Annotated in this window: 49 protein-coding genes and 2 pseudogenes (2 of these 51 only partly in view); 24 read left to right on the forward strand and 27 right to left on the reverse strand. The window is 44.1% G+C overall.

The annotated features are described in order from the left end of the window. The 4 genes and pseudogenes from cysK to IUA53_RS10615 all read left to right on the forward strand — a co-directional run. Positions 1–683: the 3' portion of a cysteine synthase A gene (cysK, locus tag IUA53_RS10600; protein WP_044057256.1), read on the forward strand. The gene continues 283 nt to the left of window position 1, outside the view; the window shows 683 of its 966 coding nt (coding positions 284–966); its start codon lies off the left edge, out of view; the stop codon is at positions 681–683. Between the two features lie 203 nt (positions 684–886). Then, positions 887–1,345 (forward strand): hypothetical protein, encoded by a 459-nt coding sequence (locus IUA53_RS10605; protein ID WP_044057257.1) that lies wholly within the window; start codon positions 887–889, stop codon positions 1,343–1,345. A gap of 784 nt (positions 1,346–2,129) precedes the next feature. Continuing rightward, positions 2,130–2,342 (forward strand): annotated as a pseudogene (locus IUA53_RS10610) (integrase core domain-containing protein); the annotation flags it as partial. Between the two features lie 170 nt (positions 2,343–2,512). Further along, positions 2,513–4,765: a KAP family P-loop NTPase fold protein gene (locus IUA53_RS10615; RefSeq protein ID WP_044447684.1), complete on the forward strand. Its 2,253-nt coding sequence runs from the start codon at positions 2,513–2,515 to the stop codon at positions 4,763–4,765. A gap of 203 nt (positions 4,766–4,968) precedes the next feature. On the opposite strand, the gene ggt is transcribed toward IUA53_RS10615, so the two are convergent. Both ggt and IUA53_RS10625 read right to left on the reverse strand, forming a co-directional pair. After that, on the reverse strand, positions 4,969–6,723 hold the full coding sequence (gene ggt, locus IUA53_RS10620; RefSeq protein ID WP_052806792.1) for a gamma-glutamyltransferase: 1,755 nt from the start codon (positions 6,721–6,723) through the stop codon (positions 4,969–4,971). An 18-nt stretch (positions 6,724–6,741) separates the two neighbouring features. Further along, complete coding sequence (locus IUA53_RS10625) at positions 6,742–7,506, reverse strand: enoyl-CoA hydratase (protein ID WP_044057258.1); 765 nt, start codon at positions 7,504–7,506, stop codon at positions 6,742–6,744. Positions 7,507–7,667: 161 nt separating this feature from the next. Here IUA53_RS10625 and rrtA point away from each other — a divergent pair, with 161 nt between their 5' ends. Next, a complete protein-coding gene (rrtA, locus tag IUA53_RS10630; RefSeq protein ID WP_044058907.1) occupies positions 7,668–8,267 on the forward strand; it encodes a rhombosortase in 600 nt (199 codons plus the stop codon). A 55-nt stretch (positions 8,268–8,322) separates the two neighbouring features. Here rrtA and IUA53_RS10635 read toward each other — a convergent pair whose 3' ends face one another. Next, positions 8,323–10,848: a S9 family peptidase gene (locus IUA53_RS10635; RefSeq protein WP_231401126.1), complete on the reverse strand. Its 2,526-nt coding sequence runs from the start codon at positions 10,846–10,848 to the stop codon at positions 8,323–8,325. A 220-nt stretch (positions 10,849–11,068) separates the two neighbouring features. Between IUA53_RS10635 and IUA53_RS10640 the strand changes: the two genes are divergently transcribed. After that, positions 11,069–11,608, forward strand: coding sequence for a glutathione peroxidase (locus tag IUA53_RS10640; RefSeq protein ID WP_044449564.1), 540 nt, complete (start codon positions 11,069–11,071; stop codon positions 11,606–11,608). A gap of 141 nt (positions 11,609–11,749) precedes the next feature. Here IUA53_RS10640 and IUA53_RS10645 read toward each other — a convergent pair whose 3' ends face one another. The 3 genes from IUA53_RS10645 to IUA53_RS10655 form a co-directional block, all read right to left on the reverse strand. After that, the gene (locus IUA53_RS10645) at positions 11,750–12,349 is read right to left on the reverse strand and encodes an FMN-dependent NADH-azoreductase (RefSeq protein WP_044447688.1); all 600 of its coding nucleotides are present in this window, start codon (positions 12,347–12,349) and stop codon (positions 11,750–11,752) included. 334 nt (positions 12,350–12,683) lie between these two features. Continuing rightward, the gene (locus IUA53_RS10650) at positions 12,684–13,934 is read right to left on the reverse strand and encodes a cystathionine gamma-synthase family protein (protein WP_082052980.1); all 1,251 of its coding nucleotides are present in this window, start codon (positions 13,932–13,934) and stop codon (positions 12,684–12,686) included. Between the two features lie 93 nt (positions 13,935–14,027). Beyond that, positions 14,028–14,663 (reverse strand): 1-acyl-sn-glycerol-3-phosphate acyltransferase, encoded by a 636-nt coding sequence (locus IUA53_RS10655; protein WP_052806665.1) that lies wholly within the window; start codon positions 14,661–14,663, stop codon positions 14,028–14,030. Between the two features lie 183 nt (positions 14,664–14,846). Between IUA53_RS10655 and IUA53_RS10660 the strand changes: the two genes are divergently transcribed. The 3 genes from IUA53_RS10660 (at position 14,847) to IUA53_RS10670 (ending at position 17,516) form a co-directional block, all read left to right on the forward strand. Then, complete coding sequence (locus IUA53_RS10660; RefSeq protein WP_196897063.1) at positions 14,847–15,638, forward strand: NRDE family protein; 792 nt, start codon at positions 14,847–14,849, stop codon at positions 15,636–15,638. Positions 15,639–15,779: 141 nt separating this feature from the next. Beyond that, positions 15,780–16,970, forward strand: a complete 1,191-nt coding sequence (locus IUA53_RS10665; RefSeq protein WP_044057262.1) for an amino acid aminotransferase — start codon at positions 15,780–15,782, stop codon at positions 16,968–16,970. 165 nt (positions 16,971–17,135) lie between these two features. Continuing rightward, a complete protein-coding gene (locus tag IUA53_RS10670; RefSeq protein ID WP_231401127.1) occupies positions 17,136–17,516 on the forward strand; it encodes a DUF3703 domain-containing protein in 381 nt (126 codons plus the stop codon). A gap of 62 nt (positions 17,517–17,578) precedes the next feature. On the opposite strand, the gene IUA53_RS10675 is transcribed toward IUA53_RS10670, so the two are convergent. From IUA53_RS10675 to IUA53_RS10700, 6 genes are all read right to left on the reverse strand, one after another. Continuing rightward, positions 17,579–18,604, reverse strand: coding sequence for a methionine synthase (locus tag IUA53_RS10675; RefSeq protein WP_196897064.1), 1,026 nt, complete (start codon positions 18,602–18,604; stop codon positions 17,579–17,581). Between the two features lie 28 nt (positions 18,605–18,632). Further along, the gene (locus IUA53_RS10680) at positions 18,633–19,610 is read right to left on the reverse strand and encodes a DUF1852 domain-containing protein (protein WP_044057264.1); all 978 of its coding nucleotides are present in this window, start codon (positions 19,608–19,610) and stop codon (positions 18,633–18,635) included. Positions 19,611–19,801: 191 nt separating this feature from the next. Beyond that, positions 19,802–20,257: a YaiI/YqxD family protein gene (locus IUA53_RS10685; protein WP_044057265.1), complete on the reverse strand. Its 456-nt coding sequence runs from the start codon at positions 20,255–20,257 to the stop codon at positions 19,802–19,804. A gap of 25 nt (positions 20,258–20,282) precedes the next feature. Then, complete coding sequence (locus IUA53_RS10690; RefSeq protein WP_044447694.1) at positions 20,283–21,044, reverse strand: SDR family oxidoreductase; 762 nt, start codon at positions 21,042–21,044, stop codon at positions 20,283–20,285. 28 nt (positions 21,045–21,072) lie between these two features. Beyond that, complete coding sequence (locus IUA53_RS10695; protein ID WP_044057267.1) at positions 21,073–21,840, reverse strand: SDR family NAD(P)-dependent oxidoreductase; 768 nt, start codon at positions 21,838–21,840, stop codon at positions 21,073–21,075. A 24-nt stretch (positions 21,841–21,864) separates the two neighbouring features. After that, positions 21,865–23,667 carry an acyl-CoA dehydrogenase gene (locus tag IUA53_RS10700; RefSeq protein ID WP_196897065.1) on the reverse strand — a complete coding sequence of 601 codons (1,803 nt, stop codon included), beginning with the start codon at positions 23,665–23,667 and terminating at the stop codon, positions 21,865–21,867. Between the two features lie 137 nt (positions 23,668–23,804). On the opposite strand from IUA53_RS10700, the gene IUA53_RS10705 reads away from it, so the two are divergent. Continuing rightward, the gene (locus IUA53_RS10705) at positions 23,805–24,794 is read left to right on the forward strand and encodes a GlxA family transcriptional regulator (RefSeq protein WP_044058912.1); all 990 of its coding nucleotides are present in this window, start codon (positions 23,805–23,807) and stop codon (positions 24,792–24,794) included. 123 nt (positions 24,795–24,917) lie between these two features. Beyond that, positions 24,918–27,164 carry a TonB-dependent receptor gene (locus IUA53_RS10710; RefSeq protein WP_196897066.1) on the forward strand — a complete coding sequence of 749 codons (2,247 nt, stop codon included), beginning with the start codon at positions 24,918–24,920 and terminating at the stop codon, positions 27,162–27,164. Between the two features lie 152 nt (positions 27,165–27,316). On the opposite strand, the gene IUA53_RS10715 is transcribed toward IUA53_RS10710, so the two are convergent. The 3 genes from IUA53_RS10715 to IUA53_RS10725 form a co-directional block, all read right to left on the reverse strand. After that, positions 27,317–27,673 carry a hypothetical protein gene (locus tag IUA53_RS10715; protein WP_044447698.1) on the reverse strand — a complete coding sequence of 119 codons (357 nt, stop codon included), beginning with the start codon at positions 27,671–27,673 and terminating at the stop codon, positions 27,317–27,319. 267 nt (positions 27,674–27,940) lie between these two features. Then, complete coding sequence (locus IUA53_RS10720) at positions 27,941–31,090, reverse strand: efflux RND transporter permease subunit (RefSeq protein ID WP_196897067.1); 3,150 nt, start codon at positions 31,088–31,090, stop codon at positions 27,941–27,943. Further along, positions 31,090–32,322 (reverse strand): efflux RND transporter periplasmic adaptor subunit, encoded by a 1,233-nt coding sequence (locus IUA53_RS10725; protein WP_196897068.1) that lies wholly within the window; start codon positions 32,320–32,322, stop codon positions 31,090–31,092. Before IUA53_RS10725 ends, IUA53_RS10720 begins: the two co-directional genes overlap by 1 nt. Positions 32,323–32,737: 415 nt before the next feature. Between IUA53_RS10725 and IUA53_RS10730 the strand changes: the two genes are divergently transcribed. Further along, positions 32,738–33,046, forward strand: coding sequence for an isoamylase early set domain-containing protein (locus IUA53_RS10730; RefSeq protein ID WP_044058913.1), 309 nt, complete (start codon positions 32,738–32,740; stop codon positions 33,044–33,046). 97 nt (positions 33,047–33,143) lie between these two features. Here the strand turns inward: IUA53_RS10730 and IUA53_RS10735 are convergent, their stop codons facing one another. Both IUA53_RS10735 and IUA53_RS10740 read right to left on the reverse strand, forming a co-directional pair. Continuing rightward, the gene (locus IUA53_RS10735) at positions 33,144–34,070 is read right to left on the reverse strand and encodes an electron transfer flavoprotein subunit alpha/FixB family protein (RefSeq protein ID WP_196897069.1); all 927 of its coding nucleotides are present in this window, start codon (positions 34,068–34,070) and stop codon (positions 33,144–33,146) included. Beyond that, the gene (locus IUA53_RS10740; protein ID WP_196897070.1) at positions 34,067–34,819 is read right to left on the reverse strand and encodes an electron transfer flavoprotein subunit beta/FixA family protein; all 753 of its coding nucleotides are present in this window, start codon (positions 34,817–34,819) and stop codon (positions 34,067–34,069) included. Before IUA53_RS10740 ends, IUA53_RS10735 begins: the two co-directional genes overlap by 4 nt. 370 nt (positions 34,820–35,189) lie before the next feature. On the opposite strand from IUA53_RS10740, the gene IUA53_RS10745 reads away from it, so the two are divergent. The 5 genes from IUA53_RS10745 to fldA all read left to right on the forward strand — a co-directional run bounded on the left by IUA53_RS10745 (position 35,190) and on the right by fldA (position 39,144). Then, positions 35,190–36,839 (forward strand): electron transfer flavoprotein-ubiquinone oxidoreductase, encoded by a 1,650-nt coding sequence (locus IUA53_RS10745; protein ID WP_044057275.1) that lies wholly within the window; start codon positions 35,190–35,192, stop codon positions 36,837–36,839. Positions 36,840–36,951: 112 nt separating this feature from the next. Beyond that, the gene (locus IUA53_RS10750; protein ID WP_044447706.1) at positions 36,952–37,353 is read left to right on the forward strand and encodes an H-NS histone family protein; all 402 of its coding nucleotides are present in this window, start codon (positions 36,952–36,954) and stop codon (positions 37,351–37,353) included. Positions 37,354–37,478: 125 nt separating this feature from the next. After that, positions 37,479–38,264, forward strand: coding sequence for an alpha/beta fold hydrolase (locus IUA53_RS10755; protein WP_196897071.1), 786 nt, complete (start codon positions 37,479–37,481; stop codon positions 38,262–38,264). A gap of 110 nt (positions 38,265–38,374) precedes the next feature. Continuing rightward, positions 38,375–38,593, forward strand: coding sequence for a DUF2788 domain-containing protein (locus IUA53_RS10760; RefSeq protein ID WP_044057278.1), 219 nt, complete (start codon positions 38,375–38,377; stop codon positions 38,591–38,593). A 26-nt stretch (positions 38,594–38,619) separates the two neighbouring features. Beyond that, positions 38,620–39,144 carry a flavodoxin FldA gene (gene fldA / locus IUA53_RS10765; protein ID WP_196897072.1) on the forward strand — a complete coding sequence of 175 codons (525 nt, stop codon included), beginning with the start codon at positions 38,620–38,622 and terminating at the stop codon, positions 39,142–39,144. A gap of 63 nt (positions 39,145–39,207) precedes the next feature. Here the strand turns inward: fldA and IUA53_RS10770 are convergent, their stop codons facing one another. Beyond that, positions 39,208–41,214 carry a methyl-accepting chemotaxis protein gene (locus IUA53_RS10770; protein ID WP_196897073.1) on the reverse strand — a complete coding sequence of 669 codons (2,007 nt, stop codon included), beginning with the start codon at positions 41,212–41,214 and terminating at the stop codon, positions 39,208–39,210. Between the two features lie 310 nt (positions 41,215–41,524). On the opposite strand from IUA53_RS10770, the gene fur reads away from it, so the two are divergent. After that, positions 41,525–41,950, forward strand: coding sequence for a ferric iron uptake transcriptional regulator (fur, locus tag IUA53_RS10775; RefSeq protein ID WP_044057281.1), 426 nt, complete (start codon positions 41,525–41,527; stop codon positions 41,948–41,950). A gap of 93 nt (positions 41,951–42,043) precedes the next feature. Here fur and IUA53_RS10780 read toward each other — a convergent pair whose 3' ends face one another. The 4 genes from IUA53_RS10780 to IUA53_RS10795 form a co-directional block, all read right to left on the reverse strand. Then, positions 42,044–42,910: an aminotransferase class IV gene (locus tag IUA53_RS10780; RefSeq protein ID WP_196897074.1), complete on the reverse strand. Its 867-nt coding sequence runs from the start codon at positions 42,908–42,910 to the stop codon at positions 42,044–42,046. Then, entirely contained in the window at positions 42,907–43,854 is a 948-nt protein-coding gene (locus tag IUA53_RS10785; protein WP_196897075.1) for a biotin-dependent carboxyltransferase family protein, read from the reverse strand. Before IUA53_RS10785 ends, IUA53_RS10780 begins: the two co-directional genes overlap by 4 nt. Beyond that, a complete protein-coding gene (gene pxpB, locus IUA53_RS10790) occupies positions 43,844–44,551 on the reverse strand; it encodes a 5-oxoprolinase subunit PxpB (RefSeq protein ID WP_231401129.1) in 708 nt (235 codons plus the stop codon). The genes IUA53_RS10785 and pxpB overlap by 11 nt, the downstream gene beginning before the upstream one ends. 84 nt (positions 44,552–44,635) lie before the next feature. Next, complete coding sequence (locus IUA53_RS10795; RefSeq protein WP_196897076.1) at positions 44,636–45,379, reverse strand: 5-oxoprolinase subunit PxpA; 744 nt, start codon at positions 45,377–45,379, stop codon at positions 44,636–44,638. A gap of 66 nt (positions 45,380–45,445) precedes the next feature. Between IUA53_RS10795 and IUA53_RS10800 the strand changes: the two genes are divergently transcribed. Together IUA53_RS10800 and IUA53_RS10805 are read left to right on the forward strand one after the other, a co-directional pair. Beyond that, positions 45,446–46,309 carry a CvfB family protein gene (locus IUA53_RS10800; protein WP_044447711.1) on the forward strand — a complete coding sequence of 288 codons (864 nt, stop codon included), beginning with the start codon at positions 45,446–45,448 and terminating at the stop codon, positions 46,307–46,309. A 15-nt stretch (positions 46,310–46,324) separates the two neighbouring features. Beyond that, the gene (locus IUA53_RS10805) at positions 46,325–46,729 is read left to right on the forward strand and encodes an OsmC family protein (RefSeq protein ID WP_196897077.1); all 405 of its coding nucleotides are present in this window, start codon (positions 46,325–46,327) and stop codon (positions 46,727–46,729) included. 63 nt (positions 46,730–46,792) lie between these two features. Here the strand turns inward: IUA53_RS10805 and IUA53_RS10810 are convergent, their stop codons facing one another. Both IUA53_RS10810 and IUA53_RS10815 read right to left on the reverse strand, forming a co-directional pair. Then, on the reverse strand, positions 46,793–47,116 hold the full coding sequence (locus tag IUA53_RS10810; protein ID WP_231401131.1) for a DUF3718 domain-containing protein: 324 nt from the start codon (positions 47,114–47,116) through the stop codon (positions 46,793–46,795). Positions 47,117–47,492: 376 nt separating this feature from the next. Beyond that, on the reverse strand, positions 47,493–48,287 hold the full coding sequence (locus tag IUA53_RS10815; RefSeq protein ID WP_196897078.1) for a DUF2189 domain-containing protein: 795 nt from the start codon (positions 48,285–48,287) through the stop codon (positions 47,493–47,495). Between the two features lie 350 nt (positions 48,288–48,637). Here IUA53_RS10815 and IUA53_RS10820 point away from each other — a divergent pair, with 350 nt between their 5' ends. The 3 genes and pseudogenes from IUA53_RS10820 (at position 48,638) to IUA53_RS10830 (ending at position 51,817) form a co-directional block, all read left to right on the forward strand. Next, positions 48,638–49,858 (forward strand): pyridoxal phosphate-dependent aminotransferase, encoded by a 1,221-nt coding sequence (locus tag IUA53_RS10820; protein WP_044057287.1) that lies wholly within the window; start codon positions 48,638–48,640, stop codon positions 49,856–49,858. A 1-nt stretch (position 49,859) separates the two neighbouring features. Further along, positions 49,860–50,459 carry a 5'-deoxynucleotidase gene (gene yfbR / locus IUA53_RS10825; protein ID WP_044057288.1) on the forward strand — a complete coding sequence of 200 codons (600 nt, stop codon included), beginning with the start codon at positions 49,860–49,862 and terminating at the stop codon, positions 50,457–50,459. A 15-nt stretch (positions 50,460–50,474) separates the two neighbouring features. Then, positions 50,475–51,817: pseudogene (locus IUA53_RS10830) on the forward strand (anti-phage deoxyguanosine triphosphatase). 68 nt (positions 51,818–51,885) lie between these two features. On the opposite strand, the gene IUA53_RS10835 reads toward IUA53_RS10830, so the two are convergent. From IUA53_RS10835 to IUA53_RS10845, 3 genes are all read right to left on the reverse strand, one after another. Continuing rightward, positions 51,886–52,722, reverse strand: a complete 837-nt coding sequence (locus IUA53_RS10835) for a transcriptional regulator (RefSeq protein ID WP_196897079.1) — start codon at positions 52,720–52,722, stop codon at positions 51,886–51,888. A 130-nt stretch (positions 52,723–52,852) separates the two neighbouring features. Continuing rightward, on the reverse strand, positions 52,853–54,214 hold the full coding sequence (locus IUA53_RS10840; protein ID WP_196897080.1) for a purine-cytosine permease family protein: 1,362 nt from the start codon (positions 54,212–54,214) through the stop codon (positions 52,853–52,855). Positions 54,215–54,237: 23 nt separating this feature from the next. After that, on the reverse strand, positions 54,238–56,502 hold the full coding sequence (locus tag IUA53_RS10845; RefSeq protein WP_196897081.1) for a TonB-dependent receptor: 2,265 nt from the start codon (positions 56,500–56,502) through the stop codon (positions 54,238–54,240). Between the two features lie 279 nt (positions 56,503–56,781). On the opposite strand from IUA53_RS10845, the gene msrP reads away from it, so the two are divergent. Then, positions 56,782–57,671, forward strand: the 5' portion of a protein-coding gene (gene msrP, locus IUA53_RS10850) for a protein-methionine-sulfoxide reductase catalytic subunit MsrP (RefSeq protein ID WP_044057292.1). Its footprint extends 118 nt past the window's final position; only the first 890 of its 1,008 coding nucleotides appear in the window; it begins with the start codon at positions 56,782–56,784; its stop codon lies off the right edge, out of view.

Raw genomic sequence — 57,671 nt, forward strand, 5'->3', positions numbered from 1 at the left:
TGAGTTTAGAACGCCGTAAGCTACTTAAAGCATTAGGCGCAAACTTGGTGCTTACCGAAGCGCCTAAAGGCATGAAAGGTGCCGTCGCCGCAGCGCAAGAAATTGTCGCCTCTGATCCTGATAAATATGTCTTGCTTCAACAATTCGACAACCCTGCTAACCCCGCTATTCACGAAAAAACCACTGGCCCTGAAATTTGGGAAGACACAGACGGTAAAGTAGACGCGTTTGTCGCAGGTGTGGGCACAGGCGGTACTATTACAGGGGTAAGTCGTTACCTTAAAAATACCCAAGGCAAAGCGATTACCTCCATTGCGGTAGAGCCTACTGATTCACCGGTTATTACACAAGCACTGGCAGGTGAAGAATTAACACCAGGGCCGCACAAAATTCAAGGTATTGGCGCAGGTTTCATTCCTGGTAACCTCGATCTGGATCTGATTGACGAAGTTGAGCAAGTCACCAACGAAGAATGTATGGAAATGGCTCGCAAACTGATGACAGATGAAGGGATACTTGCGGGTATTTCATCTGGTGCAGCAGTAGTGGCCGCTAAACGCTTCGCTGAACGCCCAGAAAATAAAGACAAAGTTGTGGTGGTTCTACTTGCCAGCGGAACAGAGCGTTATTTAAGTAGCCCACTTTTTGCGGGCGCATTTGATGAGCAAGAAGAAGTGCAGTAACGCACGCATTAAATGTAATATAACGATGAAAAGCGAGGTTTAGCCTCGCTTTTTTGTTTTTGTATTGTAGCCGTAGGAAGTTTGTAGAATAATTTACCTTCTGAGGTGGTCTTTTCGACTAAATTCGCCGGTTTGAAATTGAAACACTGGTGCCCTCATACTATGTATTAGAAACGGACGTCGACTTAAAAGGTAACCTATCTATGACTACACGTAAGTGGTACGCCCTCATTGGGCTTTTTACGGTGGTGTTTTTAACCGCATGCGGTGAAAAAGAAAAAGGCATTGGCCGATACGGAATGCTTGACGAAAGCACCCCCGAGTACGTGACTGTGGTCTTTTTGCAAAGTATTTATGAAGACGATAATTTGGATTTAGCCATGCGCCTGTCGAGTGACAGATTAGCGCGCATTTTGAAGAAATATCATACTAATCGGAACGTACAGCGGCATTTATTAAATTTAAAGTACGATTCAGTGACAATAACACCGCAGAGCAACAATAGCGTTGGACGAAGCGAGTTCGCTGAAAAATCCACCATCACCGTGTTTCTTAGCGGACAATACGACAACGATAAAGTTGAAGATATTCGAAGCCTAGATTTAGAAAAAATAGATGGTGAGTGGAAAGTCACAAAAATTCACCCCGATCATTTCTTTTAAACGTAGCGAACATAAAATCGATAGTAAAAGGCCGCGTGATACGCAAGCCAATACGGATAATTGGGTCTAAAAATTTGGTTTAAGCAAATAAAGTGCTATATTTTCCGTGTATTTTCACAGTTATAGCTCTTTTTTATGGGAAAGAAATCTTTCCAAGAAAAACCAAAAGGGATCCGCAGGTCAATTGTTGTAAGTTTACGAGATGTAAGAACTTTGGCTTAACGCCTGAAGGCATTCAGGCATTAGTATATTTAAATAACGATAATAAAAATATTGGAGACCGTCAACCTGTAAAGGTTTCTGACTACTACGTGATATCTGGCACTGGTAATAAGTCGTCTTCTATATTGTGCAAAGGCTGTGTTGAATTTTCTTAATCGTCCGAATACACCAATCAGAAATATTACTCACTAAAAAGAAACAAAGGGATTCACGAAGAGCTTGAGCGTCTTTCAGAATACCTTGTTGAACCCGGCACAAAATGTCCAAAGGCTGACTGCCCAAGTAGTATGGGTGATGAAGCAATCTCTATCAAAAAGAAAGGTAAGACACCAAAAGGTAGTCAGAGATACATCTGCAATGTTCAGCCTTCGTTGGGGAGAGAGAACGCCGCTTGTCTAAGAATCAGTATGAAGGAATGTATCTGTGTACAGACAGACAAGTTCATATTTCAAACTGGACCAACAGAAAAGAGAAACAAAACTGTGAGTTTTATGCAATAGGAACAGCTGATCTCTCCATCAGTTACGTCTTGGCATATAACTTCAATTATGATGCTAGTATCCAGCCAAATGGCTTTGTTGAGCGCTTTAACGGTTCATTCCGCAGAGAGTTTCTGGATGCTTACTTGTTTGAAATTCTCAATCAAGTAAGAGAAATGGCCTGGTTCTGGCGACTGGATTATAACGAAGAAAGAACACATGAAAGTCTGGGTAACCTGCCTCCGGCAGCTTACCGAGCAAAACTAGAAAACTCTAAATCAGCACTGTCTCATTAAAGGGGAAGTGGACATACCCACTAAAGGGTTACTATTTTCAGAATTAAGAATTCTAAATTGTATATTTTTACGTATTACCAAACGTAAAAGTTAGCGAATAGAAGATATTACAATTTCTATGTAATAATCTAAGTCATTTAACTATTACAATAATCGAGAAGACTTGAGATATGGAACAAGCCGATATACATGGATTTTCTTCAGATCGCCCGATAACTGAGGTATCTCAGGATCTTCTGGGAAGGTCTGGATTTGCTAAAGACTTAGCTAAAGCTCTATCTGGTTGGCATGGAAACGATAGCCTTGTTGTAGCGCTTCATGGGGATTGGGGGTCTGGTAAATCATCAATTAAAAACATGGCTTTAAATGAACTAGAAAAAATAGACATTCATAAGCCAGATGTTATTGAGTTTTCCCCGTGGGAATGGGCTGCACAAGAGAAAATTACTTCTTCGTTTTTCAAAGAAATATCAACAACAATTGGTTTAAAAGATAAATCAAGCGAGGGTAAGAAGCTCGCAAAGCTTTTAAAAAAGTATGGCCGATATCTTAATACGGGAGAACATTTGGCATCGGGAATATCTAATGCTTTGCCAACTTTGTTTGTACTTTCAACTATAGTTGGGCTTGGTGGTAACTTTTCTGATGAAGAATGGGTAAATAACTTATCTACAACTCTATTGGGGCTGTTGGCATTATGGGGAGCATTTTTAGCATGGGGTAAAAAGCTCTTGAATATGCTAGCCGTAAACGCTGAAACAACGGCCAAAGATGAAAAATTAACACTAGTTCAATTTCGTAATTCATTAGAGGACCTATTAGCCAAAAGAGAGCAAGCTTTAGTAATAGTTTTAGATGATTTAGACCGACTTACAACAGAGCAACTCAAAATGGTTTTTCAACTTGTTAAAGCGAATGCCGAGTTTCCTAATGTTGTATTCCTTCTGCTTTTCCAAAGAGACTTAGTAGAAGATAAGTTGAATGATGGTAAGCAAACAGGTAGAGATTATTTAGAAAAAATCATACAGGTGCCGTTTGATATTCCCAAGATTGAACATGCCCGTTTGCATCGGGTTCTTTTTGATAAGTTGGACAAAACATTAGCGCAGGACAAATTTGCTTCTGATATGTTTGACTCAACTTATTGGGGTAATCTATTTCATGGCTCGTTGAAGGGGTATTTTTCAAGTTTAAGAAATATATATCGATTTGCTTCAACTTTTTCTTTTCATTTTTCACTATACCGGTCAGAAAATGCTTTCGAAGTTAATCCTGTTGATTTGATCGCTATCGAATGCCTGAGACTATTTGAACCAGATGTGTACAAGGCGATATCACAATCCAAAGATTTTTTTACTAGAGGTAGAATAAGCGATAGACAAAATGGGTTACAAAAAGAACAGGAGGTATACCAAAGCATTCTTCAGAAGGCTGAATCCGGCAACTCTGATAAGCTAGATTCTTTACTCAAAGAGCTATTTCCACCACTAAAACGCTTAAACAATCATACCTACGCTGGTGGAATTTATGATACGTGGCAAAGAGAAATGAGAGTGTGCCACGCGTCAAATTTTGAAAAGTTCTTCCTATTTTCAATACCCTCAGGTGAGCTTTCTCATTCAGAATTGCAAAACATACTCGATAAGACTTCATCCAAACAAGAGTTTCTAGATGTCTTGAAATCAATGCAAGAGCAAGACGTTCTACAAAATGCACTAGACCAGTTCAGTTCGTATATTGATCAAATACCAATTGAAAATAAGTCTGAGTTTGTAACTGCATTACTAGAGATCGGTGATGAAGTCGATCATGATAATGCAGGTTTTTCTTTTGACAGCTCTCACATCAGTATTGTTCGCTTGCTCCTTTGGTACTTGAGACGTATTGATTCTGCCGATGAAAGAGGAGAGGTATTAGTTGCTTCATTTGAGCTTCCAAATAGCGGTTTGTCGATTATAGAGATTATTTTACAGAGAGACCAAGAGAGAAGAACCAAGCAAGACCCAGATCTATTTTTATCAGATGCAACATTTGACAAACTTAAAGTAATTTTTGTCAGCAAGCTAGATGCTCTCTCAGAAAACTCCCCTAATGACTTGATTCAGCACCCACACTTAGGCTCATTTATTTGGCGCTGGAAGCGATGGGGAGATGAAAATAAGGTTAAGTCTTGGTTGGCGGAACAAGCTAATCAAATAGAAAACTGCACGGCACTTCTGTTAGCTTTTCTGCGAGTTGGATCATCTCAAGCACTTGGGGATTATGTCGCCAGAAGAACAACTTCAATTGAAATTGAATCAATCGAAGAGTTCTTTCCTGTGGAACTGCTAATAACAACTGTTAGTGGATTAAATCAAGCAGAACTAAATGAATATGAATCAGAAGCAGTAGAAGCATTTGAAAGAGCAATACGAGAGCGTTGACTGATTTAAAGTTTATCTATCTAGAGCTGACTCTGCTTTGGAATTTATATAAAAATAAATTAATTTGTCAGATTCGGAAATGTAGCAAAAAACAAAAGCCTTACAGTTTCCCGTAAGGCTTATTATATAGTTTGATTTGATTAGACCCAATTATCCGTATCGGCTTGCGTGATACGCGGCCTTTTTCGTTTTTCATCAGTGCATTACTGGCCTACGGCCACTCCTTCTCGGCGTGGATCTGCACCACCAATTAATTTACCTGACTTAAACTGGATCCCATGCAAGCCACTGTTTAAATCTACCACTTTCACTGTGTGATCTAGCTTTGTTAACGGCGCCTCTAAATCGGCGATGGGCGTACCTTTCTCCAGCGCGGTGTAGTCATTTCTATTGGTCATTTTTGGCAGGTTGATAGCCTGTTGGATATCAAGACCAAAATCGATAATACCAATCAGGGTTTGCGCCACATAACTAATGATACGCGAGCCGCCTGGCGAGCCAATCACCACTTCGAGGTCCCCCTTATCATCGAACACCATCGTTGGGCTCATCGCACTGCGTGGACGCTTTCCAGGTTCAACCCTGTTCGGCACAGGGAAACGATTCTTGGTGGGTGAGAACGAAAAGTCGGTAAGCTGGTTATTTAACAAGAAGCCCCCCACCATAATGCCCGAACCAAACATAAATTCGATACTGGTGGTCATCGACACCGCATTCCCTTCTTTATCTACTATAGAGAAATGCGAGGTATTGGGCAGCTCCATTGACGTGCCCATGGCAATTTCAGCATCACCATATGGATTTCCAGCCTTCGCTTTACGCCATGGCTTGTCAGCATCAATACTTTCAGCGCGTCTGGCTAAATAAGCGGTATTGATCATGGCTGCATAGGGCAATTTGGTAAAGTCCGTATCCGCTATAAACTTTTCGCGGTCGGCGTAGGTTAGCGCGCTCGCTTGGCTATACACATTCGCAAAGGCCACTGAGTCTGGTTTCATGGTACTCAGTGGCTGGCCTTCCAGCATTTTAAGGAGTTGGAATACGTTAATGCCGCCTGAACTCGGCGGAGCCATTCCGCAAATACTCTTATCACGGTAAACACCGCATACAGGATCGCGTTCTTTTGGCGTATAGTTTGCTAAATCTTCCAGCGTCATTTTACCTGGGTTGATACTTGCGGTATTCACCGCTTTGACTATTTTCTCAGCCAGTTCACCGGTATGGAGGTAATCAGCGCCATGCTCAGCAATACCCGTTAAAGTTTTGGCAAGTGCCTTGTTCTTTTTAATGGTGCCTTCTTTTAACGGCATACCAGCGGGATAAAAATAAGTTGAACTGCTAGGAAAGGTTTTTAACCCCGGATGATAGTCCAGTGCCACCAGCTTAGCTAAACGTGGCGATACCTTAAAGCCTTTCTCCGCTGTTTCTATGGTATCGTCAAATAAGGTGTTCCACGGTAACTTGCCGAATTGTTTATGCGCAAGTTCAAGTGCTTTAACCGCACCGGGCACGCCCACTGATTTGCCCCCGACCACAGCCTCTAGCCACTTCATTGGTTTGTTGCCATCCATAAACCAATGCCCATCTACAGCTGAAGGCGCCATCTCTCGGCCATCAAACGTATGTAGCACTTTATTTTTATTATCCCAATATAAAATAAAGGCCCCGCCGCCGATTCCAGAAGACTGAGGTTCAACCAAGGACAACATAGATTGAATGGCTACCGCGGCATCTATTGCACTCCCCCCTTTCTCAATAATATTCTTACCGGTCCACGAAGCATAAGGGTTAGCAGCCACCACCATGTAGTCCTCTGCCACAAATGCCTTTTTCTCAATATAGCCAGTTGCCGCTTCGGGTTCACCAACCTCACGCTTTTGCTGCGCGGTGGCAGAAAAAACAATACAACTCGTTAATGCCAATGTAATGGCAGATGAATAGAACCAAGAACGTCGTATCAAAATGTGTGATCCTCATTATTTGAATTTGTCTGGATTAATTGGGCGCTTATTTAAGAAAGCATCAAAGGCTTCTTGGGCTGCATCCATACCCATAGCTTGAATAAACACATCTAGCTCTATGTCCATCTGTTGACGGATAAGATCCGTGTCGTTGTTTAAAAGCGATTTAGTTTGCAGTAATGAAAACGCTGGTTTCTCTACTAGCTTCTTACACACTGACATGACTTTATCAGACAAGCTTGTCTCGGGCACAATGTCAGTAAGTAGGCCAAATTGATAGGCATCTTCTGTGCCAAAGGGTTCGCCTAGCATTAACCACTCGCTGGCTTTTCGACGCCCAGCTATTTTGGGTAAAAGATAACTTGATGCATATTCAGGAACAAGGCCTAAGTTGATGAATGGCAGAACAAATCGGGTATTTGGTTGGGCATACACAAAATCACAGTGTAATAGCATGGTGGTCCCTATCCCTACCGCAACACCATGAACTTGAGCAATAACCGGCTTTTCACAATCCATTAGCGCGCGCATAAAGGCTGCGGTTTCTGCTACGTGCTCGCTCTCTTCTTTGCTGGCAAAATCCTGAATATCGTTGCCAGCGGTAAAACAATCTCCGTGACCCTTCAATAAAATAACCCGTATGTCTGGGTGATGCTTTGCATCAAAAATAGCATCCGCCATTTGTTGATACATACTACGAGTTAAGGCGTTTTTCTTGTCTACGCGATTGATGACAATGTGTAAAACGTGATCTTCTATATGGGTGAGAATGTGAGACATACCTACCTCCTGCGATTAGGTGTAGCGTCCAACACCTATGTAGCGGTGGGTGATCACCCTACACAATGGACGAGTGAGAATTTTGCCAAGCTTTTACACGCTCTAGGCTATTTTTTTGTATCATAGCCAGCAAATCACTATTTCAACAATAATTTACAATGATAATGTCACTGCCGTATTCGCTTAAGTATTCTCTTGGCCCTTTAATTTTAGCCTTCATCACAACCTTAGCCTTTTTCTTCGAACCCGCTTCAGGCCAATACTTCGCCTATGACAGATACGCCATTCAGGGCCTAGAAACATGGCGCTTGCTAACCGGTAATCTGGTTCACACTAATGGCTACCACTTATTGCTCAATTTAGCTGGCGTCGTATTACTGTGGGCGTTACATGGCGAACACTACAGAGCGGGCTTATATTTAAAAGTATTTGCGTGGTGTGGTTTGGGCACTAGTGCGGGTCTTTATTTCTATGCCCCGGATCTTATTTGGTATGCCGGGTTATCAGGTGCGCTGCATGGCATTTTTGCATGGGGCGCATGTATGGATATTCTCAATCGTATGAAATCAGGTTGGGTATTACTGGCTGGCGTGGCGGTTAAAGTGATTTACGAACAGACGGTGGGCGGTAGTGCTGATGTGGCTGCACTTATTGATGCCAAAGTCGCCATTGACGCGCACTTATTCGGTGCAATGAGTGGCGTACTTTTGTTTTTCCTTATGTGGTTAACGAAATTACCCTTTCGCAAAACGGCGAAGTAAAAAATAAGGCGCCCATGAAGTGCGCCTTACTCATCTGTTGTTATACCGATAATGACTAAAGGTGAGTTTCAAACAACTTGTAGATACGTCGGTACTCATCTAGCCACGAGCTAGGCTGCACAAAGCCATGGGGTTCGACCGGGTAAATTGCGGTTTCAAAATTTTCTTTTTCTAATTCGATTAAACGCTGCACTAAACGCACGGTATCATGAAAAAACACGTTGTTATCCACCATAGGTGCATTAATCAGTAACGGCTTTTGCAGCCCATCGGCAAAATAAATAGGCGAGCTGCGCTTATAGGCAATAGGGTCGATTTGAGGCGTGTTTAAAATATTCGACGTATAACCGGTATTATAATGCGCCCAGTCTGTTACCGGCCTTAACGCAGCGCCGGCTGCAAATAAATCAGGTTCTTTGAACATGGCCATAAACGTAAGGAAACCACCATAAGAACCGCCGTAGGTCCCAATGCGTGATGTATCCACATTCGCATGGTTGGCTAACCAATTTACCCCGTCTCGTAAGTCTTCAAGTTCTGGTTTGCCCATGTGGCGGTAGATAGCCGTTCTCCAGGCACTGCCATAGCCCGCGGACGCACGGTAATCCATATCTAGCACGACATAACCTTGCTGTGCCAACATGCTGTTAAACATAAACTCTCTGAAATAAAGCGACCAGCCATAGTGTGCATTTTGTAAGTAGCCTGATCCATGGTTAAAAACCACGGCTTTATTCGGTGTACTGCTGTCGCTATTTTTCGGCAAATACAGTCTGGCGTAAATTGGCGCTTCGGTATGGCTTGAAGGTATTTCAATAATGCGTGGTTCAATCCAAGGCATCGCATTGTAGGCGTCGGTGGTACCGAACGTCACTTGCTGGGCAGCGCTATCTTGGCCAATCTGTTTAACATACAACTCAGGCGGACGCTGGATTTTGCTGTGGGTTAACAGCAGCGTTTGTTCGTCGGGACTGAGTTTGTAGTCAGTCATGCCGCCCAAATTCGTCAGGGCTTCTGACTGCAGCGTCTCCACATTCACCCGATAAATCTCGTACATACCTGGGTGCTTGACATTCGCCTTATAGTAAACGTATTTGTCATCCTTGGTTAACGTAGGATGACTGGCCACAAATGAGCCGGCAGTCAGCGCCACAGGGCTTTCATTTAACGCTTTGATATAAAGGTGAGCGTAACCCGTTTCTTCTGATTGATAATAAAGGACATCTGAATGGTGAAGCCAGCCAAACGCATTGTGACGGTAATTAATCCAAGCGTCATTGTGTAAGCGATGTTGATTCACCAATTCGCCATTCTTAAAATTTACTGTCGCAATCCATCGGTCTTTATTGTCCCAGGCCTCCAGCATGACGGCCACTTTTTCACCCGATGTATTCCAACGAATTGTGGGTTTGTTCCAACGGGTAGCAGACATTAACCGAATATCCCGTGGAAGGCGGTTTATTTCGTAGCGCTCGCCTTTCGCTTCTGCATTTTCTCTTTTAACGTCTGCCAATACGTCTTCGTTAAAGCCGGGTAAATTAAAATACGTCAGTTCACGCTTTTCTCCAGCCGTTAAATCAATTAACCACAATTGATGGTTAACTGGCTTAGAATCAACTACACGCTGACGTACAGACTGGCTCGCAATACGCCCGTCTTCTTGAATATAGTGAGGCATAATGTCGGATTTATCGCGAGTTGCTCGTTTTTCTTTAGTGGCGATAATGGCATATCGGCCATTTGGCGAGACACTCACTCCCGCCAAAGTGTGAGCGGCGTCAAAGTAAAATGGCACAGGAGCAATACTGTTATTGTACTCAGCGATTTGACTTTTTTGCGCTGCTTTTTCTGTTTTGTTGTGACGTTGTTTCTTTATGTATTCAATTAAGGTTTGTTGCTCTTTAGCAATGTAATCCTTAGCAGGCTTCACCGGTGAGGGCTTTTCGCCGAATACCCACTGAAGTAGTTCTTCACGTTGACCATTTTCTAAGTTAATGGCAATAAATCTATTGCCATTAAGTGCCATTAGTCGTCCATCGGTCATAAACGACAGCATGGAAAGTCGTGAGCCACCCCGGGTTAACTGGACAAGCTCGCCATCGGTAAACTGAACATACGCACTGTCGCCGTAAAGAAATGCAACCACGCCATCGTTACGTTCTACCCGCTCTTTGAAACGATATTTATGAAGTTGGCTTAACGGTGCCTTTTGGGTTGCCGTTGGCGCGGTTAACGGCGCAATATAGGTTTCTCGATTCACGCTTCCTTCTTCGTTAAGTTCGTAGACTAACGCCTTTCCATCGACAGACCAGTTCATAGAAACAGGAAAACGCCCCATCCAACTGGGATCTGACATGATTTTCTCTAACCTAATGACGGTTTCGCCATTCTGTTTGAGCGAGGACGACTGAGAGGTCGATTCCAAGGTATTATTGTTACTTAAGCCCTTGATATCCTGAGTTATCGCGGATTCTGACTTTACTGCATGAGAGGGAGCTCGCTTCTCCGTAGACGTTGTTTGACACCCTGTGACCACCACTGTCATTAATGTGGTCAAAAATAAACATGACGAAACTTTCATAATTACTGCAATTTCTTTTTAGTTGTTTTAATTTGTACTCAGTATACCCAATTACGCTAGATTTGGGTGCGGCGCTTGCCGCTCACTATTGTCTAACAAACGCATACTTAACCCTAATAACGTTTAACCTAAATCACTTTGCTAATAACGCTGTTTAGCAAAAAACATAATACTAATACACTATAGGACAGCCACTGTGAAGTTATTCAGCCGACACACCATTGCCTCAATACTGACCCTTGTAAGCTTATTCCTTGCCCCCACCGTCAGCGCAAGTGAATGCCCCGCCGTACTTAAATTTATGAAACGAAAATTAAACTCGCAAGAAACCGTCAACCTGTGTGAAGACTACGCAGGAAAAACCGTGCTTGTGGTTAATACCGCCAGTTATTGTGGTTACACGCCGCAATTTGAAGGGTTGGAAGCCTTATACAGTGATTATAAGGATAAGGATTTTGTGGTGTTAGGCTTTCCTTCTCACGACTTCAAGCAAGAAGATAATGACGAAGGTAAAACAGCAGAACTTTGCGAGCTCACCTACGGCGTGAAATTCCCCATGTTTGAACCCACATCGGTGAAGGGAGATGATGCTGATCCCATGTTTAGAATGCTGGCAAAAGCCACGGGGAAAGCACCAAGTTGGAATTTCAATAAATACCTAATCTCACCGGATGGAAAAACCATTACTCACTATCCTGGTTCAGTAAAACCTTCTGATTACGGATTTATTGATGACGTAAAAGCGTATGTAGAAAATTAAGCGTTTGTGTCCATTCCTACACTGGCAAACATAAAAAAGCCCCGCGTGATACGCGGGGCAACAAGCACACTCAACTTGGAACACACTTTAGCGGTAACGTAGAAGATACGTTTCGCCAACTGCAATAATTTAGTCAACAAACTAGCTTAAGAGTTCAACAATTTCGCCCTTCGCTTGCTCAATACTTTTCGTTGCTTGTTCCTCACCCATGTTAAGTCCTTCTGCATAAACAAAATTAATCTCTTTTATGCCAATAAAATTAAGGAAATGTTTTAGGTATGGGGTTTGGGTATCAAAATCTGAGCCCGCATAAATTCCGCCCCGCGCAGAAAAGACGGTTGCAGACTTATTCTCAAGCAAACCAACCGGCCCGGTTTCAGTGTACTTAAATGTAATTCCTGCCCGCGCAATACGATCGAAGTAGGCCTTTAAGCTTGAAGGAATACCGAAGTTGTACATAGGAACCGCAAGTACAATTTCATCCGCCTGTTTGAGCGATTCAATCAGATCATCAGAATGTTTCGCCAATGCAACTTGCTCATCAGAGCGAGCATTTTCTTCTGTCATCCACGCTTGCATCTCAGCCTGCGTTAAATGAGGCAAGGCGAGATCAGCAACATCTAAAGTAGTCACCGACGCTTGGTCGCTCGCCGTCAGCTTATTTAAATAGTCACGCGCTAAGGTTGTAGAGTTACCACTTTCGCCATTTAAGCTAGAAAATACAGCAAGTACCTTTTTCATATCTGTTCTCCAATAATAAAGTGAGCCCACTTTATTGCATATTTAAAAGAACAAAAATAAGAAAAAAACCTTACTAACATTTCAAAAAAACGAATGGTAATGCAGAAGGGTATGGAAAGAACTCCGATGATATGCTGCAAGAAGCATGATCCTATACATATTTCGTCACGCAATCGAGTTTGCCACAACACAATTAGGAAGAACTAAGATGCAAAGGACCAAGATGCTTCTTGCAAAAATAATACTATCACTGTTTTTACACGAGATGCGACTTTATATTTAACGAACAGCTCTGGCTGCCCGTTAACACCTATCGCCGACGCTAACATTTACGTTAGCCGTAATACTCCGCGTTTAATGCCTGTAAAAAATCGGCAATCAAATCGTCTGTATCTTCAATACCTACTGATACACGCAGCATATTGTCTGAAATGCCCATCTCTTCGCGTTCTTGGGCACTGTTTTCAAAGTAGATGGTTGGTGCTACGGGCAATGCCAAAGTGCGGTTATCCCCTAAATGCGTTGCACATATGACCAAATCCAGGTTGTTTAAAAACGCCACGGGGTCAATACCGTCAATTAAGTCGAAACTTAAAATTGCGCCATACCCTGCGTTTAATTGCTCTCGTGCCATAAAGTGTTGCGGATGATCGACCAAACCTGGGTAAAACACCTTCGCTACGTTAGGATGATTGTCTAAGAAGGTCGCTAGTTTCATTGCATTTTGCTGACTACGCATCAGACGCAGCGCTAAGGTTTCCATTCCCAATGCAATAGCACTAGCAGATTGCGGCGATAATGTTGCTCCTAAGTCGCGCAAACCGCGCTTCTTAATTTGGGTTAAGCCCCATTGTGTTTCATCAGCCACTTGATAAGCCGGCTTAATGCCTCCAAACGCTTTCCAATTAAACAAGCCAGTATCAATAACCGCACCACCCAATACATTGCCATGACCGGCAATGTACTTGGTTAAGGAGGTAAAAATTAATGACGCTTTGTAGTCTTTAGCACGCAGTAACGGTGGCGGCGTCATGGTATTGTCAACCATAAACAGAATGTTCTTTTCTTCACAGAATTGACCAATGGCGTGTAAGTCAGCGACCTGAGTCACCGGATTTGCAACCGTTTCTGTGTACACTCCTCGGGTATTCGGCTGGTAGGCATCCATAACCAATTCAATGTCAGTCACATCGGTATAGGTCACTTGAACACCAAAATCTTTAATGGTTTCAAAGAAACTGCGGGTATTACCAAAAAGGTATTGGCTAACAATGAGGTGGTCGCCAGCTTTAAGTAACGCGAATAAACTGCTGCTGATTGCCGCCATTCCGGTAGCATAGCAAAGTGCACCAACGCCCCCTTCTAACTCGTTTAGCATTGCTTGTAACGCCGCCACAGAGGGTGACGATGAACGAGAGTAAACATGTGCAGCCTGCTTGCCCTGAAATGCATCAATTATGCCTTGGGCATCTTTAAATTCGAACAGAACAGAGTTAGAGGTACTCGTATGAACGCCACCATGTTCAGGCGTATTAAGCATGCGATCAGCATGCACTTGTCGGGTGGTGAATCCCATTTTTGTCACGGGTGAAGCTCCGAAGTCAATATACGCGCCAGCCCCGAATTCTGCCTGACATGACAGGCTCACGCCTTCGCCTTACGCGTAGGACATCGTAAACTAGGGCTGCGTTATGCAGTTTTTAGGATATTTGCCGCAAACATTACCATAAAATGCACAAATAGTTTGCATTTGTTCGTGGGTATTCGTGACTTCGCGAATTACCGGCCCAAAAACAATCTGTTTATGTTTGTAGTCCAGCCCAATGAGTTGAATCGGAATTTGCGCTTGTTTAGCGATATGGACGAACCCTTGTTTCCAGGGAAAAGCGGCTTTTCTCGTGCCTTCTGGCGCAAGGGCCAATATGAGATCTTCCGATTGGCTTATTTGTGATGCTATGGCTGTCACCACACCATGAGCCCGGCTACGTTCGATAGGAATGCCGCCTAACTTTCGAACAATGTACCCAAGGGGGGGAACGAAAATACTGTGTTTGCCGAAAAAGCTTAGCTTCAACTGACACGAAAACACCACCAGCAAGCCAATGAAAAAATCCCAATTAGAGGTATGAGGCGCGACCGCTAAAATCGCTTTTGGCGCATTGATTAACTCACCTTTTACCGTCCACCCTCTTTGTGTCAGTAACCAGGAAGAACATCGGGACAACCATTGAGGCCATTTTCGCGGCATTAATTCACCTATGGATACTTGCCCAATGTACGACACCTGTTCTGAATATTGAGGATCATTTTTCATTTTTATTTTTCTGTTACCGCACAATATGTTAATAAGCAATTGGTTAAGCACAATGGAAACATGAATTCATGATTGTTGCTAACATAAATTTAACAATACTCGCACTCTCTCTTTTATGGTGAACCCACAAAGGGTATAGATGCTTATTCATTAACAAGACACAATTAGGCGAAAGAGTAGATTATGTGTATTTTGTTTATTGCTCGTAGAAAACGCGCTGACTACCCACTTATTATTGCGGCCAATCGTGACGAATTTTACCAGCGCCCTACCGCGCCCTCGGCGTTTTGGAAACATCATCCACACATGCTTGCTGGGCAAGATTTAGAAGCAAGTGGTACTTGGATGGGGGTAACCCGCCAAGGCAAAATTGCTGCCTTAACCAATGTACGCGCGCCATCAGAAATGAAAACTGACGTAAACTCTCGCGGCGAACTCGTGGCTAATTGGTTGCAGCAACCCTTGGCTGATCATCAAAATAACAGCCTCGTGGCGATAGATGAATATTTGCAGTCGCTGCATCTATCGCGAAACCAATACAATGGTTATAACCTTTTGTTCGGCGATGTCGCGCATCTGTGTGTTTATAACAACGTGAATGACACCACCCACGGCGTTGAACAGGGCGTGTTTGGTTTGTCGAATGCAGATATTGTCACCCCTTGGCCTAAAGTTACTCAAGGTGTCACTGCATTAAATCAGTACGTTGACGCACAAGCTAAAATTGACTGTGAAGACCTATTTGCGCTTTTGAAACAAGACACAAAAGCCCAGGATCAAGCGCTACCTGACACCGGAATTGGCTATGAGTGGGAAAAGGCACTTTCCTCTATTTTTATTCAGACGCCTAAATACGGCACACGCACCTCAACCTTGCTGCTTGTGGATGCTAACAACGTGCTGACATGGAAGGAAAGAAGCTTTTCAGACACCGGGCTAGCAACGCAAACACGGGAATTTAGTTTTCAAATTTAGCGCATTTTTAGCATGACGCTTTCGCGTTTTATTAAAAAGCCGCTTTATTGAAATATTTTCAACTAATAGGGGTCGTTTTTTCTACCATCGGTGGCATAATGCCTGCCTGCTACTTTTTGCATACCAACGTGAGGACATAACGTGTTTGAAGTATTACCCCATCTCGCCCCAGATCCAATTCTTGGCCTGTCAGCTGCTTATCGCGAAGACACTAACCCTAATAAAATTGATTTAGGTGTAGGTGTCTATAAAGATGAGCAAGGTAATACCCCTATTCTTTCAAGTGTAGCGAAAGCACAAAAGATGCTATTAGAGACTGAAACCAGTAAAACGTATATTACCCCGCAAGGTAATCAAGGTTTTATTGATGGCATGCTATCGCTATTGTTAGGCAAAAGCAGTCCAGTGTTGTTATCTGATCGTGTTGCTGCAGTGCAAGCCCCAGGCGGTTGTGGCGCACTGCGTATTTTGTCTGAATTACTTGTACGTTGTAACGATAATGCGAAAGTATGGGTCAGCGATCCCACGTGGGCAAACCATATCCCGCTCATCGGTTCAGCTGGCCTTAAGATTGAGAAATATCCTTATTTCGACAAAGCGACTGCTAGCATCCGGTTTGATGCCATGATGGAAACATTACGCCAAGTTGAAAAAGGTGATGTGGTATTACTTCATGGTTGCTGCCATAACCCTACGGGCGCAGATTTAACCAACGCGCAGTGGGACGAAGTACTGGAAGTGGCAAAAGAGCGTGAGTTCTTACCCTTTATCGACGTTGCATATTTAGGTTTTGGTGAAGGTTTAGACGAAGACGCCTACGGCCTTCGCTTACTCATTGAAAACCTGCCTGAAGTTATCGTAGCGGCGTCTTGCTCGAAAAACTTTGGTTTGTATCGTGAGCGTGTAGGTCTCGCCGCTATTATTACCGAAGACAGCAAAACCCGTAATATTGCACAAGCGCAAATTCAATCTATTGCTCGTGGCATTTACTCTATGCCGCCTAGCTACGGTGGCGCTTTGGTGGATATTATTTTAGCTGACGAAGCACTTAATAATGAATGGGTAAGCGAAGTTAATGATATGCGTGAGCGCATGAAAACGCTGCGTGCTATGTTGGTGAAAAATCTTCACGAGAATGGCTCGCCGAAAGATTTCAGCTTCGTAAACGATCAAAAAGGCATGTTTTCGTTCCTGTGTATTACCCCAGAGCAAGTGCGCGAAGTTCGTGAAAAACACAGTGTCTACTTCGTCGACTCAAGCCGCGTAAACATTGCAGGCATTAACCAGCAAAATGTTGAAACCTTAGCGAAAGCGCTGGTATCCGTACTCTAAAATAGGTGTGATACACAGAATACATCTGTGTACCAATACCCTAAATAGAAAAGTCGCCATGCTTTTTAAAAGCTGGCGACTTTTTTGTTTTATTTGCTCTATTTGCTAAGCATGTCAATTCGGTGTCATACTCCTATCACCGATAAAATGAGGCACAGCAAACCCATGAAAATGAACCGCCTAGTAAGCCAGTTTACCAAGAACATCACGCCTCACGTTGAAGCTGAGCTTCGCCTGGCCCAACTAGCCAGCTCAAATAACCAATCGTCGAAGGCGTTTTTTCACTTAGAAAATGCCCATGTACTTGGGCAAGAGTCTACGTACTGGCACGTAAAGGTTCATTTGCTGATGTTTTTGTGGGCCATTAAAAATACAAAACTCTCTGAATGTCTCGGGCAAGCTTTTCGTTTAGTTGGTGCTTTAACAAAAACGGCGCTGGGGCTGGTACCTAAAGGTAATACCGGAGGGAGCAATATAAGCCCGTTTAAAACACTCCCCTTACGACCTGAGCATGCTAGGGCCATCCAAGCCGCTAAAGGTATTTAAAAACGCGGATAAAAAAACAGCGTTTCATCAAACGCTGTTTTTTATTTAGTCAACGGGATTGGCTAGCCGAGTTCGCCTCGGACTATGGCGGCCCCGGCACTCAGCACTTGCATTTTACCTTCGGCAACAGTGCGTGAAAGCGGTGTCATACCGCAGTTTGTTGACGGGTAAAGCTTGTCTGCATCAACAAACTGCAGCACTTTTCTTAAGGTGTCAGCCACTTCCTCAGGGGTTTCTATGGTATTCGTTGCGACATCAATTGCGCCTACCATGACCTTTTTACCACGTATAAGCTCAATTAAGTCCATTGGCACCCGTGAGTTTTGACATTCTAACGAAACAATATCGATAGTAGAGCTTTGTAACTTAGGAAAAACATCTTCATACTGACGCCATTCTGAGCCCAGTGTTTTCTTCCAATCGGTATTCGCTTTAATGCCATAGCCGTAGCAGATATGCACGGCGGTTTCACATTTAAGGCCCTCTGCTGCGCGCTCTAATGCCGCTATGCCCCAATCGTTGACTTCATCAAAAAATACATTAAAAGCAGGCTCATCAAACTGAATGATATCAACCCCAGCCGCTTCTAGCTCTTTAGCTTCTTGATTAAGTAACTTTGCAAATTCCCATGCGAGCGCACCACGATTCTTGTAGTGGTCGTCAAAAAGCGTATCCACCATTGTCATGGGGCCTGGCAAAGCCCACTTAATGGGTTGCTTGGTGAGTTTACGCAGAAACTTAGCATCTTCCACAAATACCGACGAAGGACGAGTAACCTCATCCACCACCATTGGCACACTGGCTTCGTAACGATTGCGAATTTTAACTGTTTTACGCTTTTTAAAATCGACACCATTGAGCTGCTCAATGAATGTGGTGACAAAATGCTGGCGAGACTGCTCACCGTCACTAATGATGTCTATACCAGATTGTCTTTGATTTTGAAGGGCTAAGCGCAGTGCGTCTTGTTTCCCTTCGACTAATTCTGCGCCCTGTAACTTCCATGGTGACCATAGCGTTTCAGGCTGAGCGAGCCACGCAGGTTTAGGTAGACTTCCGGCGATTGACGTAGGTAATAGTGTATTCATGTTTGATACTGCTTATAGGTAAAGTAAATTAAAGGGCGGCGCTAGCTGACCACTGCTCAAGGGCAGATTGATACGGTTTTATGAAGTGCTCTTCTACGTATTTCCCCTGTTTCACTGCTAATTGGCTACGCTCTTCACGATCGTAAACAATGCGTGTTAAAGAGTGATCTTGTTGTCGCAATGAAGGCTTATAACAAGCTCCGGCGACTGCATTCGCGTTATAAATTTCAGGGCGATAAATTTTTTGAAACGTTTCCATTGTGCTGATAGTACTGATTAGCTCAAGATGGGTGTAATCATTGAGAAGATCGCCAAAGAAATAGAACGCTAGCGGAGCCACACTGTTCGGCGGCATAAAATAACGCACCTTCAGCCCCATTTTGTTGAAATACATTTCGGTTAGCGACGACGAATCAGGCTGATATTCGATACCCAATACAGGGTGACGATTCTCGGTTCTATGATAGGTTTTATTTTCTGACACACTTAAGCAGATAACCGGCGGTTTCTTAAAATGGGTTTGATAAACATCAGAATTAACAAAGTGTTTAAATATCTTGCCGTGCAACTCGCCGAAATTCTCTGGTATGGCGAATTTAGGCTGACCCTTATTGTAGTCAGATAACACAATGCTGAAATCGTAATCGCGCACATAGGATGAAAAGTTATTCCCCACTATGCCTTCAATGCGTTTCTGGGTATGCGTATCGACGATATTCGTTTTCAAAACTTCAATGCTTGGGAACGTTTCCCCATTGCCTTTTACATCGATATCCACAGAGACGATTTCGAGTTCAACAGAATAGCGATCGCCCGATGCATTATCCCAATGTGCGAGTGCGTTAAATCGGTTATCAATCATTGCCAGCGTATTACGCAAGTTTTCTTCACGCTGAGCGCCGCGCGCTAAGTTTGCAAAGTTAGTAGTAATACGGGTATGGCTAGATGGACGATAAGATTCATCAAAGCGCTGGTGCTTTACGGTAAATGTGACATCTTTATTCATTGCAATCTACTGTGTTGTATTTTGACAAGTTAAACCTAATGGCGACATGCGCATTGTGCGCTTAACGAGGGTTATACGCGGTTTAACCCATGAATAAAAATGACATTATTTCATTAATTAATGAAAAATCCTCATAGTTTGAAATGTGAGCGTAGAAAAAAGAACGAAAAGAAAGGAGAAAGCGCGCAAAGTTACTTGGCGCGCATGCCTTGGGTAAGCAGTCTGTCTAGGGAATTAGCAAAGTTTTGTTTGTCTCGCTGGGAGAACGCTTTAGGCCCACCTGTGTGTTCGCCGCTTGAACGTAAGGTATCCATAAAATCCCGCATGGTAAGCGCAGCACGAATAGAAGACTTGTCGTATTCATCCCCTCGTGTATTAATGGCGCTGGCATTTTTCGCGAGCAAATCTGCGGCTAACGGGATGTCATTGGTGACCACAAGGTCACCTGGCTGCACTTTCTCAACAATATAGTCATCGGCGGCATCAAAACCTGCGGGCACCAATGTCAGGGTGATATGTTTGTCTGGTGGTACAGACATAGAATGGTTCGCAACTAAAGATAAAGGCAGACCAGTACGTCGGGCTGCCTTAAAAAGTATATCTTTAATGACACTAGGGCACGCATCAGCGTCTACCCATATATGCATAGTAAAATCTCGTTCGCTTTTATTTTTACGCTAGCATACCACCATCAACAACCACTGTCGTGCCTGTCGTATAGCTTGAGGCATCGGACACGAGGTACAACACGGTGCCTGCCATTTCGTCAGGATCCGCTACCCGTCCTAGCGGGATAACCTTAAGGGCGTGTTTTAATATTTGCTCATTGGTGGTGAGCGCTGAAGCAAACTTAGTATCGGTGAGCCCTGGCAATAACGCATTAACACGAATATTCAGCTTTCCACACTCTTTGGCAAATGACTTAGTCATGCTAATAACCGCAGCCTTAGTGATAGAGTAAATGCCCTGCATATCGCCAGGGGTCACGCCGTTAACTGACGCCGTATTTAAAATAACACCGCCACCCTGCTCTTTCATCATCTTGCCCGCTTCAATGGACATAAAGAAATAGCCACGAATATTAACATCAACGGTTTTATTGTAGGCGCCTAAATCGGTATCAAGGATGTGACCGAAATAGGGGTTTGCCGCCGCATTGTTTACCAATATATCCAGCTTTTTAAACTCTTGCTTGATCGTGGCAAAGGTATCCGTAATTTGTACCATATCGCCCACATGGCAGGCCATGGCTGTTGCTTTACCCCCGGCATCTCGAATGGACGACGCCACCGCTTCGCAGCCGTCTATTTTGCGGCTAGATACAATAACGTGCGCACCATACTGGGCTAAAAGTCGAGCAATTGACTCTCCAATTCCGCGACTCGCACCAGTCACTAGTGCCACTTTTCCCGTTAAATCAAATAAATCTTTCATGTATTTTGTCCTTTTTCACTCTGTTTGCCTAAGCCAACATTCCACCATCAAGTACCACAGATTGGCCCGTCATAAACGATGACTCATCACTACACAACCAGGCAATCGCATTGGCAATTTCCTCAGGCTTGCCCAACCGTTTCATTGGGTTTGCCGCAACCAGCCCTTTTTGGCCTCGCTCATCTAATTTTGACAACACCCCTTGTACCATAGGCGTATCAACAAAACTGGGGCACACAGCATTAATACGAATATTGGCTCTGGCGTACTCAACAGCGGCAGATTTCGTTAAACCAATAACGCCATGCTTAGATGCGCTATAAGCACTGATCATGGGTGCTGATCGCAACCCTGCTACCGATGCCACATTAATAATGTGGCCCCCACCTGTTGCCGTCATGTGTTTAAGCGCATTTTTCATGCAATACCACACACCGGCCAAATTCACTTGAATGTTTTTCATAAACATCTCATCGTCAACATCGGTCATGGGAGCGGGGAAATGGTCAATACCCGCGTTGTTGATGATCACATCAATTTTTTCAACCTGGGATAAGGCGCTTTCAAACATGGCTTTTACTTGCTCAGGGTTTGTCACATCCACAGTCACCGCATAAGCTTTGCCGCCAGCGGCTTGTAATTCAGCGACTAAGGCATTCGCGTTTTCTTCATTCACATCGGCCACGCCAACAATAGCGCCTCTGGCACATAAGACAGTCGCCGACGCCGCACCAATACCAGAACCTCCGCCCGTTATTAAGATATGTTTACCTTCAACATTTGCCGCTACGTTCATTCGTTGTGCTCCACATTTATTCTGTTAGAAATAGCTTGCTTTAACGTTGTTGCATGTAGCATTTTGGCCACGCAACACTTCTATATCTCTTGAAACTAAGGGTAATTCCCAGTGTAAAAAGTATTCTGCTGCCGCCAATTTACCTTCGTAAAAGTCCACATCATGACCCTGTATACCCGTGCTTAATGCACGCTCTGCCACATTGGCTTGGCGCAACCAAATCCAACTCACCACACACGCTGAAAATATGCTTAAAAAGCAACTTGCGTTGGTCAGTAGTACAGATTGTTTGTCTGATGTTAAGTCTTTGCCGGCCTGTTGAATTAGTGCACCTAATTCGTCTAAGTAGGGTTTTAGTTTTGCAGCCAGAGCCTGTGCTCTAGGGGTTTCTGCACGGGTCATGTCATCAGTCACGCGGGTTAGCAACACTTGTAAACCTTTACCCTCGTGTTGCCATAGCTTTCTTCCCAACAAATCTAGCGCTTGAATACCGTTGGTTCCCTCATGAATAGGGTTAAGTCGATTGTCGCGCCAGCATTGCTCAACAGGGTACTCTCGGGTGTACCCTGCCCCCCCTAATATTTGAATAGCGAGATCATTCGCCTTGGGGCCAAATTCTGACGGCCATGCCTTAAAAACAGGGGTTAATAAATCCAGTAATTGAGAGAGTTCTGCGCGCTTTGCTTCATCGACTTCGGTTTCTAATTCGTCAATTAACATACTGCCATAAAGGCACAATGACATGCCGCCTTCACAGTAGGCCTTTTGCGCTAGGAGCATTCGCCGTACATCACCGTGATTTATAATTGGCGTTGGGTCGTCCTCTGGCGCTAAATGAGGTGCTGCCCGGCCTTGCGTTCTATCTTTGGCATAGTCTAATGAGTAACGGAACCCTCTATAGCCAATCATGGCCGCGCCATAACCAACGCCTATACGAGCCTCGTTCATCATCATAAACATATACCGCAAGCCTTGATGGGGCTCACCAATCAAATAGCCGTGGCAATCGCCATTTTCACCGAAGGTTAATGCGGTAGAGGTGGTACCACGGTAGCCCATTTTGTGTATAAGCCCCGCTAATGTTACATCGTTACGCTTATCCGGGTTTCCTTCCTCATTCAATCGGTACTTAGGCACGGCGAACAGCGAAATGCCTTTTACCCCAGCAGGCCCACCTGGAATTTTTGCCAAAACTAGGTGAACAATGTTGTCAGACAGCTCGTGTTCTCCGCCTGAAATATAGATTTTACTCCCCTTTACCCGGTAACTGCCGTCACTTTGTAACTTTGCAGAAGTGCGAATATCAGCGAGTGATGAGCCAGCGTGAGGCTCGGTTAAGGCCATGGTGCCAGTAAAATCCCCGCTAAGCATCTTCGGCAAAAATGCCTGTTTGATTGTATCTGAGGCAAAATGCTTAATTACATTCGCGGCAGCAGCGGTGAGAAAAGGGTATGCAGTGGAAGAGGGGTTGGCGGCTAAGAAGTAGCCTGCGCACGCATTCATCACCGTTACCGGTAATTGCATCCCACCCTCTTCAAAATCGAAATGACCCGCAATAAAACCGGCATCACGATAGGTGTCAAAAGCGTCCTTTACCTCAGCAATCATTGATACTTTGGTGCCATCGAAGGTGGGCTCGTTCTTGTCTGCGGTGGCGTTATGGGGCAAGAACTTCTCTTCCGCCATCTTTTCAGCCATATCTATAACCGCATTAAAGGTTTCAACATTGTGTTCGTTAAAGCGAGTTCGACTGCACAGGCCTGCCGTATCTAAAACTTCATATAGTTGGAATTGCATTTCTCGACGAGGAATGAGTTGGTCGGCCATAATGATCTCCACGAATAATTGTTAATGCATTGTGTCATATTCGTTACCATGGCATCATTGTCATTAATGACACAATTATGGTGAAAACCGCCAACCATAATTTAAACTTATCCACTCAAATAAATTATATTACTCATATGAATAGAACGCCTTTTATTGTTACTGTGTTCGGCTTTGAACATGCACTGGCGTCGGCCATTACGGGGGCGTTAGATTTGTTTGCTTTTGCCGGTATCAGTTGGCAGCGTATCCATCATCAACGCCCCACGCCCCAATTTACCGTGCAATTAGCGAGCTCCCACGGCCAACCCATTGTGTGTTCAAACCAATTAACACTGAACCCTCATTTAGCCATTGAAGATGTGGCACACACGGATATTTTGCTTATTCCCACCATTGGCGGCGATATTGATACTGTGCTGCAAAACAACGCAAATCAATTGGTTCAGTTACGACGGTTACACAAGCAAGGTGCGGATATCGCTGCAAACTGCACAGGCACATTTTTGCTAGCAGAAACGGGAATTTTGAATGATAAAGTCGCCACGACCCACTGGGGTTATGCAGATAAATTCAAAGCGCGCTATCCAATGGTGAATGTACAGCCAGATAAAATGGTGACCGAAGATAACAGCGTGTTTTGTGCTGGTGGCGGAATGGCGTGGATTGACTTAGCCCTGTTGCTTATTGAACGGTATTGCGGGAACGGCATAGCAAGTGACACAGCCAAATCTCATGTACTCGATTTGTCCCGAGCTAATCAAACTGCATATGCAAGCAGTCGACAATTTAAGTTTCATCAAGACAAAGATATTTTGGCGGTCCAACACTATATTGACGCCCATCTGCACACGCCGATGACCCTCAACGAATTAGCGGGAAAACATAATCTTACGGAACGCACGCTTATTCGTCGGTTTAAACATGCATGTGGGTTTACCCCCTTACAGTACTTACAACGCATCCGGTTGGAACGGGCGCGGAAACTACTTGAAACCACGCATGCACCTATAGAGAGCATAGTGAACCAAATTGGATATGAGGATCTCAGTTCCTTTTCACGACTTTTCAAAAAGAACACTAGCCTCTCTCCATCGCAGTACCGGTCTAAGTTTCAGCGGTTTTAATTTATTAAAAATAAAGTGAAGTTTTTATTAACCGAATTGTGTAAACTATCTCGCCGCGTGCATGATGATTATTTTTTGCACCAAAACACTACAAAAGCATAAACTACAATTCTTGGTGGACACATGAGAACACACAACTTAGCGACATTAGCGCTGGCTATCAGCACAGCGTTTAGCGCCCCCGTTCTTGCTCAAGACACAGAAACGACAGAAAAAAAACAATCTGCGCTTGAACAAATCACAGTTACAGCCCAAAAACGCACCCAGTCAATTCAAGAAGTACCTATTTCCGTTGCTACCCTAAGCGGAGAAAAGTTTGAAAGCCTATTCTCCGGTGGAGAGGATATCCTGGCACTTGCTGTACGCGTTCCAGGCCTTTACGCAGAATCGTCCAATGGACGCGTTGCCCCTCGATTTTACATTCGCGGATTAGGTAACACCGATTTTGACCTAGCGGCGTCGCAGCCAGTGTCAATTATCATGGATGAAGTGGTTATGGAAAACGTTGTACTAAAAAGCTTCCCGCTTTTCGACGTACAACAAGTTGAAGTACTTCGCGGTCCTCAGGGTACGTTATTTGGACGCAATACCACTGCAGGTATCATTAAGTTCGATACGGTTAAACCCACTCAAGATGTTGAAGGTTATGCAAAGGCTGGTTTCGGCTCTTACGGTACGATGAACTTTGAAGGTGCTGTCAGCGGTGGACTTACCGATGAGTTATCAGCACGTCTCTCATTACTTTCTCAAGAACGTGATGACTATATTGATAACGCGGCTTCTGGTCAAAAGGACGCACTAGGCGGCTATGACGAAAAAGCGTATCGCTTGCAACTTCTGTGGGAACCGTCGGCAGACTTTTCTGCGTTACTGAATGTCCACGGTCGTGAGTTAGAAGGCACAGCGTCCATATTTCGCGGTAATGTCTTCGATGAAGGTAGCAATGAACTTAATGATAGCTACGATCGTGACACCGTCAATTATGATGGTGATTTAGAGGCCGATGGCACCGACAACAATCCTCAAGAATACGAAGGTTTTGGCGCGTCTCTTAAGCTTGAATATGATATGGACGAGGTCACTTTCACCTCAATTACCGCCATGGAAACTGCCGAAGGCTCAAGCCTTGGCGATATTGACGGTGATGCTATTGCCTCGCAAAACTTTGTCACCCAAGACGACCTCAACGATTTGGAACAATATACCCAAGAATTTCGTTTAGCGAGTAATACCTCAGATGCGATTAACTGGCAATTAGGTGCCTTTTACTATGACGCATCCTTCAACGTTACCACCACTGATGGGTTCTTCGGTGCGACGACGGTATTCCATGATAACCAAACCTGGGCCCTGTTCGGCCAATCGTCTTACCAAGTTAATGAAAGACTAAACATCACTGGCGGGATCCGTTACACCCACGATAAGAAATCTCTGATATTGGGTGAACAAAATGCAGATAGTTTGGGCGTATTGCTAGGTTTTGTCAGCGTTCAAGCGTATGACGACATCATGGTTGATGATGGGCAAACCAGCTACGAGTTGAGCGCAAATTATCGCGTGACCGACGATATGTCAGTATTTGCTCGCTATGCGAATGGGTTTAGAGCGCAAAGTATACAAGGGCGTGCGGTTGCATTTACAGAGTCTCCATCGGTGGCTGACGCTGAAACAATTAACTCATTTGAAGTGGGTGTTAAGTCGGATTTACTGGATGACACGCTACGCTTAAATGCCGCAGCATTTTTCTATACCGTCGACGATATGCAGTTTTCAGCCATCGGCGGTTCAGATAACCTAACCCAGCTGGTGAATGCCGATAAGGGCGAAGCGTATGGCTTTGAAGTTGATGCTCAATGGTTGGCCACTGATGAGCTTACATTCACTGCAGGTTATAGCTACAACCACACTGAAATTCAAGATGACACTTTGACCGTTGCGCCATGTGGAGCAAGCATAGCCACTGCTACCCAAAGCCACTGCACTGTATTAGACGATCGTCCTGACGGTTACAATGCGGTCATCGACGGAAACCCCTTCCCCCAAGCACCAGAGTCTATATTCAACTTTACTGCGCGATACACCATCCCTATGGGTGATGACGGTGAGTTCTTTGTATTCACTGATTGGGCATTCCAGGGCGAAACAAACATCTTCTTATACGAAGCTGCTGAATTCAAAACAGACGATAATTTCGAAGGTGGCCTACGTATTGGTTACGAGAACTTTGCTCATAACTACACGGTGGCCTTGTTTGGACGTAACATTACCGACGAACATAACGTTAAAGGTGCAATCGACTTTGCAAACCTGACTGGTATTGTTAACGAGCCGCGTATCTGGGGTGTTGAGTTTAAATACACCTATTACTAAACGGCGTTTTTGACCCATTCTGGTTTACCAAAGCGGCAATGTAATTCATTGCCGCTTTTTTATATAAGGTAAGCAACGTATTAACACCATTGTGCTTAGCCATGATAAACCCGGCCGTAATACTCACTGACTTGCATCCATTAATGTACTAGCTATGCTGCTAAGTGAACATCCCGACACGTCCCTTGCACTAATTGCTGTAATTTTTTACACACTTTTACCCAGCGCGTCACACGTTGGTAATAGACTTGTTCAATTAATACTCCTTTCTCATCAAAAAGGAAGCTGGCTAACTTGCCTTTGTTCGACGGCAGATAGAAGTGATGCACCGTAAAATAGCGCGACAGCGGAGCATGAGATATTTTCGTATACATACAAAAAGGCAGAGTATCGGCTCGCTTATCTCCCCCCGTTAAGCGCATTCTGCGTTGAAAGGTATCGTAGCCCGGACAAGACATAATGCCGTGCTTAACAATAAGTTGATCTACTGCTTTTACACCTGTTTGCATACGTTAACCTCGCTTTCTGATAGTCGGCATTGACAGCGCTTTGTTCTAACGCGCCTCGCGCTAGAATGACTTACGGATAATGATGTGCGGAAATCATCGTACCAACAGAAAAATAGCACTCAAAATAAACCGCAGATTCATTTTAAACCATACTGATTTTTCATACAGTATAATCATGTTTGTACGAAATGCAAACAAAAAAGCCGCTGACACTTTATTCAAGCGTCAGCGGCTATGACTTTATTCTTCTGCCAGGTAGCAGACGGTTTAGGACGTAGGAGGTTCTGAATGTGCCAAATGAGAGTGCTTTTTCTTATTCACGAACACATTTTTGATGTCATTAAGAATGAGATACAGTGCAGGCACTAGCAGCAAAGTAATAACGGTGGCAAAAAGAATACCGAACGCTAATGAAATCGCCATGGGGATAACGATTTGTGCTTGTAAGCTTCGCTCGAACACAATTGGCATCAAGCCCATAAAGGTCGTCAATGAGGTCAGGATAATAGCGCGAAAACGCTGCGTCCCGGCACTTATTGCTGCATCAATCAGCGACAAGCCTTCTTTGCGCGCGCGGTTGACGAAGTCCACCATAATCAAGCTATCATTAACCACTACTCCGGAAAGCGCGATAATGCCACAAATAGACAGCACGCTCACGGCCATGCCTAGCACCAAGTGCCCTATGATTGCCCCTACTATGCCGAAAGGGATCACAGACATAATGATAAATGGCTGGCTGTAAGATTTGAGCGGGATAGCCAACAAGGTATAAATGGCAAACAGCGCAAATAACAAACCTTTCATTAAGCTAAACATCGCATCCGCTTGTTCTTTTGAATTGCCCTGCAATTGAAATTCTACGTTAGGGTATCGAGCAAGCAGGTCTGACATGAGGTTATTGACCACGTCATTGGTAATTTCAGAAGGATCCATCAAGGCTTTATCCACCACAGCCGTCACGGTAACCGAACGCTTTCCATCTACTCGAATAATTGAATCAAAGCCTTGACCCACAGTAAAGGTGGCCACTTGTTGAAACGGGATCTCTTGACCGTTAGGTGCGCGTACTCGCATGTTCTCAAGGTGCTCTATGGAACTACGTTCAGATTTAGGGTAACGAACCATCACCTTAATTTCTTCATCATCCCGCTGAATGCGCTGTACTTCTGCACCATAAAAGCCAAACCTTACCTGTTGACCTAGTTGCTGTAGGGTAATACCAAGTGCATCAGCTTGCGGCTTAAGTGCCAATTGAACTTCTTCGCTCCCCCCGGAGAAAGTATCGTTTATATCTGTGACCCCTTCATAAGCATCTAGGGCTTCTTTTAACTCATTGCTGATCGCTCGAAGCGCTTTAATATCACCTGAACTAAATTCAAAACTGAGATCTGCGCCGCCACCAGGGCCGCCTGGAGAGCTAATGTTAAATGATTTTACGCCAGGTATTTCAGGTAGCTCTTGTCGCCACCTATCTTGGATTTCAAAATCTCTTAAGGTACGGTTTTCACCCTTAGTCAACTCAACAAGAATTTGACCACCTAAATTCCCTTCATCGAAGGCTATAGCATGTTTCACCACACCTTCGCCGTCGTCTTCGGCTATTTTGTCATCCATTTTCTGCATGGCATCACGAAGTGTATTGAGCACATTATCGCGCTGCTCTAGGGAAGAACCAGGCTCAAGCTCGAAACTGGCGACCATGAAATCATTAGGAATACTCGGGAAAAAGACAAAACGCACAATGCCACCACCGAATAAGCCCACGGTCAAAATTAACATCGCAATAAACACCGACACTGTGGTGTAACGATTTCGAATCGCTTTAGCTAAAAATGGCGCATAGGTATTTTGAATGAAACGCTTTATCCCTTCACTGAATATATCTCTGAATCGTTGGAAACCATTCGCCGTTGCCGGGTCGTATGGCTTCAACTTCATGTGAACTAAGTGAGCAGGTAAAATGAGTTTGGATTCGATCAAAGAGAAGGCAAGGCAAACAATCACCACCATACCGATGGTTTTCCAGATAATACCAAATGGTCCTGACACCATCAGCATAGGCGCAAAGGCAGCGATGGTGGTAAGAACACCAAAGGTCGCTGGCATGGCAACTTTTTTCACGCCAGCGATAACGTTATCGGTACTGTGGCCTTTTTTATCAATTTCAGAATAGGCTGATTCGCCCATAATAATGGCATCATCGACGACAATCCCCAATACCAATATGAAGGCAAACAAGCTAAGCATGTTAATAGAAACACCTATCATATCTAACGGCATCACGAGTAACGTACCCAAAAAGCACACTGGCAGGCCGACTATCACCCAAAATGCCAGTTTAATTTTTAGAAATAGCGACAACACCAAGAAAACTAGCAACGCCCCAAAGAACATATTTTCCAGCATCATATTCAAACGGTCGGCCAGATAGAAAGAGCTATCTCCCCATGTATCTGCCGTAATATGTGCAGGGAATATGTCTTTTTGGCTGTCGATATATTGATTAACTTGTTTTGAAATTTCTAGGGCATTTTGGTCGCCTACTGCGCGGACGCGCAAGCTAACAGCCGGTTTGTTGTCGAACAAGGCATATTGATTGTTTTCAATGAATCCATCATTGATGTACGCCACATCGCCCAGCGTTACTCTGGTTCCGTTTGCATTGGTGACTAATACAATTTGAGAAAAGTCCCACCCTGTATAGGCCTGGCCTTTAGTCCGTAATAAAATGTCGCCGTTTTCGGTTCGAATAGAGCCACCAGGCAAATCAACGCTGCTTTGACTCAAACGCGTGACTACGTCTGCAAAAGTAAGGTTGTACTTTTGTAAGTCTACCTCGGATAACTCAACTGAAATTTCATAATCTCTTGCGCCAACTACCTGTACGCTAGATATTCCCGGTAAATTGGCAATGTCGTCACGAAGGTTTTTGGCAAACTCTTTCAGCTCTCGCTCTGTGGCATCACCATAGACGGACACCCAAATAACGTCCTGCATCACTTTTTGACGATAAACCACCGGCTTTTCTGTGTCTGCCGGGAAGCTGGGAATGGCATCTACCTGCACTTTTACTTCATCAAGCAACGATTGTACGTCGTAGTCTTCTTCCACTTGAATCGTTACAGTACCCATTCCCTCTACAGCCGTTGAGTTGAGCTGTTTTATACCCTCGAGGTCTTTTACCGCTTCTTCAATCTTAAGCAACACCCCTTCTTCAACTTCTTGTGGCGCAGCGCCCAAGTAAGGTACCCGTACGTTGACAACATCAAACTCAAAACTGGGAAATACTTGTTTTTGAATACTAAAAGCACTGAACAGGCCGCCCACAACCAGCAGCCACATCAATAAATTCGCCGCAACGCTGTTACGAGCAAACCAGGCAATCAGCCCTTTTTGCGTATCAATCCGGCTCATTATCTACCTCCGTCAGAGGCGTCGCTAGGCACCGCATCGGTGTCGCTAGCTTTGTCTGATTCTGCTTCTTCCGATAACACAGGATCGTCGCCAGGCAAACGGACTTTCATTCCATTGTACGGGTTTGGTACCGCACTGGTGACCACCAAACTGCCTTCGTCTATGCCACCAGCAAGGTAAACATGGCTGGCAGTCGTACGGGCAACCTCCACCGGCTTAATCTCTATTTCTCTATTGTCGTTAACGATTAACACGGTGTTATCCAGCCGTAACAGGCTACGCGGTAACACCATGAGATTTTCTTGCTGACGTGATGTCACTTGTGCTTCAACAAACTGTCCAAATCTGAGCGGCGCAGCGTGAGTGGCGGCAAGGTTGTAAGGGTCTGAAACCTCCACTATCGCGTACACTACTCTACTTCCGGTATCTAACACACCTTCTGAACGCACAAGCTTGCCTTCCCAAGTACGAGTCATCCCGCCCACCGTGGCTCGCAGTGACACAGGGGCACCTTCGCTAGATTGACCCGCGATATCAATAAACATCAAATCACTGTCAGTGATAGGTAATCTAACTTCTGCTGTGTCGGTTGAGTATACGGTACCTATGGGTGTGCCCGAGGTCACAAATTGTCCTAAATCAATATTTCGTTCTACCACAATACCATTGTAGGGAGCCCGAATACGGGTACGCGCTAAATTACGTTTGGCACGTTCTAACTTTGCCTCTGCCGCTTTTACATTCGCTTGCTCTTTTGCCAATTGCGGTTTGCGCAAACCTAATTCTGGCGGCGCCACACTGCTCACTGAACGCCATTCTTGCTCGGCTACCTTACCGCGCGCAATTTCTTCTTCTAACGCCGCTTGAGCCTGTGCTAACTCTGCCTCAGCAAGCTTTACATCGGTTCTGTAATCATCTTGCTCTAAGGTGGCCAGTACGTCCCCTTTTTTAAACGTACCGCCGACAATAAACTGAGGGGATAAACTCACTAGCTGCCCGCTCACTTGCGCGCTCAACGACGTTTTATTTCGGGGAACCACGTTACCTTGAGACGTAACGATAAAATTAACCGGCTCGCTATTCGCTGGCTTGGCATCAACTAAAAATGCGGGAATTTCGACGGGTACTTGTTCGGGCGGCTTTCGCGAACCAATCATGATTACTGCGGCTACTACAGCTACAAGTATAATCACCAACGGAACAACACTTCTTATCAGGTTGGAGTTTTTCATTTACTATCCCTAGGAATGCTAAAACATAACGCGTGGTGAGGGCTTGAAACCTATATTCACCCTGTACCGACTCAACGCCGTATGCATTAATGCAAAGCAAGATTGTTTTATTATTAATAACTGCGTAAGAGCAAGTTGCTCTAGTCTACTTTTTTTATTGTCGAAGCGCTTGCTGAAGATTGTTAGATTTTGTGAATACATTCAGCATTTCTTATATTTAACCTCTTTTTCTTGCAAGCCTAATATAAAAAATTATCAAAAGATTACAAAGTAAGATTGATAAATAATGCCTTTTCGTTGATTATTTAATCACCCACTGTACATGGGTTAACCGATGAGCCTGTTAAAACTTAATGAACGCTCAACCAGTTATCGGGACAATCAAGATTTCGCTACATTGAAGGGAAAACACACTATGAGTCTCAAGAAGCAATACCTTAAATCAAAACCTCTGTGCAAAGTAACTTTTCGACTCAATGCGGAAGCCGCGCAAGACGTGAAAGAAGCCGCGCTTTGCGGTGACTTCACCGACTGGAAAACACAGCCTCTCACAATGAAAAAGCTCAAAAGTGGTGACTTCACGCTGACGGTAGACCTAGAAAAAGATAACGAGTATCAATTCCGCTATTTACTCGATGGGGAAAAATGGGAAAACGACTGGGAAGCAGATGCGTATATTCCCTCCCCGGTTAGCATTGAGGATAACTCTGTTGTCAGGGTTTAATTCTCGCAAGGCTGTCATTTAATCAGCTCGACGCCAAGCAGATATAAAAAAGGCTGCAAGATGACCCCTTGCAGCCTCATTATCTTATTGCGTTTGCTTATAACGAACTTTCTAATTCAGGAAGCACTTCAAACAAATCACCGACTAAACCGTAGTCGGCAACTTGGAATATTGGCGCTTCTTCGTCTTTGTTGATAGCCACAATAACTTTAGAGTCTTTCATACCTGCAAGGTGCTGGATAGCGCCTGAGATACCTACCGCGATATAAAGCTGTGGTGCAACAATTTTACCTGTTTGACCTACCTGCATATCGTTAGGAACAAACCCAGCATCAACTGCAGCGCGGGATGCGCCGATAGCAGCACCTAGTTTGTCTGCAATACCTTCAAGAAGTTTGAAGTTGTCGCCGTTTTGCATACCACGACCGCCAGAAATAACCACTTCTGCCGCCGTAAGCTCAGGGCGCTCTGACTCCGTCAGTTCTGCTGAAACAAAATCAGACTTTTCGCTGCCTTTAACTACATCAATTGCTGCAATTTCAGCGCTGCCGCTTGTTCCAGCTGCATCAAATGATGCTGCACGTACGGTAATCACTTTTTTACCATCAGACGATTGTACAGTTGCGATAGCGTTACCCGCGTAAATCGGGCGAACAAACGTGTCTTCACTCTCAACACCGATAATGTCTGAGACTTGTGCGACGTCTAATAATGCCGCTACGCGAGGCATGAAGTTTTTACCCGTAGTCGTAGCAGCAGCCACAACATGGCTGTAATCACCTGCCAGTTCAAGCACTAAGTCAGCGGTATTTTCAGCTAATTGATGCTTGTACGCAGCGTTGTCAGCAACCAGTACTTTTGCAACACCGTCAATCTGGGCTGCGGCTTCAGCAACGACTTGGCAACCTTCTCCCGCAACAAGTACATGGATGTCGCCACCCATTTTCTGCGCGGCATTCACAAGCTTATGGGTTTCCGTCTTCAAGCTTGCATTATCGTGTTCTGCATATACGAGTACGCTCATGAGATCACCTTTGCTTCATTCTTTAACTTTTCTACCAACTCAGCAACGTCTGCTACCTTAATACCACCCTCGCGCTGCGGTGGTGGTGTCACTTTCAGTACTTTCACATTTGATTCCAGTGAAACACCAAAGTCAGCTGCCGCTTTTACATCAAGAGGCTTGCGTTTTGCCTTCATGATATTGGGTAGTGACGCATAGCGGGGCTCGTTCAAGCGAAGATCGGTAGTGACCACGGCGGGAAGCGAAAGCGCGACAGTTTGAAGGCCGCCATCAATTTCACGAGTCACATTCACTTTTTCGCCATCTACAACCACTTCTGACGCGAATGTGCCTTGGGGCATACCTGTCAGTGCTGCAAGCATTTGGCCTGTTTGGTTATTGTCAGAGTCGATACTCTGCTTACCAAGAATAACAAGTTGCGGTTGTTCTTCTTCAACGACTTTTGATAAAAGCTTTGCCACTTGAAGTGAATCAAGATTTTGATCGGTATCGATTTGGATACCACGATCAGCACCTAGGGCAAGTGCTGTACGTATTTGTTCTTGGCAGCTTTTGTCACCAATTGAAACAACAACGATTTCAGTGGCAACACCTTTTTCTTTTAATCGAACGGCCTCTTCAACCGCAATTTCACAAAAAGGATTAATGGCCATTTTCGCGTTTGTAAGGTCTACGCCAGATTCATCGGCCTTCACTCTTACCTTAACGTTGTAATCGATCGCGCGTTTGACCGGTACGAGTATCTTCATATTTACCTCAATTGTTGAGTTCGTCGGTGCCGATTACGTTTCACTAATAATTATCTATTAAAAAATAAAAACGTATTTCTTCACCACGCTTTTTGAAACTTTAACAATGCACGCTACGTTAAAATGAAACCGTGGAACGTACGTCTTGTAAAGGTTAGCTCCAAAACGCCGTTAACACCACGTTTACGAGCATATAAAATGCTTCGCCAGTTAACGTTAACGTAAACTGCCCTGCAATGTACTTACTGTTGACGTAAACGTCAACCTGCATTACCTTTCAGGTCGACATTTAATTTACATGTTTTTGACACATCGCATTATTTGTTTCATCAATAGTGCACTATAAAAACACGAACATAAGGAGCCTCCCGTGGAACGAGAATCGATGGAGTTTGACGTTGTCATCGTCGGTGCCGGCCCAGCTGGACTATCAACCGCGTGCAAGCTGATGCAGCTTGCCAATGAAAAAGACCAAGAGCTCATGGTTTGTGTGGTCGAAAAAGGCTCAGAAGTCGGTGCACATATTCTCTCTGGTGCGGTGTTTGAACCTCGCGCTATGAATGAACTTTTCCCCGATTGGAAAGAAAAAGGCGCGCCACTCAATACGCCGGTAACCGAAGACCACATTTATTTACTTAATGACGAAACATCTGCCAAAAAATTGCCTAACGGCATGACACCCAAGACAATGCATAACGACGGCAACTTTATTGTGTCTATGGGTAATGTGTGTCGTTGGTTGGCAGAGCAAGCGGAACAACTTGGCGTAGAAGTATTCCCTGGATTTGCCGCCTCCGATGTTATTTATAATGACGATGGCAGTGTGGCGGGCGTGCTTACTGGCGACATGGGTGTAGGTGAAAATGGCGAACCTAAAGAGGGTTATATGCCGGGCATGGAGCTACGTGCAAAGTACACCGTATTTGCCGAAGGCTGTCGCGGGCATCTTGGTAAAGACCTCATTGAACACTTTGCGCTAGACAAAGACAGCTCACCTCAACATTACGCCATCGGGTTTAAAGAAATTTGGGACATCGACCCCGCTAAACATCAGCCGGGCTTAGTGGTTCATAGTGCAGGCTGGCCACTTGAGGATGCCACCGGCGGTAGCTACTTGTATCACGCAGAAGACAACCAAGTGTTCGTTGGTTTAATTGTTGACCTTAATTACGACAACCCGTATTTAAGCCCCTTTGATGAATTCCAACGTTTAAAACATCACCCTGTATTTAAGCAATATTTAGACGGTGGAAAACGTGTATCTTACGGTGCTCGTGCCATTGCAAAAGGTGGTTTTAACTCACTACCTAAAATGACCTTCCCTGGTGGCTTGTTAGTGGGTTGCGAAGCGGGCACTTTAAATTTCGCCAAAATTAAAGGTAACCACACAGCAATGAAATCAGGCATGTTGGCAGCGGAAAGTATTTTCGAAGCCATCAGTGAAAATGCAGACACACCAGAAAAAGAACTTACTCGCTATACGGATAAATTTAAATCGTCTTGGTTGTACGACGAGCTGTTCCGTTCGCGGAATTTCGGCCCGGCAATTCATAAATTAGGTAATTTCTGGGGTGGAGCATTTAATACGTTGGAGCAAAACTTCTTTAACGGTAACTTATTTTTCACCATGAAAGATGAGCATAAAGATTATGCTCAACTTAAAGAAGCCCAGAGCAGCAAAGAAATTAATTATCCAAAGCCTGATGGTGTGTTGAGTTTTGATAAATTATCTTCCGTTTTTTTATCAAACACCAACCACGAAGAAGACCAACCTTGCCACCTTCAATTAAAAGATCCATCAATTCCTTTGCAGGTTAATTTACCTAAATTTGCAGAGCCAGCGCAACGCTACTGCCCTGCTGGCGTGTATGAGATTATTGAAGAAGAAGGTGAAAAGCGCTTTCAAATTAATGCCCAAAACTGCGTACATTGTAAAACCTGTGATATAAAAGATCCCAGCCAAAATATTAAATGGGTAGTGCCGGAAGGTGCTGGTGGCCCAAATTATCCGAATATGTAATTAACGTTATTCATCTTACTAAATTAAAAAGCGGACTTTCTCCGCTTTTTTTTTGCACTAAATTTCTTTATTATCCGTTTAAATACTTCCCACAAACGCATAAGGTTAATAAATGAGCGATTTTATAGATATTTTAACCCATGGAAGACGTTTACAAGGTGCTGTTAAGGAATTAAGCATTGAAGAACTTGAAAGTGTGCAAGAAAAATTAGCAAACATTGTTAATAAGCGTAAAGAAAAAGCACTTGAAGAAGAAAGAGCTGAAATTGAAAAACGTGAAAAGCTAGCGGCAATTCAAAAACAAATGGAAGAAGCAGGCTTAAATGTTGAAGATTTGCAAGCCTTAACTCAGGACGCACCAAAGAAAACCGGCAAGAAACGCCCGGTAAAATTTGAACTGACAGACAGTGAAGGTGTCACCCACCCTTGGACTGGCATTGGACGCATGCCTCGCGTTTATAAAGATGCCCTTGATAGCGGAAAATCTCTAGACGATTTCGCTATCGAAAAGTAAAAAATTTAACGGCATATCAGGCCATCTAATCAGGCTCTGGTATGCCACTTTTACTTCACTTCCCCCTTGCCTTTTAAGGTATATGCCCCACATTAATGTCGTGGTTTTTTATTTAAAGGTGCTATGTGAACCTGCATTATAATTTATCAGAAGCGTCCTCGTCTTCTCCTTGGCTAGTGCTTATTCATGGACTATTTGGCAGTGCTGATAATTTGTCTGCGGTAAAACGTCATTTTGAGAAAACGCACAATATTATTAGTGTTGATTTACCCGATCATGGCCAATCACCATGGAGTGAAGGTTTTAGTATTGTGGATGCAGCGGAAGATGTACTTTCTCTCTTGTCATCGCTAAACGTTCAGCGTGCCGCATTTTTAGGCCATTCGTTGGGTGGCAAGGTAGCTATGCAAATTGCCTTACGAAAACCAGAATGTGTCGCTGCACTTATTGTGGCAGATATAGCGCCCTCTGCGTATACGCATAGACATCAATCTGTTTTCGATGGTTTAAACGCGGTTGATTTAGAAAATATTCAATCCCGCAGCGATGCAGACAAAGCTATGTCTAAATTTATTGATGAACCAGGAGTTCGCCAATTTCTTTTAAAAAGTTTATATAAAGATGAGCATAATCATTGGGCTTGGCGTTTTAATTTAGTAGGTTTAATTTCAAGTTATTCACATATTATTGATTGGCCTCAAGACAATCGACAATTTAGCGGGTTAACCTTATTTATAAAGGGTGCAGAGTCAGATTACATCACCGCCGCAAATCGTGATGATATTGCTAAGCATTTTCCTCACGCGAAGGCACATATTATTGAGGGCACGGGGCATTGGTTACACGCCGAAAAAACCGCCGCCTTTAATGCCGTGGTCTCCCGCACGCTCAATAAGGCAGAACGCCTCTAGCGCCACTGCAGATGCGAATAACAATTATTACCAGATTTTGACCCATTGGGTCTCTGCTCGGCGTATATACTGTGATATAGTTGCGCCAGATTTTTTAAAGTAAAAACACTATGCTTGCAGAAAACTTTGAGCTTATAGAGTCCATAATGCTGTACGGCGGCTTATTTGTACTGTTTGTACTGATGACATTCGCTGTCCACGATGTATTAACAAAAAATAACGTGCCCCTTATCGGTCGCGTTGTAACCTACGGTGTGCTCGGGCTCGGTGCAATTGGCTTTTTAGCCAAAGGCATCATTGAATGGTTCTGGTTAAGCACAGGCGTATAAATAGTAACGATTAATAGAGGTTTGATATGGCAAGCGTTGGCCTGTTTTTCGGTAGCGACACGGGTAACACCGAACATGTAGCAAAAATGATCCAAAAGGAATTGGGTAAACAGCTCATTGATGTAAAAGATATTGCCAAAAGTAGCAAAGAAGATATTGCCGAATTCGATCTGTTGATTTTCGGTATTCCCACCTGGTACTACGGCGAAGCGCAATGTGACTGGGACGACTTTTTCCCAGAATTAGAAGACATCGACTTTACCGATAAGCTAGTGGCCATCTTCGGCTGCGGTGACCAAGAAGATTACGCTGAGTATTTCTTGGACGCAATGGGTATGGTACGTGACATCGTTGAAGCTAAAGGGGCTATATTAGTGGGTCAGTGGTCTACTGACGGCTACGATTTTGAAGCCTCTAAAGGGATGGCAGATGACAATCACTTTGTCGGTTTGGGTATTGACGAAGACAGACAACCTGAGTTGACTGAATCACGTGTTAAAGCGTGGTGTCAGCAAATTCACGATGAGCTTTGTTTATCTAAACTAGCCTGAGGGCCTCAAAGGGTCTCTTAAAACTAACGCGCCTCTAGCACGATGAGGCGCTCGTTTTCTCTTTTATAATTGAAACCGCTCCACGGCTTTCCGTAAGCTTTCGGTTTGCGCATCCAATAACATTGTAGATTCATTCGCCTGACGGGTGCTAGTTGCACTAGAGTCGGCTAAACTGACGATGGTATTAAGGCTTTGTGCCACATCGGCCAGTAAAACATCCTGTTGTTGCGTGTCGGCCACAATATGCTCATTAATGTCATGTAATCCAGCAATTATCTCCCCTATTTCTGCCATTTGCGACGCCACCTGCTCTGTAATTTCAACGCCTTCCCGGGCTTGCTCGCGACCATCACGAATGGCCGTTACCGCTTCACTCGCATCTTTTTGCAAATTCCGGATCATGGCTTCAATTTCTTCAGTCGAGTCATGGGTTCTATTGGCCAAGGTTCTTACCTCATCTGCCACCACCGCAAAGCCTCTTCCTTGCTCTCCTGCTCTCGCAGCTTCAATAGCGGCATTCAATGCTAGCAAGTTTGTTTGCTCTGCAATGGTCTTGATAACGTCTAAAATGCTACCTATGTTGCGGGAGTTTTCATCGAGGCGGTTAATGGTTTTGGCCGATGCTTCAGCCAGTTTCGCTTGGTGAAGCACTTGACGTTTATTCTCGTCCACAAGCTTACCGATGTCGCCACTTTGTTCACTCACCCGATGCAGTGATTCCATGGCTTGGGTAATTTGAGCTAAATTACTTCGACTTGTGTCTTGAACGTGTTGCGTATTAGTAGAGGTGGCTGTGACATGTTCACGTTGGGCATTCACCTCTGTTAAACTTTTCTCACCTAAGGCCACACTGTCTTTGGTAATTTCGATTAAACGCTTTTCTTGTTCAAGGATATTGCCAACAAGGGCTCTCAAACCATCGGTTAAACTATTCACTTTTGCCGAAAGCGCGGCAAATTCATCACTGCCATTTTCCGGCAATTTGTGACTTAAGTCTCCCTTACTCAATTGACTTAAGCCACGATTAATACGCCCAAGGGGACGGGAAATACTGCGGGTAGACACAACAGCCAGCGCAATAGCACCAAACAAACCAATAATGGCCACCACAACATTTTTAAGTATATTAATCTCTACTGTATCTGCAATGGCTCGCTGCCCCGCTATCGCCTCTGCTTGCACCTTTTCAAATAACGCATTTATTTTTTCCAGTGCTTGGTTGAGTGCATCAATCGCTGCTGAACGTTTAGCAAAAGCAATGTCGATAAACGACAGCTTTTGTTTTTGCAAGGCAATTAAGCCGTCACGACTATTCAGCAAAGTTAGTAGGCTATCAAATTGCGAATTAAAGGCATCAACCGTGCCCCCATCGTCTACATCAGCAGCCAAACGATTGATATACTCCTTGTCCACTTGCAAGTTGCTTATCTGGTAGCTTAAGTCATCAATAATATTCTGTGTTGCTTGAGAATCGGTGTTTTCGGTTAATTCACTAAAGGTATCGTTCATGGTCAGCAGCTTGTTGTCGATAGCAGTGCCTGCCCCTATAAGGGTTTCTACCACGGGGTCATTGCTTTCTAAATAAGACAAATCAAGCATGAGTGCACTGGCCTCATCCGCTGCTCGTAACACCTCTTCAAGTTTAGCCTCCAGCGCTATTTCAGTGCTCATACGCGATGCTAATGCTTGGTACATTTGCTTGCTATTCTCTACATACAAATTGCTCGCCTGTACCGCGTCGTTAACAAGAGGGGTATTGGATAAAGACTGACTAAGCGCGTTAAGGTCTTCTACGAACAGCACAGACAATGAAGAGAACTCTTTTTCATTTTCTGCGAGCAAACTGGGGGTGGCTTCATGAAAGCCATTCGCGGTTATCACCGATAAAGACAAAATATCTGTTTTTACTTTTACCATCTGGGTTTGAACTGGCATTTTGCGTTCAACCACATCGTCTGCAGAATGACGGATGTCACTTAAACCCACGTAAGAAAGGATACTTGTGAGAAGTAATAGGCAACCAAATAATCCAAATCCGAGTTTAATCTTATTTACTACTGTTAACTGCATACCGTGTCCGCTATTAAGAAGGTACCTAAACTGAAAATTTTCGTTTACCGTTTCATTTAGTTTAACAGGATGTTAACAGCTTGCATTAAAACTTTGCATTTTTTTGTTGAATTGTTCGGTATAACGGTAACTTACAAACTGGTCTGTCCTGAAAAATGCCGTTCGGAATTTGCGCCACAAAGCTAATTAAAAAAACTGATTAAGGTAATTTTTCGCCAACTGGGCACAGAAATAACGGTTTTACTTTTAAATCCTTGTGAGTTACCTATAATACCCGCAACAGACAATTGCTCTTTCTCAGTAGGTTGAAATGGATCAAAATAAAGAACTTAAAAAAGCAGGTTTAAAAGTTACCCTGCCACGCCTTAAAATTCTTCAGATACTTCAAGAGCCTGAAAATCAACATATCAGTGCTGAAGATGTCTACAAGATCCTTATTGAGCAAGGAGAAGAAATTGGCTTAGCGACCGTGTACCGCGTACTAAACCAATTCGACGATGCTGGCATCTTAAATCGTCATCATTTTGAAGGCGGTAAGTCTGTTTTCGAAATTAGCCACAAAGAACATCATGATCATCTTGTGTGCCTAAAATGTGGAAAAGTGATTGAATTTGAAGACGATATCATCGAAGAACGTCAAGAAATGATTGCGAAAAAACACAATATTAAGCTAACTCACCACAGTTTGTATTTGTACGGTGAGTGTACAGACGGAAACTGCGACAACGCTGAATAAATTATTTGGTAAATCAAAAAAGGCCCGCGACAATCGCGGGCCTTTTTGTTAGAGGTGGGCATTCAGCCTGTTTTTATGGCCAAGTACCTAGCGTTAAGCAATAAACTTGTAATCGTGATAAGCCTTAATGGCCTTCTGCCACATATCACCCACATTACCATCACCAATCGCCATGCCGTTAACTTCCACCACAGGCGCAATTTCTTTGCTTGATGAAGATAGCCATACTTCATCCGCATTGAGTAAATCATCAATACTAAAACGAGACTCTTCTACTTCAATGCTTGCTCTCGTAAAGGCTTCTAACGCGATACTTCGGGTAATGCCTGGCAATAATTGATTATCCAGTGGAGGCGTATACACAACGTTATTTTTCACGATAAATACGTTGCACGAGCTGGCTTCCGTAATTTCACCCGCACTATTGTGCAATATCGTTTCATTCACTCCCTGCTCTACACCTGTTTGGAAATGCAATACATTCCCTAACAGCGAGGTTGACTTTATATGGCAGCGTTGCCAACGTTTGTCTTCCTCGAGTGCCACTTTAAATGCTTTAACGTCGTGTTTATTGAGGGGCTGCGCTGGCGCAATTTCAAATGCAAAACCAAATACTGTTGGGGCAATATTGTCTGGAAATGCGTGAAAGCGCTTGCTGTCTGTTCCTCTGCTTACATGAAAGTAAATACCTATGTTGCCACTAGGAATATAAGGGCTATTTTTCTCCACTAAGGTCGCTAGAATGTCCCGCCATTGCGTTTCGTCATAAGGATTGGTAATGGAAATAGCAGATAAGCCACTTTTCAATCTGACCATATGCCCTTTCATGCCCACGGGTTTAGCTTGGTAAGTAGGGATCACTTCGTAAATACCATCACCAAATAAAAAACCTCTGTCCATGGGCGAAATTTTTGCTTCAGACAGCGGTAGAAAATCACCATTTAGAAAAGCGATGGTCATTGAATGTCTCCTGATAAACGAAGGCGTTTTTGCCATTGTAAAAGAAAGCGGGCGCGAGCGTTGTCGCTATGTTCACGAACAAAGCTTACGCATTCTCCAGGCACAGCTTGTGCCAGTTTAGTTAAGTCATTAGGGGTAACACTGCCAATTTTGGGATAGCCCCCGAGTGTTTGCCTATCTTTCATCATAACGATAGGCTGGCCATCTTTAGGTATCTGAATGGCGCCTAAATGTATGCCCTCTGAGTACATACTGTCTTGTGTACTTTGTACCGGCGTACCAGATAAACGGTATCCCATACGGCTTATATCAGACGTTACCTTGTAGTCACTAGTGAAAAAAACCTGCTTAGCCACACCACTGAAACTATCGCTTTGATAGCCCTCTACTACCCGTAGGGGCTGGGTTAAATCATAACTCGGCCAGTATTTCTCAGGCAACGAACGAGAACGAAATACACGGGAAGTATCATTGTTCACTGTGATCTCTAATCCATCACCTATCTGAAGCGGCTTTCCATTGTTATGTAGTCCGCCAATGTGTTCTCGGGTGACCGTACACGCACTGCCTAAATGCCTTGGCACCTGCCATAGGCCTGCCACCGCTAAGTAAGTTCGGCTACCCAACGTTTCGCTACGCAGGCTAATCTCATCCCCCTCTTTAACCCTGTAGCTCGTATAGGGGGTCTTTTGCTGTTGATTAATATAAAGCACAGCATCTCGACCAGTGGCGGCAATGGTGCCATGTAATGCACATATTAAGGCTAACTCTCCCACAACCTCGATACAGGGAGTACCATGGGGGTTTGCCACCAAAAAATTAGCCCACCAATATGCCTCTTCGTCCATGGCACCAGACTGGCAATACCCTTGATGCTGATGACCTTTCCTTCCCTCATCAACGAGAAGGCTTTGCATACCATTTTGTGTGATTTTAAGATGCATTACGCGCTCTAAACTCTTGCTCTGATATGGGTTCAAATTTCACACTATCGCCTACGGCTAAAAAGCTCGCGTGATTGTGACTGTCGACTAAAAGGTCTGGACATAAACCTAGCAAGTGCCAGCCGCCGGGCGATTCAGATGGGTAAACCGCGGTTTGGTTATCTGCAATGGCAACAGCGCCCTTGGGCACTCGCTTTCGCGGCGTAGACAAACGGGGACAATGTAACCGTGGCGGCGTATCCGCCATATAAGCAAAGCCGGGCGCAAATCCAACCGCATAAACTTTGTATATCGTTTCCCCATGCATTTGCACTATGCTGTCTTCGGTTAGTCCTGTGGTTTGAGCCACCCGTGCCAAGTCGTTTGCGCCTTCGGCGCCATACCAAACCGACAACACCTTAATATCCTGTTGTTTTTCCAGCGATACGTCTTGCGTAGCCAAAGTAGATAACGCCATATACACACCGTGACTATCAATAGTAAAAGGGTCAAATACCAGCATAAGCGAGTCGTAAGCCGGCACACACTCTACTATCCATGAAAACCCGCGTTTTTCACGGGTTAACGCATGCACCCACTGCTGACAATATGCGTTTGCCTCGTCGAGCTTTTCACCCTTAAAATAAATCATCAGTGCGTCTATCCCAACAGGAACAATCCGTTGTATGGTTCCAAAGGGTTGCATCACCTGTTTCATGGCTACTATTATTCCTACTTAATAAGGTTAAAATGTGGCGTTCGTGAGGAGTTTTCGGGAAAAAAGCTAGCGAAATAGGGGGAGTTATCCACTCTGCTTTACCTGTAAAGCTTTTATTTGCCTAGCAATGGCCACCGCCCCCGGTGTATCACCATGCACACACAGTGAATCTGCATTTAATAATAAGGAGCGGTTAGACACCGAGGTTACCCTTCCCTCGCTTAATAATTGCTTTGCTTGGTTTAATGCTTCTTGCTCACTCAATACAGCGCCAGGTAACTGTCGAGATTTCAAAAAGCCGTCGTCGGTATATTGTCTATCTGCAAACGCTTCAAAACGTAACCTTATACCAAACTCATCAGCGACGGTCTGACGGGAGAAATTATCTGGGGTAGCCTGAATCATTAACGCTAGTGGCACGTTTTTAGACACCCCCGAGACGGCTTCCATGACGCTGCGCAATATTGATGTGTTTTGCATCATATCGTTGTAAAGGGCTCCGTGGGGTTTAACGTAAGTTACCTGTGCCCCTACTACCTCCGCCATGCCTAGTAGCGCGCTTACCTGATATTGAACGCAAGCCACAAGCTCGTCGCTTGCCATGGCTAAGCTACGACGACCAAAGCCTTGTAGATCGGGGTACGAGGGATGCGCCCCAATTTCCACACCATGTTGTTTTGCGAGGGTTAGCGCTTGTTTCATCACTAAAGGATCGCCCGCATGAAACCCGCAGGCCACATTGGCTTGATCAATAATAGACATAATCTCGTCGTCTACTGGCATTGTCCAAGCCCCGAAACTTTCACCTAAATCGCAATTTAACTTCATAATGGTTTAGCTCTTACCCTCAATCCGATATCATGTTACCTGTTCTTGTAAAAACAGTCAGTCTTAATGATTACTATCGGAAAAATTAATACATTACGCGTTATCGCGGAATACCCCTTCGGCTACGCATTAGCGCCACTGGTCGATTCACAAGATTACGATGATGAAAATGACCTACCTACGGTCACACTCTCTCGCGATCATGTTGAAACGCCCCTTACCCTAGAGCAAACCTTAGACGTATTTGTTGCCACAGATCAACAAGGTGAACTGTACGCCTCTATCACTGTACCTCACATACAGGTAGGTGAAACAAAGGTGTTAAAGGCCGTATCTGCTACTCACTTCGGTGCCTTCTTTGATTGGGGGTTAGAGAACGATCTCCTTATTCCTAACGACTATCAAGACACGCCGATTAATCCAGGTATGCATTACGTTGTGCATAGTTTCTTTGACGAAAAAACAAACCGGATTTTGGGCGCTACTCGCCTTCATTACTTCTTGAAGGAAGGCAGTGCCTACCTAAATGAAGGGGATGAAGTGGCGTGTTTAGTGTACGCGAAGTCAGATTTAGGCTTTAAAGTGGTTATTGATGAAAAAGCACTGGGTCTCATTTTTCATAGCGATGCCTTTAAACCGCTAAAAGTGGGGCAAAAAACCACTGGCGTTATTAAACACATACGTGAAGACGGTAAAATAGATGTGTCTTTACAACGCCAAGATAAAGCCGGTCGAGATACGCTTCAACAAGCCATTCTTGATGATCTGCATGCCCACGGTGGCATTTCTACATTGACGGACAAAAGCGCCCCTGACGCCATTTATCAGCACTTTAATGTGAGTAAAGCGGCTTACAAAAAAGCACTAGGCGCCTTATACAAGCAGAAGAAAATCACCATCAACCCAGATGCCATCAGGCTCGTAAAATAAGGAGCACAATGAAGTATGAAAGCAAACGTTTCTTGGGATAAAGACCTGACCTTTACGGGAACCACAGAAAGCGGCTACAAAACGGTTATGGACGGCAGCGGTGATGCTATTTCACCCATGGAATCGGTTTTGTTATCGGTAGGCGCTTGTTCAAGCATCGATGTGGTGGATATTTTAAAGAAAGGGCGTCATCAAATTGATGGATGTCAGTGCGAACTTAATGCAGAACGCGCAGAAAACCCTCCAAAGGTGTTCGAAAAGATTCACGCTCATTACACGGTAACGGGCAGCGGATTAACGGACAAAAGCGTGGCACGCGCCGTACAACTGTCGGCAGAAAAATATTGCTCTGTTATGCTGATGCTAAAAGGCAACGTAGCCATAACAACCAGTTACTCCCTTGAAGAAGCCACGGAGTAAATGGGTTTAAGCGGGTGATGCGCACAAGCACGTTGCCACCCGCTTTCCACACAAAGCATGAGTTTAGCTTCGTGAAGTTAGATATTCACGCACAGCACTCGCATCACGCTCAACAGCGAAATCGATAAGGCTGATACCATTACAGGTTAAACCATCTTCTGACGTGACAAGGCGTAAAACTTCACGTTGGCTTGCACCAATACGACCTACATTACGCGAAAGGCTAGAACGCAGTACCTTCACATCATCCAATACAATCGCTTTGCAAAATCCAGCAAATTGCGTGTCGCCCACAAAGCGTACGTCTTTTTGTGGTCCAGCAGCAACAGCGTTAAATGCAAACGAAAGTGCAGCAGTAGCAGCAAGTGTCTTTAACAGTTTCATCATTAATTCCTCAAATAAGTTGGCAAACTCGGTAACGCAATGTGTTGCGACCCCTTTGCAGGTTGTCGCTGATTGCCCTTTATTTATGAACTAATTCTTAAAAATGTTCTGTTGAAAGATTGTGTTAGGAAGGTAAATTATCGGTAAATCAGAATGTTACGTAAACATTAACAATTTATATGGTTGATTTTTAAAGCATTCTTGAAATCTTATATTTCTAACCAGAATAAAAAATACTTTTTAGTGTCAATTTAATCTAATACTTTGGTCGTAAAAAGGGGCTAGACGCCCCTTATATAATGAAAGTTTTACAAAATTTAGTACTAAAATCCGCTTTAATCATGAAAAGCCGTTAATTTTGTTGTAATAAAACTACATTTTATACGTATTTCCTTGCGCGCTTAGTAGAAATAGTATCGATATAAGCGTGCCACGAGGCATACCCGATAATGGGCATCAACACAATAAAGCCGATAAACCCAGTAACGTATCCAATCGCCACAGCACTAAAAATAATACTGCCCCAAATTACCATAGGTACTTTGTTCACCCACACTGCGTTAACTGACGTCAATAACGCCGTAGCAAGATCCACTTTTCGCTCCATCAGAATAGGTTGCGTAAAGGCGGTGATAAATAGCATTGCTAACGTAAACACGCCCCCGGCAATCGTACCAAGCATGAGGAAAGGCATCAGGCTTTCAATAGTGGTTTCCGTGTATGAGGGGTAAAGCGCGTGAATAAGGGAGGCAACCCTAAGCCAAAATATCATCATCACCATCAATAACACGCCAAATCCCCATTCGTTAACTGCGTTTCTGCGCATGGCTCGAAGGGAATGTCGAAATGAAGGCTTATGTCCCTTTTCCAGCTCCCAGCTAACGTCATATAACCCCGCAGCTAAGAAAGGACCTACAAGCATAAAACAAACAATGGCAGGAAGAATGACCAGGTGCCAACCTGTCATCTCAACTAAATACATAATAAACCAAGGTATAACAGCGAAGATAACGCCGTAAATGGCAGTGATGACTGGGGTTCTTAAAGCATCCTGTACTGCTAACGAGAGCCATTTAATAGGATCGCCTACATCGAGTTCTTTGCACGGAATGACCCGCGCAATGCCACTTTGCGTTATCGCATTTTCTGGAGCTTGTTTAAAAGGGTGCGACATAGTTTAGTAACCTCTGCTTGTAAAATTTTTCATTTATAGGGCGTTACACGGCATACGCCTTACTATTACGATAGGCATAGATTTAAAAGTTCACAAATTATTAACAAGAATTTTATTATTTTTTTAAATAAGTGAAAAAAGAGGAGGTTCAGCACACGAAGGTAAATGAATGAATTGCCGCTAAGGTTGAAATAATTTTGCGTAAAAAGGGCTATTCCGCCACCCGCATTGCGTCATGCAGGTGATAATTTAACCAAGTCGATAAAAAAATGGTTTTAAGGTTAAATAAGCTTTAGCAACCCAACCTAGTTTGCGATACTCTCACGGTATGTAAATCAACCATATAGACCATGAAAACTGTATCACGCTCACATAAATTAGATAACGTTTGTTATGACATTCGCGGCCCTATCGCAGCGCAAGCGCGAAAAATGGAAGACGAAGGCCACCGTATTTTAAAACTGAACATTGGCAACCCTGCCCCGTTTGGTTTTGAAGCGCCAGATGACATTGTTAAAGACGTTATCCATAATCTCCCTACGGCTCAAGGTTATTCAGATTCAACAGGGATTTATGCCGCCCGTGTAGCCGTGATGCAGTACTATCAGCAGCGTAATATTAAAGACATTCGTGTGGATGATGTTTACATTGGAAACGGTGTGAGCGAAATGATCATGATGGCTATGCAGGCACTGTTAAACCATGGTGATGAGGTGCTGATCCCCAGTCCAGACTACCCACTTTGGACCGCAGCGGTTAGCTTGTCTTCTGGATCACCTGTGCATTACCGCTGTGATGAACAAGCAGGATGGTTTCCAGATTTAGACGATATAAAAAGTAAGATTACCAGTAAAACCCGCGCCATTGTGCTTATTAACCCGAATAACCCTACCGGTGCGGTTTACAGTAAAGCCTTACTGCAAGATGTGGTAAATCTCGCCCGCGAGCATGGCTTAGTTGTCTTCAGTGACGAAATATACGACAAAATTCTTTACGACGACGCTGAGCACACCTGTATTGCCTCATTAGCTGACGATGTTTTCTTCGTGACCTTCGGCGGGTTATCTAAAAATTATCGGGTGGCAGGTTTCCGGTCTGGGTGGCTCGTGGTCAGTGGAAATAAAAGATTGGCGCACGATTATATTGAAGGGTTAAATATCCTGTCGTCGATGCGAATGTGTGCCAACGTTCCCTGTCAAAGTGCGATTCAAACCGCCTTGGGTGGCTATCAAAGTATTAATGACTTAGTGAAAGAGAATGGACGTTTACGTATACAACGCGATGTTGCTGCAGATATGTTAAACGGCATTGAAGGTATTCACTGTGTTAAACCCAAAGGGGCAATGTATTGTTTTGCTCGGGTAGACGAGAAGAAATTCAACATTCACAATGATGAACAGATGATACTCGACCTATTGAGTGAAGAAAAAATCTTACTGGTTCACGGCCGCGCATTTAACTTAACCGAAGGCGTTTACTTTAGACTAGTGTTCTTGCCCCACAGCGATGTGCTAGTGCCAGCGCTACATAAAATTGGCAATTTCTTCCGCCATTATCAGCAAGGAGCATAAGGTGTCTGACCGAAGTCATTTTTTCGCGCATTTGGCACGCTTAAAGCTAATCAATAGATGGCCGCTTATGCATAATGTGCGTACTGAGAATGTACAAGAGCATAGTTTGCAGGTTGCCATGGTGGCTCACGCGTTGGCCCTTATTAAAAACAAGTTCTTTAATGGCACGTTAAACCCCGACCGTATTGCCACTATTGCTATGTTCCATGATGTATCTGAAGTCTTAACCGGCGACCTCCCTACGCCCGTTAAATACTTTAATCCGGCAATCAAAGAAGAATACAAAAAGATTGAAAAAATTGCCGAAAACAAACTTATCGAAATGGCACCTGAAGCTTTTCGAGAGGATTACGCCGCGCTAATAGACCATCATTATCATAGCGAAGAAGATGCTTTTATTGTTAAAGCAGCAGATGTGCTTTGTGCTTATCTAAAAACCCTCGAAGAATTAGCTTCTGGTAATCAAGAATTCAAACTTGCCAAAAAACGCTTAGATAATATTTTAAAAGAGTATCAGTCTGAAGAAGTTGATTACTTTCTTACCCGTTACGTACCTAGCTTCTCGCTTAGTTTAGATGAGATCACGCAAGACGAAATGTAGTAAAAGGAAACCACTGTGACAGCAAAGGTGTGGGAAAACGAGTTGCAAGCGCGGCGTTTGCCCCGTAGTGCAAGCCGTGATGGTGACCATAGGAATGCATACCAGCGAGACAAAGCGCGAGTGCTTCACAGCGCAGCGTTTCGACGTCTACAGGCCAAAACTCAGGTACTAGGGGTTGGCCTGAGCGATTTCTATCGTACTCGCCTTACCCATTCCTTAGAAGCCGCTCAAATTGGAACCGGCATTACCGCTCAATTATGTGGTAAGTTTCCCGACATTGCAGACACCCTTGCCATTGATGCTAACTTAATAGAAACCCTTTGTTTAGCCCACGATATTGGCCACCCCCCCTTTGGCCACGGTGGCGAAGTTGCGCTGCATTACATGATGTACGAACATGGAGGCTTCGAAGGCAATGGCCAAACATTTAGAATTATCACCCAATTAGAGCCTTACACTGCAGAGCACGGCATGAATTTGTGCAGGCGCAGCATATTGGGCTTGGTTAAATACCCTAATTTCATTGATACCCTAACGAATGCCACTACCTACAAAAAGCGGCCTTCATCATTACGCCAAGTAAAAGCAGACGACTGGCACCCACCTAAGGGGCTTTTTCGTTGCGACGAGCCGTTGTTCGATTGGCTGCTTGCCCCTTTCAGTGAGGCAGATAAAGACACCTTTATGAAGGTGAACGTCCATACGCATAAACATAAGAAAACACGCTTTAAATCATTCGACTGTTCAATTATGGAATTGGCGGACGACATTGCATACGGCATTCATGATTTAGAAGACGCCATTGTGATGGGCATGGTGAATAAACAAGATTTCACCCATATGGTATCTGTACCATTAGCCAATTTAGCCATCAAGGGGCTATCAGATATTCTACCTACGCTCACAGATAAACTGTTTAGTTCACTGCACCACGAGCGTAAAAATGCAATTGGGGCATTGGTGAACAGCTTTATTACCGCCATTGAAATTATGCAGGTAGAGGGGTTCGAGCACCCGTTATTGGCGTATAACGCCAAAATGCCCGATAAGCACCACGAAGCATTAGAGCTGTTTAAGCAATTTGTTCTGAAAAAGGTGATACGACGCCCTGATGTACAGTTATTGGAATACAAAGGCCAATTGGTTGTGATGGAGCTGTTTGAAGCCTTCAGCTCCGATCCTGAAAGATTGCTTCCAGAAAACACCCAAGAACGCTGGTTGAAGGCACAAGACACAGGCAATGGCATGAGAGTCCTTTCAGACTATATTTCAGGCATGACCACGAATTTGCATCGCGACTGCATGGTACCCTATTCTCACCGAAGCAAGGCGGCGTACAGGATAACTTCCACGTGTAATAGTTTCCAACCAGGAGACCCGCCCCCAATAATCGAGGTTTGAGATAGCCCCCTTGTTCCTGTTGACTTTACGACGCCTGTTTATTGGATAAGTATTGGAGGGGGTCATCATTTACGTCCAACCCCTTCACCGATAATGATTGTATACACAATGAAAACAACTCGGATTGCGTGGCAATATCTAATTTTTGATAGATATTTTTGCGATGAATTTTCACCGTACTTAAAGAAATATTGAGTTTACTCGCCAGCGATTTCGAAGAGTGACCATGTAGAATACATTTCACCACCTCTTGCTCTCTTTTGGTGAGAATCGACTTGCCGAAGGCATCAAAAAACGAATTATAATGTGGGGGCTTAGTGTTGCTGACAGACTCAGACGCCTGTTGGTATTCCTGCTCCCAATGCGCTTCGATAAGTTGGGTGATCATAGGGGAAATAGCGATAAGATCGGCTTTATCTTGTTGCGAAAAATGCCCACCTAGTTTATTCAGATAAAAATCGACGTAACAATTATTGATGTTAACAATAAAATCGTATTCATCGGTAATACCAATAGGCTTAACAAAGGATTTATAGTACTTACTTTCGTGAAAGCAGTCAGGCTCAATATCTTTAAAGTGGTAAAGCCCTGTCTCTACCCCGTTTGATAAAAAGCTGTAATGGGGATCAAGTAAATACATGCCGTCAAGGTAGCGATCTAGGTATCGGCTGTATTCCTTTGGGAGCTTCCCTTCAAATACATTCGTCACCTTATTCCCATCGTAAAATATCACACCCGTGCAATCTATATGAATAATTTGCGACAAGGTTGAAGATAAAAACTCAAAGAAATGTGCTTTTCCTACTTCGCGAGTTAATCGTGCCAGCGAAGCGTACCAACCTTTACTATGGGGGCGTACCATCAATATTTACTGTGTGGAATCTTAACTACCGTCAACACTAACTAAAATACGACGAAGAGTAAAATACCTTTCGTCGTCTGAAGCTTTTAAACTGCGCTAACTTACTTGTTGAGATATCAGTCAAACCCTATCAGTGCGTGACCCTCTCACCCACTAAGCGCGCCTTACTTTTCATTGAGGCGATATAGGCCACGAATGAAAATATAAAGGTAGGCAGGGTAACCCCGAACATATTATTCGGTATACTGACTAACCATAACGAGAAGAGAAAGCCCCCTAACCATGTCAATACCGCCAAGAGATTTACGCCCTTTTGGTACCAATAACGGCCTCCCTTTCCTAGCAGAATGTCTTGGTGGTAACTCGCCTTTTTAAGCCAGTAATAGTCAGCAATCATGATGGCGAACACAGGCACGAATAAGGCGCCAATCAGCGTTAAAAATTCAGTAAATTTATCGAGCATGGCTAGCCAACTCGAGCCTGCTACAGAAATAGCGCCTATTACCAGTGCCACTTTCATAAACGACCATTTTCTATTTGGCGTCAAATTTATCACTGACGATACCATGCCATACACCACCATAGTGTTGGTCGCTATAACCGACAGAAAAATAGCCATTGCAAGCGGTATTCCGAATGCGTTAACTATTTCTATAGGATCAAAGCCATTCACTGCATTTCCTTGTAGCGTGAGGTAACTCATCAGCGTTGCACCTAGGCTCATTGACAGCACAGTAGAAATAACATATCCAATACCGGAACCAAGCACACCGGCCTTTTGAGTCTTTGCTAAGCGATTAAACTCAGCCGACAGTACTGTCCATGATATTGCTGTAGCGATGACCACGTCTAACACTCCGACCTCATTCCACCCTAAACTGGCGTTTATTGGCAGTGCCTCAAACTGCGCGAGAGAGAAGTTAGAAAATGCAATAAAAAAGACATAGGCAATAATTGCCAGTATGACGAATGCGAGCCAAGGCTCTACCCTTGCAATCCCTGCATGACCAAAAATAGCAAGGCCTACCACTAACAGTTGGCACAAGACTGAGAACAAAACGGGATTAGAAAAACAAAACAGCTGCGCTGACAGAAAATTAACAGTCACCCCAGCTAAGATGGCTTGAACCCAACTCCACCCCATTAGAATGATGACGTTAGCCATGGAGGTGGCATAAGCGCCACGCAGCCCGAAAGCCCCCTTGGTGAGCCCCATCGTCGACAAGCCAGTTCGCGTCCCCATATTGCCTACAAGAACTAAAACACTGGCCCCAATGACGGTGCCGATAATGATGAGTGAAAGTGCAATATGCCAAGCTACACCAGGTACGAACAGCGTACCTGTGAGCAAGGTGGTCACCACCAAATTAGCTGCTAGCCAAATCATACCAATTCGATAAGACGACAATGTGCCTTTGACCGGCCCGTATCCATCGGATTCAGCCTGTTCGTTATACCCACATTTCGTTAATGACAAATGTACCTGTGACATTATTAATTCCTTAACTGAAATGCTTAAAACGTGTATTTATAATCAATACCGTAGGTGCGTGGCGCGCCACGAAAGAAGAATAATCCATTCCAATCGGCGACTAAATCAACAGAATAAGTAACATATTCTTTATCTGTTAAGTTTTTCACGTAAAGCCCTACTTTGTGACTCTCATCACCAAACGTAACGTTTACGCGTGCGTTGTGAATGCTATAGGCAGGTTGTGCCAAACGATCATCATTAAAGGGTTCAAAATACTGCTTCGAAATATAACTGCCGTCATAATGCAATTGCACCCACAAATTGTCACTTTCCCATAGATCGTAATCGAGCATCAGGTTCACATTGACTTCAGGGGAAGAAGGTAACGTATTGCCCGACAAATCAACGCCCGCATACCGCATACTTACGTATTCGGCGTCTAAAAGCCCTACGCCCGCGTTTATCGTTAGTTTGTTAGTCGCTTGGGTTGTCAGTTGAAGCTCGGCCCCCTGTATTTCCGACTCGCCAGCGTTTAACAGATACTGAAGACCCGCATCAAATATTAAAAATTGTTGGTTTTCATAGTTATAGTGGAACACAGCGCCGTTTAGGCGAGTTCTGCCGTTTTGGAGTGTGGATTTGAACCCGAATTCCCACGCTGATAACTCTTCAGGCTCTACGGAAGTAAACTCTTCTGGGGCAAAGGCAAAGCCATTAAACGCGCTCCCTCGATATCCTGTGCTATAGGCGCCGTAAACCAACAAATTATCCGCTATTTTCCAATCTACCCCTAATTTTCCTGAGGTATTGGCATCATCAATTTCATCACTTTCGTTATCTAGGCCTAAACTTCCTAATATGGGGCCATCACTTTCCTGGTAATAGCTATTCTCTGCTTCTCCATACCAAGAAGAATAGTTATCTATTTCTATGGTGTCTCTCGTGTGCCTTAATCCAAAGGTTAATGAGACCGCCTTGGTGACATCAAAAGTGCTGTGAAGATAAATGGCTTTGGTACTGCGTGACTGTTCGTAGCTATTTGCGTAATAGCACCCGTAAAAAAAGGTATCTTCGCAGTTATTAGACAGAGCCATAATGCCGTCGCCATAATCTGCCAGCCAACGGTATCTTGTTGCGCCATCTGTGGAGTCTGAACTGTAAAAAAGACCGGCAATGAAATTGAAGGCGCCACCGTAACTAGAAGAAACACGAATATCTTGTGTGAATTGATCAGTCTCTGCGAAGAAGTCATCTTCCAACAATTTAAAAGGGCTTCCATCAGCGTCCTCGGGAACAAAATATTCTCCACTATCGAAAGACGTTATCGACGTTAGCGTATAATCCTCTACGGTATAATTTAAGGTGAGATTAACACCGGTTAGATCAAACTCTTTCTCTTCAACTCTGTTTGATTCAGTTTCATGAAATCCAAGGTCTTCGCGTGCATAGCCGGTATACCCTAAACCCACCCCCCCGTTTTCACCACCACCGTCTGCTTCTATTAAGAGAATACTAGAATGATTTGCCCTACTTCTACTTTTATGAACACGCAATATGCCATTTAGATTGTCGCCTTCGTACATTAATGAGAAACGCATTGCTTGTTCATCAATTTGGCTAGGATTTTCTACATTAGCCAACTTATTTTCTACGAAGCCGTCGTTTTCAGACGAGGTAAATGCTAAACGTGCCCCCCAATTATCAGCTAATTCAGTATCGAAGGCACCACTGACGGTTTTATAGCCAAAATTTCCTACACCGACATCTAAGTAGCCACTAGTACCAAGCATTTGAGGCCGGGTAGTCATAATATTTGCTGCCCCCCCTGTCGTATTTTTCCCATACAAGGTACCTTGTGGACCTAGCAACATCTCAACGCGGTCAATATCAAATAACTGCACACCCGACGCCAAGGGGGTCGCTCCCATGTAGACTTCATCCACATATAACGCAACGGCTCCACTGCCATTAGGGCTATAGTCAGATTGCGTAACTCCTCTCATGCCAAGTACCAGTTGCGCATCACCATTACTGCCCAGCATTTGTACATTAGGCGCTTGAGATACAATCTCTTGGCTATTACGCATCTTCATGTTGCCCAACTTGTCTGCACCCAGTGCCACAATGCTTACGGGAACACTTTGAATATCTTCAACTTTCTTTTGTGCTGTAACGACTATTTGCTCTAGTTTCAACGATGATTCAGAACCCTGAGAATCTGGCGCAGTAGCCTCAGAAGAAAATGCAGAAAAAGAGATGCTTGCTGCTAAACTCAGCAAGATGGGGTTCAATTTGAACGAACGCATGTGTATTCCCTATATGAATATTTATTATTTTATTTACTATCTAACACTTGTATTTATTCATGACACTACGTTTTTTATTCAGTTGAAATAGTCCTAAAGAACTATAAGCGTTTCACCTATTCAATTAATGACATGACAGTAAGCGTAAAAATGAAATCTTTCCCTTGAATGGCAGGTCTTATGTAGGGTGAGCAAACTATCTTTTCATGTTGTACGTATTTAAACACATACCCAGAATAAAAAGTTTATTTTTCAGCTTGTTATACGCGGAGTATTTCTATGCCAAAACCTTTTAAACCCTCTGTGAGGCTGACAGATAACGATGTTACTGATGAAAGCCTGTATTTTAATCGCCGAAAACTTCTTAAATCCATGGGGTTTGTCGGTGCATCCACATTGCTAGGCTCGCCTGTCAAGGCTTCTGGCTGGCTATGGGGCGATGATGATGAAGATAACACCGTCACGCCATCGCCGCTCTCCTACAGTCAACCCAAGCAGTACCAAATAGATGAAACAAAGACACCCGAAGAAAAAGTCACTTCATACAACAACTTTTATGAATTTGGCACTGGCAAAGACGATCCCGTTAAAAATGCCGGCGGATTCAACCCTGACCCTTGGACATTGCGTATAGATGGTTTGGTTGAAACACCGACTACGCTTGATCTCGACGCGCTACTTACCCAGTTTCCTCTAGAAGAACGTATTTATCGACTTCGCTGTGTAGAAGCGTGGTCTATGGTAGTCCCTTGGGTTGGCTTTGAACTGGCAAAATTAATTCAACGGGCGAAGCCTCTCGCTTCGGCTAAATATGTGGCGTTTGAAACCCTATATGACCCAGAACAAATGCCTGGGCAAAAAAATAGGTTTATAGGGGGGGGGATTAACTACCCTTATGTTGAAGGCCTAAGGCTCGATGAAGCCATGCACCCGCTTACACTTATGTCAGTGGGCCTTTACGGAAAAACCCTGCCACCGCAAAACGGAGCCCCCATTCGTTTAGTCGTTCCGTGGAAATACGGATTTAAAAGTATTAAGTCTATTGTGCGCATACGTTTAACAGATAAAATGCCGCCAACTACATGGAATCGATTAGCCGCCAATGAATACGGCTTTTATGCCAATGTTAATCCGCAGGTATCTCATCCACGCTGGAGCCAAGCCAGCGA

It is taken from the genome of Alteromonas sp. B31-7 (assembly GCF_015767655.1).
In the GTDB taxonomy this organism is placed as follows: Bacteria; Pseudomonadota; Gammaproteobacteria; order Enterobacterales; family Alteromonadaceae; genus Alteromonas; species Alteromonas australica.

Bases quoted from the DNA above. Each gene is read 5' to 3' on its own strand.
- IUA53_RS10615 (WP_044447684.1), top strand. From the start codon at position 2,513: ATGGAACAAGCCGATATACATGGATTTTCTTCAGATCGCCCGATAACT.
- IUA53_RS10720 (WP_196897067.1), bottom strand. From the start codon at position 31,090: ATGAGCCGGATTGATACGCAAAAAGGGCTGATTGCCTGGTTTGCTCGT.
- pxpB (WP_231401129.1), bottom strand. From the start codon at position 44,551: ATGAAACAGGTGATGCAACCCTTTGGAACCATACAACGGATTGTTCCT.
- IUA53_RS10685 (WP_044057265.1), bottom strand. From the start codon at position 20,257: ATGCATATATGGGTAGACGCTGATGCGTGCCCTAGTGTCATTAAAGAT.
- IUA53_RS10805 (WP_196897077.1), top strand. From the start codon at position 46,325: ATGAAAGCAAACGTTTCTTGGGATAAAGACCTGACCTTTACGGGAACC.
- IUA53_RS10705 (WP_044058912.1), top strand. From the start codon at position 23,805: ATGAATAGAACGCCTTTTATTGTTACTGTGTTCGGCTTTGAACATGCA.
- IUA53_RS10820 (WP_044057287.1), top strand. From the start codon at position 48,638: ATGAAAACTGTATCACGCTCACATAAATTAGATAACGTTTGTTATGAC.
- IUA53_RS10670 (WP_231401127.1), top strand. From the start codon at position 17,136: ATGAAAATGAACCGCCTAGTAAGCCAGTTTACCAAGAACATCACGCCT.
- IUA53_RS10625 (WP_044057258.1), bottom strand. From the start codon at position 7,506: ATGTCTCACATTCTCACCCATATAGAAGATCACGTTTTACACATTGTC.
- IUA53_RS10635 (WP_231401126.1), bottom strand. From the start codon at position 10,848: ATGAAAGTTTCGTCATGTTTATTTTTGACCACATTAATGACAGTGGTG.
- IUA53_RS10605 (WP_044057257.1), top strand. From the start codon at position 887: ATGACTACACGTAAGTGGTACGCCCTCATTGGGCTTTTTACGGTGGTG.
- fur (WP_044057281.1), top strand. From the start codon at position 41,525: ATGGATCAAAATAAAGAACTTAAAAAAGCAGGTTTAAAAGTTACCCTG.
- IUA53_RS10770 (WP_196897073.1), bottom strand. From the start codon at position 41,214: ATGCAGTTAACAGTAGTAAATAAGATTAAACTCGGATTTGGATTATTT.
- IUA53_RS10675 (WP_196897064.1), bottom strand. From the start codon at position 18,604: ATGAATACACTATTACCTACGTCAATCGCCGGAAGTCTACCTAAACCT.
- IUA53_RS10735 (WP_196897069.1), bottom strand. From the start codon at position 34,070: ATGAGCGTACTCGTATATGCAGAACACGATAATGCAAGCTTGAAGACG.
- IUA53_RS10740 (WP_196897070.1), bottom strand. From the start codon at position 34,819: ATGAAGATACTCGTACCGGTCAAACGCGCGATCGATTACAACGTTAAG.
- IUA53_RS10835 (WP_196897079.1), bottom strand. From the start codon at position 52,722: ATGGTACGCCCCCATAGTAAAGGTTGGTACGCTTCGCTGGCACGATTA.
- IUA53_RS10715 (WP_044447698.1), bottom strand. From the start codon at position 27,673: ATGCAAACAGGTGTAAAAGCAGTAGATCAACTTATTGTTAAGCACGGC.
- IUA53_RS10645 (WP_044447688.1), bottom strand. From the start codon at position 12,349: ATGAAAAAGGTACTTGCTGTATTTTCTAGCTTAAATGGCGAAAGTGGT.
- IUA53_RS10815 (WP_196897078.1), bottom strand. From the start codon at position 48,287: ATGTCGCACCCTTTTAAACAAGCTCCAGAAAATGCGATAACGCAAAGT.
- IUA53_RS10810 (WP_231401131.1), bottom strand. From the start codon at position 47,116: ATGATGAAACTGTTAAAGACACTTGCTGCTACTGCTGCACTTTCGTTT.
- IUA53_RS10695 (WP_044057267.1), bottom strand. From the start codon at position 21,840: ATGAACGTAGCGGCAAATGTTGAAGGTAAACATATCTTAATAACGGGC.
- IUA53_RS10680 (WP_044057264.1), bottom strand. From the start codon at position 19,610: ATGAATAAAGATGTCACATTTACCGTAAAGCACCAGCGCTTTGATGAA.
- IUA53_RS10760 (WP_044057278.1), top strand. From the start codon at position 38,375: ATGCTTGCAGAAAACTTTGAGCTTATAGAGTCCATAATGCTGTACGGC.
- IUA53_RS10725 (WP_196897068.1), bottom strand. From the start codon at position 32,322: ATGAAAAACTCCAACCTGATAAGAAGTGTTGTTCCGTTGGTGATTATA.
- IUA53_RS10785 (WP_196897075.1), bottom strand. From the start codon at position 43,854: ATGCATCTTAAAATCACACAAAATGGTATGCAAAGCCTTCTCGTTGAT.
- IUA53_RS10845 (WP_196897081.1), bottom strand. From the start codon at position 56,502: ATGCGTTCGTTCAAATTGAACCCCATCTTGCTGAGTTTAGCAGCAAGC.
- IUA53_RS10730 (WP_044058913.1), top strand. From the start codon at position 32,738: ATGAGTCTCAAGAAGCAATACCTTAAATCAAAACCTCTGTGCAAAGTA.
- IUA53_RS10655 (WP_052806665.1), bottom strand. From the start codon at position 14,663: ATGAAAAATGATCCTCAATATTCAGAACAGGTGTCGTACATTGGGCAA.
- IUA53_RS10750 (WP_044447706.1), top strand. From the start codon at position 36,952: ATGAGCGATTTTATAGATATTTTAACCCATGGAAGACGTTTACAAGGT.
- IUA53_RS10710 (WP_196897066.1), top strand. From the start codon at position 24,918: ATGAGAACACACAACTTAGCGACATTAGCGCTGGCTATCAGCACAGCG.
- IUA53_RS10840 (WP_196897080.1), bottom strand. From the start codon at position 54,214: ATGTCACAGGTACATTTGTCATTAACGAAATGTGGGTATAACGAACAG.
- fldA (WP_196897072.1), top strand. From the start codon at position 38,620: ATGGCAAGCGTTGGCCTGTTTTTCGGTAGCGACACGGGTAACACCGAA.
- IUA53_RS10700 (WP_196897065.1), bottom strand. From the start codon at position 23,667: ATGGCCGACCAACTCATTCCTCGTCGAGAAATGCAATTCCAACTATAT.
- IUA53_RS10800 (WP_044447711.1), top strand. From the start codon at position 45,446: ATGATTACTATCGGAAAAATTAATACATTACGCGTTATCGCGGAATAC.
- IUA53_RS10795 (WP_196897076.1), bottom strand. From the start codon at position 45,379: ATGAAGTTAAATTGCGATTTAGGTGAAAGTTTCGGGGCTTGGACAATG.
- IUA53_RS10690 (WP_044447694.1), bottom strand. From the start codon at position 21,044: ATGAAAGATTTATTTGATTTAACGGGAAAAGTGGCACTAGTGACTGGT.
- IUA53_RS10780 (WP_196897074.1), bottom strand. From the start codon at position 42,910: ATGACCATCGCTTTTCTAAATGGTGATTTTCTACCGCTGTCTGAAGCA.
- IUA53_RS10660 (WP_196897063.1), top strand. From the start codon at position 14,847: ATGTGTATTTTGTTTATTGCTCGTAGAAAACGCGCTGACTACCCACTT.